Annotated in this window: 64 protein-coding genes (1 of these 64 cut by a window edge); 24 read left to right on the plus strand and 40 right to left on the minus strand. The window is 67.1% G+C overall.

All coding sequences use genetic code 11. From position 1 onward, the window contains the following. Together eccB and A5733_RS22760 are read right to left on the minus strand one after the other, a co-directional pair. Positions 1-535: type VII secretion protein EccB (eccB, locus tag A5733_RS22755; RefSeq protein WP_142254172.1), on the minus strand; the 535-nt coding region annotated here is incomplete at its 3' end. A gap of 65 nt (positions 536-600) precedes the next feature. Next, entirely contained in the window at positions 601-1,152 is a 552-nt protein-coding gene (locus A5733_RS22760) for a CGNR zinc finger domain-containing protein (protein ID WP_067775193.1), read from the minus strand. Positions 1,153-1,244: 92 nt separating this feature from the next. Between A5733_RS22760 and A5733_RS22765 the strand changes: the two genes are divergently transcribed. From A5733_RS22765 to A5733_RS22785, 5 genes are all read left to right on the plus strand, one after another. Beyond that, positions 1,245-2,213 carry a DMT family transporter gene (locus A5733_RS22765; RefSeq protein WP_076241766.1) on the plus strand — a complete coding sequence of 323 codons (969 nt, stop codon included), beginning with the start codon at positions 1,245-1,247 and terminating at the stop codon, positions 2,211-2,213. 15 nt (positions 2,214-2,228) lie between these two features. Continuing rightward, positions 2,229-2,909, plus strand: coding sequence for a cutinase family protein (locus A5733_RS22770; protein ID WP_067775198.1), 681 nt, complete (start codon positions 2,229-2,231; stop codon positions 2,907-2,909). A gap of 37 nt (positions 2,910-2,946) precedes the next feature. Further along, the gene (locus A5733_RS22775) at positions 2,947-3,612 is read left to right on the plus strand and encodes a cutinase family protein (protein ID WP_076241767.1); all 666 of its coding nucleotides are present in this window, start codon (positions 2,947-2,949) and stop codon (positions 3,610-3,612) included. 63 nt (positions 3,613-3,675) lie between these two features. Then, positions 3,676-4,329 carry a cutinase family protein gene (locus tag A5733_RS22780; RefSeq protein WP_369806768.1) on the plus strand — a complete coding sequence of 218 codons (654 nt, stop codon included), beginning with the start codon at positions 3,676-3,678 and terminating at the stop codon, positions 4,327-4,329. Positions 4,330-4,380: 51 nt separating this feature from the next. Continuing rightward, entirely contained in the window at positions 4,381-5,244 is an 864-nt protein-coding gene (locus A5733_RS22785) for a hypothetical protein (protein WP_076241768.1), read from the plus strand. Positions 5,245-5,415: 171 nt separating this feature from the next. Here the strand turns inward: A5733_RS22785 and truA are convergent, their stop codons facing one another. From truA to infA, 8 genes are all read right to left on the minus strand, one after another. Then, complete coding sequence (truA, locus tag A5733_RS22790) at positions 5,416-6,276, minus strand: tRNA pseudouridine(38-40) synthase TruA (RefSeq protein WP_076241878.1); 861 nt, start codon at positions 6,274-6,276, stop codon at positions 5,416-5,418. A gap of 13 nt (positions 6,277-6,289) precedes the next feature. Further along, positions 6,290-6,847, minus strand: a complete 558-nt coding sequence (gene rplQ / locus A5733_RS22795; RefSeq protein ID WP_076241769.1) for a 50S ribosomal protein L17 — start codon at positions 6,845-6,847, stop codon at positions 6,290-6,292. Between the two features lie 63 nt (positions 6,848-6,910). Continuing rightward, positions 6,911-7,966 (minus strand): DNA-directed RNA polymerase subunit alpha, encoded by a 1,056-nt coding sequence (locus tag A5733_RS22800; RefSeq protein ID WP_019347690.1) that lies wholly within the window; start codon positions 7,964-7,966, stop codon positions 6,911-6,913. A gap of 78 nt (positions 7,967-8,044) precedes the next feature. Next, positions 8,045-8,650 (minus strand): 30S ribosomal protein S4, encoded by a 606-nt coding sequence (gene rpsD / locus A5733_RS22805; RefSeq protein ID WP_067775208.1) that lies wholly within the window; start codon positions 8,648-8,650, stop codon positions 8,045-8,047. Between the two features lie 14 nt (positions 8,651-8,664). Then, on the minus strand, positions 8,665-9,078 hold the full coding sequence (gene rpsK, locus A5733_RS22810) for a 30S ribosomal protein S11 (protein WP_004571524.1): 414 nt from the start codon (positions 9,076-9,078) through the stop codon (positions 8,665-8,667). A gap of 5 nt (positions 9,079-9,083) precedes the next feature. Beyond that, positions 9,084-9,458 (minus strand): 30S ribosomal protein S13, encoded by a 375-nt coding sequence (gene rpsM, locus A5733_RS22815; protein ID WP_004571523.1) that lies wholly within the window; start codon positions 9,456-9,458, stop codon positions 9,084-9,086. Between the two features lie 187 nt (positions 9,459-9,645). After that, positions 9,646-9,759, minus strand: coding sequence for a 50S ribosomal protein L36 (rpmJ, locus tag A5733_RS22820; protein ID WP_003879483.1), 114 nt, complete (start codon positions 9,757-9,759; stop codon positions 9,646-9,648). Between the two features lie 85 nt (positions 9,760-9,844). Further along, complete coding sequence (infA, locus tag A5733_RS22825; RefSeq protein WP_003418601.1) at positions 9,845-10,066, minus strand: translation initiation factor IF-1; 222 nt, start codon at positions 10,064-10,066, stop codon at positions 9,845-9,847. Positions 10,067-10,347: 281 nt separating this feature from the next. On the opposite strand from infA, the gene A5733_RS22830 reads away from it, so the two are divergent. From A5733_RS22830 to rfbC, 8 genes are all read left to right on the plus strand, one after another. Continuing rightward, positions 10,348-10,890 (plus strand): NfeD family protein, encoded by a 543-nt coding sequence (locus A5733_RS22830; RefSeq protein ID WP_197508379.1) that lies wholly within the window; start codon positions 10,348-10,350, stop codon positions 10,888-10,890. A 57-nt stretch (positions 10,891-10,947) separates the two neighbouring features. Further along, entirely contained in the window at positions 10,948-12,507 is a 1,560-nt protein-coding gene (locus tag A5733_RS22835) for a flotillin family protein (RefSeq protein WP_076241770.1), read from the plus strand. 67 nt (positions 12,508-12,574) lie between these two features. Next, complete coding sequence (locus A5733_RS22840) at positions 12,575-14,266, plus strand: FAD-dependent oxidoreductase (protein ID WP_067775212.1); 1,692 nt, start codon at positions 12,575-12,577, stop codon at positions 14,264-14,266. 13 nt (positions 14,267-14,279) lie between these two features. Further along, the gene (locus A5733_RS22845; protein ID WP_076241771.1) at positions 14,280-15,782 is read left to right on the plus strand and encodes an ATP-binding protein; all 1,503 of its coding nucleotides are present in this window, start codon (positions 14,280-14,282) and stop codon (positions 15,780-15,782) included. A gap of 43 nt (positions 15,783-15,825) precedes the next feature. Further along, positions 15,826-16,689, plus strand: coding sequence for an LLM class F420-dependent oxidoreductase (locus tag A5733_RS22850; protein WP_076241879.1), 864 nt, complete (start codon positions 15,826-15,828; stop codon positions 16,687-16,689). Between the two features lie 27 nt (positions 16,690-16,716). Continuing rightward, positions 16,717-17,568: an LLM class F420-dependent oxidoreductase gene (locus A5733_RS22855; protein WP_076241772.1), complete on the plus strand. Its 852-nt coding sequence runs from the start codon at positions 16,717-16,719 to the stop codon at positions 17,566-17,568. A 25-nt stretch (positions 17,569-17,593) separates the two neighbouring features. Next, a complete protein-coding gene (gene rfbB, locus A5733_RS22860) occupies positions 17,594-18,589 on the plus strand; it encodes a dTDP-glucose 4,6-dehydratase (RefSeq protein WP_076241773.1) in 996 nt (331 codons plus the stop codon). Next, on the plus strand, positions 18,586-19,197 hold the full coding sequence (gene rfbC, locus A5733_RS22865; protein ID WP_067775223.1) for a dTDP-4-dehydrorhamnose 3,5-epimerase: 612 nt from the start codon (positions 18,586-18,588) through the stop codon (positions 19,195-19,197). Before rfbB ends, rfbC begins: the two co-directional genes overlap by 4 nt. Here rfbC and A5733_RS22870 read toward each other — a convergent pair. Beyond that, entirely contained in the window at positions 19,188-20,609 is a 1,422-nt protein-coding gene (locus tag A5733_RS22870; RefSeq protein WP_076241774.1) for an APC family permease, read from the minus strand. The genes rfbC and A5733_RS22870 overlap by 10 nt on opposite strands. After that, positions 20,606-21,730, minus strand: a complete 1,125-nt coding sequence (locus A5733_RS22875; RefSeq protein ID WP_076241775.1) for a P1 family peptidase — start codon at positions 21,728-21,730, stop codon at positions 20,606-20,608. The genes A5733_RS22870 and A5733_RS22875 overlap by 4 nt, the downstream gene beginning before the upstream one ends. Before the next feature lie 98 nt (positions 21,731-21,828). Here A5733_RS22875 and A5733_RS22880 point away from each other — a divergent pair, with 98 nt between their 5' ends. The 4 genes from A5733_RS22880 to mmsB all read left to right on the plus strand — a co-directional run bounded on the left by A5733_RS22880 (position 21,829) and on the right by mmsB (position 26,161). Then, positions 21,829-22,440 (plus strand): TetR/AcrR family transcriptional regulator, encoded by a 612-nt coding sequence (locus A5733_RS22880; RefSeq protein WP_231965819.1) that lies wholly within the window; start codon positions 21,829-21,831, stop codon positions 22,438-22,440. Between the two features lie 150 nt (positions 22,441-22,590). Then, positions 22,591-24,111 (plus strand): CoA-acylating methylmalonate-semialdehyde dehydrogenase, encoded by a 1,521-nt coding sequence (locus A5733_RS22885; protein WP_076241880.1) that lies wholly within the window; start codon positions 22,591-22,593, stop codon positions 24,109-24,111. A 13-nt stretch (positions 24,112-24,124) separates the two neighbouring features. Beyond that, entirely contained in the window at positions 24,125-25,279 is a 1,155-nt protein-coding gene (locus A5733_RS22890) for an isobutyryl-CoA dehydrogenase (RefSeq protein WP_076241776.1), read from the plus strand. Positions 25,280-25,288: 9 nt separating this feature from the next. Next, a complete protein-coding gene (mmsB, locus tag A5733_RS22895) occupies positions 25,289-26,161 on the plus strand; it encodes a 3-hydroxyisobutyrate dehydrogenase (RefSeq protein ID WP_076241777.1) in 873 nt (290 codons plus the stop codon). Positions 26,162-26,173: 12 nt separating this feature from the next. Here the strand turns inward: mmsB and A5733_RS22900 are convergent, their stop codons facing one another. Beyond that, on the minus strand, positions 26,174-26,965 hold the full coding sequence (locus tag A5733_RS22900; protein WP_076241778.1) for an HAD family hydrolase: 792 nt from the start codon (positions 26,963-26,965) through the stop codon (positions 26,174-26,176). Between the two features lie 104 nt (positions 26,966-27,069). On the opposite strand from A5733_RS22900, the gene A5733_RS22905 reads away from it, so the two are divergent. The 3 genes from A5733_RS22905 to A5733_RS22915 are packed head-to-tail and all read left to right on the plus strand — an operon-like array spanning position 27,070 to position 29,348. Further along, positions 27,070-27,732, plus strand: coding sequence for a response regulator transcription factor (locus A5733_RS22905; protein WP_076241779.1), 663 nt, complete (start codon positions 27,070-27,072; stop codon positions 27,730-27,732). A gap of 29 nt (positions 27,733-27,761) precedes the next feature. Beyond that, positions 27,762-28,940: a GAF domain-containing sensor histidine kinase gene (locus A5733_RS22910; protein ID WP_067775346.1), complete on the plus strand. Its 1,179-nt coding sequence runs from the start codon at positions 27,762-27,764 to the stop codon at positions 28,938-28,940. Positions 28,941-28,964: 24 nt separating this feature from the next. After that, complete coding sequence (locus tag A5733_RS22915; RefSeq protein ID WP_067775246.1) at positions 28,965-29,348, plus strand: nitroreductase family deazaflavin-dependent oxidoreductase; 384 nt, start codon at positions 28,965-28,967, stop codon at positions 29,346-29,348. Here the strand turns inward: A5733_RS22915 and A5733_RS22920 are convergent. From A5733_RS22920 to secY, 11 genes are all read right to left on the minus strand, one after another. Continuing rightward, positions 29,345-29,776: a hypothetical protein gene (locus A5733_RS22920; RefSeq protein WP_076241780.1), complete on the minus strand. Its 432-nt coding sequence runs from the start codon at positions 29,774-29,776 to the stop codon at positions 29,345-29,347. The genes A5733_RS22915 and A5733_RS22920 overlap by 4 nt on opposite strands. Positions 29,777-29,832: 56 nt before the next feature. Then, positions 29,833-30,336 (minus strand): MarR family winged helix-turn-helix transcriptional regulator, encoded by a 504-nt coding sequence (locus tag A5733_RS22925; RefSeq protein ID WP_067775253.1) that lies wholly within the window; start codon positions 30,334-30,336, stop codon positions 29,833-29,835. Positions 30,337-30,403: 67 nt separating this feature from the next. Next, positions 30,404-31,435: a histidinol-phosphate transaminase gene (locus A5733_RS22930; protein WP_076241781.1), complete on the minus strand. Its 1,032-nt coding sequence runs from the start codon at positions 31,433-31,435 to the stop codon at positions 30,404-30,406. Next, complete coding sequence (locus A5733_RS22935) at positions 31,435-32,481, minus strand: 3-oxoacyl-ACP synthase III family protein (RefSeq protein WP_076241782.1); 1,047 nt, start codon at positions 32,479-32,481, stop codon at positions 31,435-31,437. The genes A5733_RS22930 and A5733_RS22935 overlap by 1 nt, the downstream gene beginning before the upstream one ends. A gap of 3 nt (positions 32,482-32,484) precedes the next feature. Continuing rightward, the gene (locus A5733_RS22940; protein ID WP_076241783.1) at positions 32,485-33,165 is read right to left on the minus strand and encodes an SRPBCC family protein; all 681 of its coding nucleotides are present in this window, start codon (positions 33,163-33,165) and stop codon (positions 32,485-32,487) included. Further along, positions 33,146-34,858: a thiamine pyrophosphate-binding protein gene (locus A5733_RS22945; RefSeq protein ID WP_076241784.1), complete on the minus strand. Its 1,713-nt coding sequence runs from the start codon at positions 34,856-34,858 to the stop codon at positions 33,146-33,148. Before A5733_RS22945 ends, A5733_RS22940 begins: the two co-directional genes overlap by 20 nt. An 86-nt stretch (positions 34,859-34,944) precedes the next feature. Next, on the minus strand, positions 34,945-35,679 hold the full coding sequence (locus A5733_RS22950; RefSeq protein ID WP_076241785.1) for an anti-sigma factor: 735 nt from the start codon (positions 35,677-35,679) through the stop codon (positions 34,945-34,947). After that, positions 35,676-36,203, minus strand: coding sequence for a sigma-70 family RNA polymerase sigma factor (locus A5733_RS22955; protein ID WP_067775272.1), 528 nt, complete (start codon positions 36,201-36,203; stop codon positions 35,676-35,678). Before A5733_RS22955 ends, A5733_RS22950 begins: the two co-directional genes overlap by 4 nt. A gap of 103 nt (positions 36,204-36,306) precedes the next feature. Further along, on the minus strand, positions 36,307-37,104 hold the full coding sequence (map, locus tag A5733_RS22960; RefSeq protein ID WP_076241786.1) for a type I methionyl aminopeptidase: 798 nt from the start codon (positions 37,102-37,104) through the stop codon (positions 36,307-36,309). Beyond that, positions 37,101-37,646, minus strand: a complete 546-nt coding sequence (locus A5733_RS22965; RefSeq protein ID WP_076241787.1) for an adenylate kinase — start codon at positions 37,644-37,646, stop codon at positions 37,101-37,103. Before A5733_RS22965 ends, map begins: the two co-directional genes overlap by 4 nt. Then, positions 37,643-38,968 (minus strand): preprotein translocase subunit SecY, encoded by a 1,326-nt coding sequence (gene secY / locus A5733_RS22970; RefSeq protein ID WP_067775278.1) that lies wholly within the window; start codon positions 38,966-38,968, stop codon positions 37,643-37,645. Before secY ends, A5733_RS22965 begins: the two co-directional genes overlap by 4 nt. Positions 38,969-39,270: 302 nt before the next feature. Between secY and A5733_RS22975 the strand changes: the two genes are divergently transcribed. Genes A5733_RS22975 through A5733_RS22990 form a run of 4 tightly spaced genes read left to right on the plus strand, consistent with a single transcriptional unit; the run spans position 39,271 to position 43,004 of the window. Next, positions 39,271-40,185, plus strand: coding sequence for a class I SAM-dependent methyltransferase (locus A5733_RS22975; protein WP_076241788.1), 915 nt, complete (start codon positions 39,271-39,273; stop codon positions 40,183-40,185). A 14-nt stretch (positions 40,186-40,199) separates the two neighbouring features. Next, positions 40,200-41,102, plus strand: coding sequence for a class I SAM-dependent methyltransferase (locus A5733_RS22980; RefSeq protein ID WP_076241789.1), 903 nt, complete (start codon positions 40,200-40,202; stop codon positions 41,100-41,102). 9 nt (positions 41,103-41,111) lie between these two features. Next, on the plus strand, positions 41,112-42,011 hold the full coding sequence (locus A5733_RS22985) for a class I SAM-dependent methyltransferase (RefSeq protein WP_076241790.1): 900 nt from the start codon (positions 41,112-41,114) through the stop codon (positions 42,009-42,011). A gap of 18 nt (positions 42,012-42,029) precedes the next feature. Further along, positions 42,030-43,004, plus strand: coding sequence for a class I SAM-dependent methyltransferase (locus tag A5733_RS22990; protein ID WP_076241791.1), 975 nt, complete (start codon positions 42,030-42,032; stop codon positions 43,002-43,004). Positions 43,005-43,007: 3 nt separating this feature from the next. Here A5733_RS22990 and A5733_RS22995 read toward each other — a convergent pair whose 3' ends face one another. From A5733_RS22995 to A5733_RS23070, 16 genes are all read right to left on the minus strand, one after another. Next, the gene (locus A5733_RS22995; RefSeq protein WP_369806767.1) at positions 43,008-44,444 is read right to left on the minus strand and encodes an MFS transporter; all 1,437 of its coding nucleotides are present in this window, start codon (positions 44,442-44,444) and stop codon (positions 43,008-43,010) included. Between the two features lie 173 nt (positions 44,445-44,617). Next, positions 44,618-46,402 (minus strand): signal peptide peptidase SppA, encoded by a 1,785-nt coding sequence (gene sppA, locus A5733_RS23000; RefSeq protein WP_076241792.1) that lies wholly within the window; start codon positions 46,400-46,402, stop codon positions 44,618-44,620. Positions 46,403-46,529: 127 nt separating this feature from the next. Beyond that, positions 46,530-46,973, minus strand: coding sequence for a 50S ribosomal protein L15 (gene rplO, locus A5733_RS23005; RefSeq protein ID WP_067775296.1), 444 nt, complete (start codon positions 46,971-46,973; stop codon positions 46,530-46,532). Further along, complete coding sequence (gene rpmD / locus A5733_RS23010) at positions 46,970-47,152, minus strand: 50S ribosomal protein L30 (RefSeq protein ID WP_067775298.1); 183 nt, start codon at positions 47,150-47,152, stop codon at positions 46,970-46,972. Before rpmD ends, rplO begins: the two co-directional genes overlap by 4 nt. Positions 47,153-47,154: 2 nt before the next feature. Next, the gene (rpsE, locus tag A5733_RS23015; RefSeq protein ID WP_074133140.1) at positions 47,155-47,802 is read right to left on the minus strand and encodes a 30S ribosomal protein S5; all 648 of its coding nucleotides are present in this window, start codon (positions 47,800-47,802) and stop codon (positions 47,155-47,157) included. Between the two features lie 25 nt (positions 47,803-47,827). Beyond that, on the minus strand, positions 47,828-48,238 hold the full coding sequence (gene rplR, locus A5733_RS23020) for a 50S ribosomal protein L18 (protein WP_067775302.1): 411 nt from the start codon (positions 48,236-48,238) through the stop codon (positions 47,828-47,830). A 2-nt stretch (positions 48,239-48,240) separates the two neighbouring features. Continuing rightward, positions 48,241-48,780 carry a 50S ribosomal protein L6 gene (rplF, locus tag A5733_RS23025; RefSeq protein ID WP_067775304.1) on the minus strand — a complete coding sequence of 180 codons (540 nt, stop codon included), beginning with the start codon at positions 48,778-48,780 and terminating at the stop codon, positions 48,241-48,243. 13 nt (positions 48,781-48,793) lie between these two features. Next, positions 48,794-49,192, minus strand: a complete 399-nt coding sequence (gene rpsH, locus A5733_RS23030) for a 30S ribosomal protein S8 (RefSeq protein ID WP_036441169.1) — start codon at positions 49,190-49,192, stop codon at positions 48,794-48,796. Positions 49,193-49,277: 85 nt separating this feature from the next. Continuing rightward, a complete protein-coding gene (locus A5733_RS23035; protein ID WP_003883429.1) occupies positions 49,278-49,463 on the minus strand; it encodes a type Z 30S ribosomal protein S14 in 186 nt (61 codons plus the stop codon). 4 nt (positions 49,464-49,467) lie between these two features. Next, positions 49,468-50,031, minus strand: a complete 564-nt coding sequence (gene rplE / locus A5733_RS23040) for a 50S ribosomal protein L5 (RefSeq protein WP_067775306.1) — start codon at positions 50,029-50,031, stop codon at positions 49,468-49,470. Further along, positions 50,031-50,348, minus strand: coding sequence for a 50S ribosomal protein L24 (gene rplX / locus A5733_RS23045; protein WP_003883431.1), 318 nt, complete (start codon positions 50,346-50,348; stop codon positions 50,031-50,033). Before rplX ends, rplE begins: the two co-directional genes overlap by 1 nt. After that, a complete protein-coding gene (gene rplN / locus A5733_RS23050; protein ID WP_003892852.1) occupies positions 50,349-50,717 on the minus strand; it encodes a 50S ribosomal protein L14 in 369 nt (122 codons plus the stop codon). 248 nt (positions 50,718-50,965) lie between these two features. After that, positions 50,966-51,856, minus strand: a complete 891-nt coding sequence (locus A5733_RS23055; protein WP_076241793.1) for a formylglycine-generating enzyme family protein — start codon at positions 51,854-51,856, stop codon at positions 50,966-50,968. A gap of 24 nt (positions 51,857-51,880) precedes the next feature. Beyond that, a complete protein-coding gene (locus A5733_RS23060) occupies positions 51,881-54,250 on the minus strand; it encodes an arylsulfatase (protein ID WP_076241794.1) in 2,370 nt (789 codons plus the stop codon). Positions 54,251-54,376: 126 nt separating this feature from the next. After that, complete coding sequence (locus A5733_RS23065; protein WP_076241795.1) at positions 54,377-55,081, minus strand: TetR/AcrR family transcriptional regulator; 705 nt, start codon at positions 55,079-55,081, stop codon at positions 54,377-54,379. 113 nt (positions 55,082-55,194) lie between these two features. Next, positions 55,195-55,375: the 3' end of an FAD-binding oxidoreductase gene (locus A5733_RS23070; protein WP_076241796.1), read on the minus strand. It continues 1,241 nt past the right edge of the window; 181 of the gene's 1,422 nt are visible here — the last part of the coding sequence; the start codon falls outside the window, past its right edge; the stop codon is at positions 55,195-55,197.

The raw sequence follows: 55,375 nt of genomic DNA on the forward strand, positions 1-55,375 counted from the left end.
CGAGGTCCCCGCCCTGCGCGCACCCTCGATCGCCGGCGTGGGTACGCCCGGGCCGGCTGCGCTGGGCGGGCTGCCCGACATCGCAGATGGCCCAATCCGTTTCGTCGAGGCGCAGCGGTGGGCCGAGATGGGACGGCGCGCCCGGGATGCCGACCAGCGGGCCGCGCCGAAGCTTCGCCAGGGCCGCCTCGTTGACCGCGACCGGGTTCGCCGGCGCGCCGGCGACGAGCCGGGCCGAGGTCAGGTTGAGCGCGGGGTGTACGACGTCGTCGACCCTGACGTACAGCGCCCCGGTATCCCGGACCATCAGGATCGGTGCGTCCCGCGGTGCCGCACCGGGACGCACGACGGCGATCACCGCGCACACCGCGACTGCGACGGCGGCCAGCACGCAGCCTGCGCTGTAGGCCACGGCTTGTGCGCGCAACGGATCGTCGAGCATGCGGGCATCACCGCGGACCAGTGCATGCGCCGTGCGTCGCATCAGAAACCGATGCCCGCTGAGCTGTAGCCGAGTGGCCGATCGCCGTGCCATATCTCCCCCGTGGGCAACCCTATCCCGGGGCGAGACACCACGATCACGCCGATTTACGCCTGGGGTCAGTCGGCGCGTTGCCGCTGCCGGTAGGCGGCAACGTGCTGACGGTTACCGCAGTTTCCGGTGTCGCAGAAGATGCGGGAACGGTTGCGCGACAGATCGGTCAACACGGCCTCACAGTCGGGCGCCGCACAGATCTTGAGCCGGCGGAGTTCACCGCCGCGGATCAGATCGGCCAGCGCCATCGCCATCTCCGCGCCCATCCGCTGCGCCAGCGGGTCGTCGACCGAGGCCAGGTGCAGATGCCATTCCGGCATCTCCTTGTGCCGGGTCAGCCACGGCGCGGCCTTGGTGTCACTGAGCAAGGCGTTGACCCGACGGACCGTCTCCTCTTCGTCGGCGGCCACCGCCCAGATCTCGCCGAGTCGTCCGCGCAGGCCGCGCACGGCCGCCAATTCGGCCTCGTCGCGGTCGCGTCGCCCGGTCCATCCGAATTCGTCGAGATAGGCGCTTAGCGCGGCCTGGTCGGTGAGCGTCTCGCCCGTCACCCGATCGGTGTTGACCAGCACCATCGCGGCCCGCAGTGTGAGCTCTGTGTCATAGGTGAAAAGCATTTGACTCATGACTCCCTGTCGCCGTAGCGTCAACACTACTGTCACTACCATAGACACTTTTACTCATGACATGCCCCCGGGGAGGTGTACCGATGACCGCCGAGATCCAGCTCGACCGCACGACCGCCGACAACCACTTCCGACTCGGACTGATGTTCGCCGTGAGTTCCGCGCTGGCGTTCGGGTCGTCGGGCCCGTTCGCCAAAGCGCTGATGGAGTCCGGTTGGAGCCCGACCGCGGCCGTCACGGCCCGGCTCGCCGGCGGCGCGCTGATGATGGCCGTCTTCGCCTGCATCGTGCGCCCCGGTTGGCTTCGCGAAGTGCGCGACCATGCCCGGACCGTCGTCGTCTACGGCGTCTTCCCGATCGCCGGCGCCCAACTCTGCTACTACAACGCCGTCGCCCACCTGTCGGTCGGCGTGGCCCTGTTACTCGAATACACCGCGCCGGTCCTGGTGGTCGGCTGGGTATGGGCCACCACTCGCCGGCGCCCCGGCGCCATGACGTTCGGCGGGGTGGCACTGGCGATCGTCGGGATCATCCTGGTGCTCGACGTGTTCAGCGGCGCCCACATCAACCTCGTCGGGGTGGGCTGGGGCCTGGCCGCCGCCGTGTGCGCCGCCTGCTACTTCCTGATGTCCAACCGGGTCAGCACCGACGGCGACGGGCTCAATCCGATCAGCCTGGCCGCCGGCGGCCTGATCGTCGGCACCGCAGCGGTGTCACTGCTCGGGTTCAGCGGTGTGATGCCGTTGACCTTCACCGCCAACGCGGTGATGCTCGCGGGGCACGCCACCGCGTGGATCGTGCCGGTGCTCGCCCTCGGCCTGATCCCCACGGCGCTGGCCTACACCCTCGGCATTCTCGGTATCGCCCGTCTCAAGCCGCGCTTCGCCTCACTGGTCGGCCTTTCGGAGGTACTGTTCGCGGTCCTCATCGCGTGGGCCATGCTCGGCGAGGCCATCTCGATGAGCCAGGCGATCGGCGGCGCGGTGGTGCTGACCGGGCTGGCCCTGGCCCGCCAAGGCGACCGTAGTGAGCAAACGATTAGCCTTGGCTAACCATTTTGTGTGACTATGGCGGTCGTGACTTTTCTGTGGAAGCCGTTCCGGCTGGCCGCCATGGTCTCAGCCATCGTCTGCGCAGGCGCCCTGGCCACCGTCTCTTCTCCGAGCATCCCGACCGCCGCGGCTGAGCCCTGCTCCGACGTCGAGCTGATCTTCGGGCGCGGCACCAGCGAGCCGCCGGGCATCGGACGCGTCGGGCAGGCCCTCGCGGACGCACTGCAGGCGCAACTCGGCGGCCGCACGGTGAGCACCTACGGCGTCAACTACCCGGCCACCTACGACTTCATGGCCGCGGCCGACGGCGCCAACGACGCCACCAACCGCGTCGCCACCCTGGCCGAACAGTGTCCCTCCACCCGTGTGGTGCTCGGCGGCTACTCGCAGGGCGCCGCGATCGTCGACATGCTGATCGGTGTGCCCCCGTTGGGCAACAAGGTCGGTGAGGTCGGCTCGGCCCCGCCGCTGCCCGCGGACCTGAACAAGAACATCGCCGCGGTCGCGGTCTTCGGCAACCCGTCGGCCAAGTTCGGCATCCCGGTGACGTCCAGCCGGTTCGGCGGACGTGCGATCGACCTGTGCAGTGACGGCGACCCGATCTGCTCCGGCGGCCGAAACCCGTTTGCGCACACGCATTATGAGAGCTCGCCGTTCATTCAGCAGGCTGCCGGGTTCATCGCCGGATTGGTCTGATCCGGCGGCCCGCTCGCGGCAGACGTTACGATTCGGTGTGGCCAATGATCTTGTTCGTCGCTGCACCGTATTCCTCGCGGCAGCGCTGACCGCTGCTGTCGCCGTCGTCGCCCCCGTGCTGATGCCCACTCCCACCGGGAGCCTCGGCGTGGCCGCGGCGGACTGCCCCGACATCGAGGTGGTCTTCGCGCGCGGCACCAATGACACGCCCGGCCTCGGCCGGATCGGCAACGCGTTCGTCAGCTCGCTGCGCAACAAGGTCGGCGGTCGGTCGGTGGGCGCCTACGCGGTGAACTATCCGGCCAGCTTCGACTTCCTGGCCGCGGCCGGCGGTGCGAACGACGCCTCCGGCCATATCCAGTGGATGGTGGACAACTGCCCCGACACCCGGCTGGTGCTCGGCGGCTACTCCCAGGGCGCCGCGGTGATCGATGTCATCGCCGCCGTACCGTTCCCGGCCGTCGGCTTCACTGCGCCGTTGCCGCCGAACGTGCCCGAGCACGTCGCCGCCGTCGCCGTGTTCGGCAACCCGTCGGCCAAACTGGGTCTGCCGCTGACCGCGAGTCCGGTGTACGGATCCCGTGCCATCGACCTGTGCAACCCCGGTGATCCCATCTGCGGCGACGGCGACAGCGTTGCGGCGCACCGCGCCTACGAAGGCCCGGCCAACGAGGCCGCCGGCTTCGTCGCCGGGCTGTTGTAGCCAACGTCCGCTACGATCGCTTAGGTGGTCAAACTTTCGGGTGGCCGACGACTTCGGCGATGGATCTCGGTAGGTGCCATCCTGGCTGCGGTCGCTACCGCGCTGCCGGTGGGCTCGGCGGTCTTTTCGGGCTCGCTGGCCGTGGCCGACGCGGCGCCGTGCCCTCCGGTCGAGGTGGTTTTCGCCCGTGGCCGGACGGAGCCGGCCGGGGTCGGGACGCTGGGCAACGCCTTCGTCAATGCCCTGCGCTCGCGGGTCGACAAGACCATCGGCGTCTATGCCGTGAAGTACCCGGCTGACACCGAAGTCGACATCGGCGCCAACGACATGAGCAGCCACATCCAGTACATGATGAACAACTGCCCGGACACTCGGTTGGTGATCGGCGGATACTCGCTGGGCGCCGCGGTCGCCGACGTGGTGCTGGCCGTTCCGTTCACCGGCTTCGGGTTCAAGACCCCGCTACCGGCCGGCGCCGACGGGCACATCGCCGCGGTCGCGCTGTTCGGCAACGGCGCGGCCTGGGTGGGCCCCATCAGCAACTTCAGCCCGATCTATGCCGACCGCACCATCGAGTTGTGTCACGGTGCCGATCCGATCTGCAACCCGGCCGATCCCAACACCTGGAAGAACAACTGGCCCGATCACCTGGCCGGCGCCTACATCGAGGGTGGCATGGTCAACCAGGCCGCGGACTTCGTGGCGGGCCGGCTCTGACCTGACCTGACCTGACCTGACGTTGTCGGTGGCCTCGGCGACGCTGGGCCCATGAACCAACCGTTGCTGGGCAGCCGCGCGCTTGCCACCGGGTTCCTCACCGACCGCGACCTGCGGACGAATTATCAACCTGTGTACCGAAATGTGTACCTGGCCAATGACGTCGATCTGACGGCGGCGCTACGCGCCCGCGCGGCGTGGCTCTTCGCCGGACCGGACGCTGTCCTGTGCGGTGTGTCGGCTGCAGCGGTACACGGCGTTTCGTGGCTGGACGCCAACGTTCCGGCCGAGGTGGTGCGCACCAATCGTCGAGCCCCGGCCGGACTGCGGGTGCGTTCGTATGCGCTGTCCCCGGACGACATATGCGAGGTCGACGGTATGCGCCTCACCACCGTAGCCCGGACAGTGTTCGACCTCGGTCGCTCGCTGTCTTTTTCCGATGCGGTCCCGATCATGGATGCCCTGCTGCACCACACCGGCCTCGACCCGGGCCAGGTGTGGTCGTTGGTCGATGCCCATCCAGGGATTCGTGGCATCGACCGCCTGCGAGCGGCGCTGTCGTACGCCGACGGCAGTGCGGGGTCGCCACTTCAGAGTCGAACTCGAATGATGCTGCGGAACGTAGGAATACCCGGGCTCGAGACGAGAATTCCCATTCTCGACCAGTGGGGAATGGTCTGGACGCACGCCGCGATGGGCTGGCCTCGTCTGCGGGTCGCGGTCGAGTGCGACGAAGCTCTCGATTCAGCCGATCCAACCGCCGACCGAACCTGGGTGCACGCTCACACCGCCGACCTCGAAGACCACGGCTGGGTCGTCGTCTGGGTCACCGAGCCGATGATGTCTCGGCAGCGCGCGATAGTGGCGCGGGTCCGAGAGAAGTTGTTCACCGCGCTGCGGCGGCGGGCGAGCTGAGCGGCCCGATATCCGCTTCCGCGCACTGTGACGAATGTGCCGGATATCGTGCCCACCGTCGTCGGATTCAACGAGAACGTACACAGTCGTCACAGTGTTCGAGACGGTATACTCAGCGGGGTGAGGCGGTCGCCCGTCAGACGCGAAGCGCCCGATCCCAGACGTCAGACGTCACAGCGTGCGCAGGTCCCGGGTGACGACGTTGCGGGCGGCCATTTCCTCATCGGCCGGATAGTCGACCTGCACGAGAGTGAGCCCCCGGGCCGGCGCTGCGGCGAAGTCGCTGGAGCGGCTGGTCTCGCTCAACAGCCCGGCCGTCCAGTCAGGCGACCGCCTGCCCTCCCCCACCGCGAGCAATGCGCCGACCAAGGAACGAACCATGTTCCAGCAGAAGGCATCTGCGGTGACATAAGCGGTGACGTAGTGGCCGACACGCTCCCATTCCAGGCGCTGCAGGTCGCGGATCGTGGTGGCTCCGGGGCGATGCCGACAGAAGGCCGCAAAGTCGTTGAGCCCCAACAACTCTTGCGAGGCGGCAGTCATCGCGTCGAAGTCGAGCGGCTTGGCCCACGGCGTGACGAACCGGGCCTCGGCCGGCTCGACACCATAGGGAGCCAAGCTCAACCGGTAGGTGTAGTGGCGACGCAGCGCCGAGAACCGGGCATCGAAACCCGCAGGCGCCCGCACGATGTCACGCACCCGGACATCCGTCGGCAACAGCCGCGCCAACCGGCGCACCAGCGGGGTGAACTCCGCATCGCCTTCGCGAGTGCTGCGCGGGTAGGCGCGCGGAAGTGCGTCGGCCGAGACGTCGACGTGGGCGACCTGGCCGGTGGCATGCACGCCGGTGTCGGTACGTCCGGCCGTGCGGGTCACCACCGGGGTGCGAAACACCGTGGAGAGCGCGTCGTCGATCACGCCGGCGACAGTGCGTTGACCGGCCTGCAGCGCCCAGCCGGCGAAATCGGTGCCGTCATAGGAGATGTCGAGCCGCAAACGAACATGCCCGCCACCGGATTCGGTGGCGGGCATGTCCATGTTGTCACTACGACTTGGCAGCGTCATCCTCAGCAGCTGCCTCGTCGGCGGGTGCCTCGTCGGCGGGTGCCTCTTCGGCTGCCTCGACCTTGGCTTCCTCGGCTTCTTCAGCCTTGGGAGCCTCTTCGGCCTTGGGAGCCTCAGCCTCGGCAGCCTTGGCCTGCGCGGCGGCGGCGCGACGTGCGCGATCCGCCTCGGAGGTCACGGTCTTCTCCCGCACCAGCTCGATGACCGCCATGGGAGCATTGTCGCCCTTACGGTTCTCGACCTTGATGATACGGGTGTAGCCACCGTTGCGGTCGGCGAAGTGCGGGCCGATCTCGTCGAACAGGACGTGCACGACGTCCTTGTCGCGGATCTTCTTCATCACCTCGCGCCGGTTGTGCAGCTCACCCTTCTTGGCGTGGGTGATCAGCTTCTCGGCGTACGGACGCAACGCCCGGGCCTTCGGCTCGGTGGTCTTGATCCGGCCGTGCTCGAACAGCGACGTGGCCAGGTTGGCCAGCAGTGCCTTCTGGTGTGAGGACGACCCGCCGAGGCGAGGACCCTTGGTGGGTTTGGGCATTGCGACTATCTCCTAATTGGGGCCGGCCCCCGTATCAGGTAGGACCGGGACGACTGTTCTTCTTTAGAGCTGTTCGGTTTCGGCGTAGTCCTGGGTGTCGTCCAGGTCGTAGCCGCCGGCGTCCGCGGTCCAGGTGCCGGTTGCGGCGTCGTAGCCGGCGACCTCGGACGGATCGAACGTGGCCGGGCTGTCCTTGAGCGAGAGACCCAGCTGGTGCAGCTTGATCTTGACCTCGTCGATGGACTTCTGGCCGAAGTTGCGGATGTCCAGCAGGTCGGACTCCGTGCGGGCGACAAGCTCGCCCACCGTGTGCACACCCTCGCGCTTGAGGCAGTTGTACGAGCGGACCGTCAGGTCCAGATCGTCGATCGGCAGCGCGAAGCTGGCGATGTGGTCTGCCTCGGCCGGCGACGGGCCGATCTCGATGCCCTCGGCCTCGACGTTGAGTTCCCGTGCCAGACCGAACAATTCGACCAGGGTCTTGCCGGCCGACGCCAGGGCGTCACGCGGGCTGATCGAGTTCTTGGTCTCGACGTCCAGGATCAGCTTGTCGAAGTCGGTGCGCTGCTCGACACGGGTGGCCTCGACCTTGTAGGTCACCTTCAGCACCGGGCTGTAGATCGAATCGACCGGGATACGGCCGATCTCAGCGCCCGAGGCCTTGTTCTGCACGGCCGGGACGTAGCCGCGACCGCGCTCGACGACGAGCTCGACCTCCAGCTTGCCCTTGTCGTTCAGCGTCGCGATGTGCATGTCCGGGTTGTGCACCGTCACACCGGCCGGGGGCACGATGTCACCGGCGGTGACCGCACCCGGGCCCTGCTTGCGCAGGTACATGGTGACCGGCTCGTCCTCTTCGGAGGACACGACCAGGCCCTTGAGGTTCAGGATGATGTCGGTGACGTCTTCCTTGACCCCGGGGACGGTGGTGAACTCGTGCAGCACACCGTCGATGCGAATGCTCGTCACGGCTGCGCCCGGGATGGACGACAACAGTGTGCGCCGCAGCGAATTGCCCAGGGTGTAACCGAAACCGGGCTCCAGCGGCTCGATGACGAACTTGGAGCGGTTGTCGGCGAGGGTTTCCTCGGACAGTGTGGGTCGCTGAGAGATCAGCATGGTGTTTCTTCTCCTTCTCGGCACCCGCTATTTGATGCCGTCTGGTACCTGCCGGTCGGCTGACCGGCAGGTCATTCACTACTTCGAGTAGAACTCGACGATGAGCTGTTCGGTGAGCGGAACGTCGATCTGCGCGCGCTCGGGCAGCTGGTGAACGAGCACCCGCTGACGCTCGCCGACGACCTGCAGCCACGACGGGATCGGGCGCTCACCCGCGGTCTGCCGAGCCACCTCGAACGGCAGGGTGTTGAGCGACTTCTCCTTGATGTCGATGATGTCGTACTGCGACACCCGGTAGCTCGGGATGTTCACCTTGACACCGTTGACGGTGAAGTGGCCGTGGCTGACCAGCTGACGGGCCATCCGGCGGGTGCGCGCCAGACCGGCGCGGTACACCACGTTGTCCAGCCGGCTCTCCAGGATCTGGAGCAGGTTCTCGCCGGTCTTACCCGACTGCCGGTTGGCCTCTTCGTAGTAGCGGCGGAACTGCTTCTCCAGCACGCCGTAGGTGAAGCGAGCCTTCTGCTTCTCCTGCAGCTGGGTGCGGTATTCGCTCTCCTTGATCCGCGCGCGGCCGTGCTGGCCGGGCGGGTAGGGGCGCTTCTCGAACGACTGATCTCCACCGACCAGGTCGACGCCGAGACGACGCGACTTGCGGGTGGCGGGTCCGGTATAACGTGCCATTTTCTAGATCCTCCCTAGACCCGGCGCCGCTTGGGCGGACGGCAGCCGTTGTGCGGCTGCGGAGTGACGTCGGAAATCGCGCCCACCTCGAGGCCGGCGGCCTGCAGCGAGCGGATGGCGGTCTCGCGGCCCGAACCCGGACCCTTGACGAACACGTCGACCTTCTTCACGCCGTGCTCCTGCGCCTTGCGGGCAGCGTTCTCGGCGGCCAGCTGTGCGGCGAACGGGGTCGACTTACGCGAACCCTTGAAGCCGACGTGACCCGACGATGCCCAGGCGATGACGTTGCCCTGGGGATCGGTGATCGAGACGATCGTGTTGTTGAACGTGCTCTTGATGTGAGCGGCGCCGTGCGGGACGTTCTTCTTTTCCCGGCGGCGGGTGGTCTTACCGCGCTTGGCGCCGGCTGCCTTCTTCGGGGGTGCCATCGTGGTTACCTAGCCTTCTTCTTGCCGGCGATGGTGCGCTTCGGACCCTTGCGGGTACGCGCATTGGTCTTGGTCCGCTGGCCGCGCACCGGCAGACCACGGCGGTGCCGCAGGCCCTGGTAGCAGCCGATCTCGATCTTGCGGCGAATGTCGGCCTGCACCTCGCGGCGCAGGTCACCCTCAACCTTGAGGTTGCCTTCGATATAGTCACGCAGAACGGTCACCTGATCGTCGGTCAGGTCCTTGGTGCGCATGTTCTTGTCGATGCCCGTCGCGGCGAGAATCTCGTTCGAACGGGTACGGCCGATGCCGTAGATGTAGGTCAGGGCAATCTCCATGCGCTTGTCGCGCGGAAGATCAACGCCCACGAGCCGTGCCATGTGGCGGTTTCCTTCTTCTCTGTCGGAGGTCTGGTCCCAGCCCGTTCCCGTCAGCCCCTAAGGGCTCCAAGGGGTCCGGCCTCCGTGCCGGACGTGGATGACTGCTCATCGCGGATGAACGGCGGATCCGTTCAGTGGTGCTGGGAGTTCATCATTCAGTTGTGTTGTGATCCGTCAGTTGACGGGATCAGCCCTGCCGCTGCTTGTGGCGGGGATCGCTGCAGATCACCATGACCCGCCCATGCCGGCGGATCACCCTGCACTTATCGCAGATGGGCTTGACGCTCGGGTTCACCTTCACGGCTGTTCGATCCTTCTGGCTTGTTGGTGACATGCAGGCACGCACGCCGCCGTTTCTCGTCGTTACTGGTCGGGCTTCTATCGGGTCACTTGTACCGGTACACGATGCGGCCCCGGGACAGGTCGTAGGGAGAGAGCTCCACCACTACGCGGTCCTCGGGCAGGATGCGGATGTAGTGCTGCCGCATCTTGCCGCTGATGTGGGCCAAGACCTTGTGTCCGTTCTCCAGCTCAATGCGGAACATCGCATTGGGCAGAGGTTCGACCACGCGACCCTCGACCTCGATGGCACCGTCTTTCTTGGCCATACTTTTCGGCGATCCTTGCTTTCGTTTCGTAGCTTCATCAGTCTCAATGCAGCCCGTCGTGATGCTGCGACCGACCAACTTCAAAACGTGAGCCGGATCGAGGCGAAGTTGCAGAAATTCAGCAGTTCCAAGACGGGGCACGCAAAAAGTCGGCGCGATAGCCGCACCGTTGGTCCACAATACCCGCTCGGCGGCCGGTACCAAAATCACGGCTGATCAGCTCCGGCAACCCAGATCTGTGCCGAAGATTGGTGCACGGCGATGCCGCCGTTCAGGCGAGAATGGTACGGACTGATCCGCGCTCTGCGAACGGAGACCCCGAGCTCGTGTTGGCTGTGTACCTGGCCGCATTCGTCGTCGGCGGCATTGCCGTTCTGGCCGCCCTGTTGCTCGCCGATGTCGGGCACGGCGACGGCATGCCCTTCCTGAGCCTGACCGGCCTGTCGGTCGGCCTGCTCGGCGCGGGCGTCGGCGGCCTGATCGGCACCTGGCTCGGGCTGGGCGCCCTCTGGTCTGCGGTGCTGGCCGGAGCCTGCGCCGTCGTGCTGGTCTTCACCCTCAACGGTCTGTTGTTGCCCTACATGCGCCGGCAGCAGTCGAACTCCCACCACGGCCGGTCCTCCTACGTCGGCCTGCTCGGCACCGTCACCCTCGAAGTCCCGGCGGGCGGCTGGGGTGAGGTCTCGTTCGTCGACGCCGACGGCAATCGGGTGTTCTCCCGGGCCAAGAGCGACGAGGCCGACGCGCTCCCCAAGGCCACCCGCGTCTACATCGCCGATATCGATCCGGATTTCGTCCACGTCGTCGCCGTTCCAGAAGCCTGAGCAGTTCCAGAAGCCTGAGCAGTTCCCGAGCACTGACCCACCGAGAAAGGCACCACCGTGTCCCTGTTGCTCATCGTCGTCTTGGCCGCCATCGCCGCCATCCTGATCCTGGTGGTGCTGCCGATGGTCTATGTGAAGAACTACATCAAGGTGCCGCCCAACGAGGTGGCCGTGTTCACCGGCCGCGGCACACCCAAGGTGGTCCGCGGCGGGGCCCGGTTCCGGATGCCCGGCATCGAGCGCGTCGACATCATGAGCCTCGAGCCGTTCAACGTCAGCATCAACCTGCAGAACGCCCTGTCCAACAACGGTGTCCCCGTCAATGTCGAGGCGGTCGGTCTGGTCCGCATCGGTTCGGCCGATGAGGCCGTGCAGACCGCGGTGCAGCGCTTTTTGACCTCCGACCTCAACGAGTTGCAGCGTCAGATCAACGAGATCCTGGCCGGGTCCCTGCGCGGCATCACCGCGACCATGACCGTCGAGGATCTCAACTCCAACCGCGACAGCCTGGCCCGCAGCGTCGTCGAGGAGGCCGGCGGCGATCTGGCCCGCATCGGCATGGAGGTCGACGTCCTCAAGATCGCCGGTATCTCCGACGCCAATGACTACCTGAAGTCGCTGGGCCAGCGCCGCATCGCCGAGGTCAAGCGCGACGCCACCGTCGGCACGGCCGAGGCCGAGCGCGACGCGCAGATCCAGTCGGCCAAGGCCCGCCAGGAGGGATCCATCGCGCAGGCCGAGGCCGACACCGCGATCGCGACCGCGAACCAGAAGCGCGATGTCGAACTCGCCCGGCTGCGCGCGCAGACCGAGGCCGAGAACGCCCAGGCCGATCAGGCCGGGCCGCTGGCCAATGCCCGCGCCCAGAAGGACGTCGGCATCGCGATCGAGCAGGCCGAGGCAGCCCGGGTGCAGGCCCGCATCGAGGTGGAACAGCGCCGTGCCGAGCAGGCGCAGGCCGCCCTGCAGGCCGACGTGATCGCCCCGGCCGAGGCGAAGCGACAGGCCGACATCGCGATCGCCGAAGGTCAGCGGCAGTCCTCGATCCTGGCCGCCGAGGCCGCGGCCGAAACCGAGCGGCGCAAGGGTCAGGCCGAGGCCGACGCCCGCAAGGCCGCCGCCGACGCACTGCGGGTCGAGAAGCAGGCGGAGGCAGACAGCTTGCAGGCCAAGTTGGTCGCCGAGGCCGCCGGTAAGAAGGAACTGGCCGACGCGCTGCGCGTCGAGCAGCAGGCCGAGGCCGCCGGTATCGAGGCCAAGCTGCTGGCCGAGGCCAACGGTAAGAAGGAGATCGCGGCCGCCCTCAACGGCTACACCGCCGACGCCGCGCGGCTGCTGATGCTGCCCGACGTGCTGGCCTCGGTGGTCAAGGCGACCGAGGCGGCCGCCTCGCCGCTAGCCGAGATCGAGCGGCTGTCGATCATCGGCGGGTCCCGCGACACCCAGGACGCCGTCGGCGGACTGCTCGGCATCAGCCCGCTGGCCGTGGCGAACATCCTCGAATCGCTCAAGTCCTCGGGCATCGACGTCGCGGCGATGCTCAAGGGTTCGGCAGATCCCGGCCCTGCCACCAATGGCAAGCCGGTGCCGACCGGGCCGGCCTCCACAGACGAGTGAACCAGGCGTTCTTGAACGCCGACCGAGGTGAGAAAACCGCTGGCGGCGGGGCGCATAATTACTAGCGATGACTGGCCCCGCCTCCCAGCCCCGTAAACCCGTGATCCTCACCGTCGACGATGACCCCGCGGTGTCCCGGGCTGTTGCCCGCGACCTGCGTCGTCATTACGGCGAGCGGTATCGGATCGTGCGGGCCGAATCCGGCCCCGACGCCCTGGAAACTCTCAACGAACTGAAGCTACGCGGCGACACCGTCGCGGTGTTCGTCGCCGATTACCGGATGCCGCAGATGAGCGGCATCGAGTTCCTGGAATCGGCCATGGACCTCTACCCGATGGCCCGGCGGGTGTTGCTGACCGCCTATGCCGACACCACCGCGGCCATCGACGCCATCAACGTCGTCGACCTCGATCACTACCTGCTCAAGCCGTGGGACCCGCCGCAGGAGAAGCTCTACCCGGTGATCGACGGCCTGTTGGAGGCCTGGCACGCCGTCGGCGACCGGGCCATCCCGCACACCAAGGTGATCGGGCACCAGTGGAGTTCGCGGTCCTGGGAGGTGCGCCAGTTCCTGGCCCGCAATCAGCACACCTTCCGCGCCTTCACCACCGACGAGCCCACGGGCCGCCAACTCCTCGACGCCGCCGGTCTGGACGGCCTGCAGTTGCCGGTGGTGATCACCGAGGGCGGGGAAACCCTCGTCGAACCCACCGACGGCGAACTCGCCGACATGCTCGGACTTTCCACCGCCCCGTCGCTGACGATGTACGACCTCGCAGTGATCGGCGGCGGCCCGGCCGGTCTGGCCGCCGCGGTGTACGGCGCGTCCGAGGGGCTCAAGACCGTGCTGATCGAAGGCACCACCACGGGCGGGCAAGCCGGTCGCAGCTCCCGCATCGAGAACTACCTGGGCTTTCCGACCGGGGTGTCCGGTGCCGAGCTGGCCACCTCGGCGCGGCGGCAGGCCGAGCGGTTCGGCGCCGAGGTGATCACCACCCGCGAGGCCGTCGCCCTCGACGTCGCCGGCGCCGCCCGAACCATCACGTTCGCCGATGGCGAGACCATCGGTGCCCGCGCGGTCATCCTGGCCACCGGCGTGGAGTACCGCGAACTGCCGGTGGCCGGCTGCTGGGCCGATCCCGACAATCCGAGCCACCTCGTGGGTCGCGGGGTGTACTACGGCGCCTCGGTGTCGGACGCGTCCGAATGCCGCGGCGAGGACGTCTACATCGTCGGCGGGGCCAACTCGGCCGGGCAGGCCGCGATGTTCATGTCGCGCGAGGCGAAGTCGGTGACGCTGCTCGTCCGTGGGCCGTCGCTGGAGGCGTCGATGTCGTACTACCTCATCCAGCAGATCGAACAGACACCGAACATCCATGTGCGGACCTGCACCGAGGTCGTCGGCGCCACGGGTGAGGACGATCATCTCGTCCGCCTGGAGTTGGTGAACCGGCAGACCGGAGAGCACGAGGAGGTTCCGGCGACGCGGCTGTGCTGCTTCATCGGGGCAACTCCGCGCACCGACTGGCTCGACGGGGTGGTCGCCCGCGACGACCACGGGTTCATCCTGGCCGGGCCCGATCTGCGCGACGTGTGCGGCTGGACCCTGGACCGTCCGCCGCATCATCTGGAAACAAGTGTGCCCGGGGTGTTCGTTGCAGGGGACGTGCGGGCGGAGTCCGCCAAGCGGGTGGCGGCCGCCGTCGGCGAAGGGTCGATGGCAGTGATGCTCGTGCACCGGTACCTGGCCGAAGCGTGAGGAGCAGCTGAAGATGGGCGAGATCTGCGTTCGCGACGAACTGCGGACCCTGTTCCTGTTCGAGCACCTGTCCGACGAGCAACTCGACACGCTGTGCCAGGCCGGCAGCATCGAGACGTTCCCGGCCGGCCCGATCGTCACCGAAGGTGATCCGGCCACGTGCTTCTACGTGATGCTCGACGGTGAGCTGGTGATGTCGAAACGCTCCGGCGGCGTCGACATCCAGACCAACCGCACCTCGCAACGCGGCGTCTATTTCGGCGCCTGGTCGGCATACATCCCGGGCGAGGAGCACATTTACGAGGCGTCGGTGCGGCTGACCAAGCCGTCGCGGGTGTTCGTCCTGGACGCCAACGCCTTCGCGGGTTTCATGCAGTCCCAGTTCCCGATGGCGGTCCATCTTCTGGAGGGACACAAGGTCGGTGGACGCCGCACCAGCCAGATCATCGACCAGCGCGAGAAGCTGCTGGCGCTGGGCAACATCACCGCGGGGCTGACCCACCAGCTCAACAACCCGGCCGCGGCCACCGCCCGCGCCGTGGCAGACCTGCGCGAGGGGGTCGGCAAGATGCGGCACAAGCTGGCGATGCTGGCCGACGGCAAGTTCACCCCGCAGGCGCTGCGAATGCTGGTGACGATCCAGGACGAGGTGGCCGAGCAGGTCGCCAAGAGCAGGGGCCTGGAGTTCACCGCGCTGGAGATCTCCGACCGCGAAGACGAGATGGGCGACTGGCTCGAAGACCACGACATCGTCGGCGCCTGGGACTACGCGCCGACGTTCGTCGAAGCCGGCCTCGACATCGACTGGCTGGAACGCATTTCGGCGTCGGTCGACGACGCGCTCCGCGACGGCGACACGTCGGCGACCCTGCAAGCCGCCCTCGGCTGGCTGAAGTACACGATCGACACCGAGTTGCGGATGAACGAGATCGCCGAGGCCAGCAAGCGGATCTCGGCGCTGCTGGCCGGCGCCAAGCAGTACTCGCAGATGGATCGCGGCTCCTACCAGAGCGCCGACGTCCACGAACTGCTGCGCAGCACGCTGATGATGTTCGGCGACAAGATCGGCAAGGACAAACCGGTCGCCCTGATCAAGGATCTCGACAAGACGTTGCCGGAATTGCAGTGCTATCCAGGCGATCTCAATCAGGTGTGGACCAACATCATCGACAACGCCATCCAGGCGATGGCAGGCCACGGCACCTTGACCCTGCGGACGTCGCGAGAGAACGACGACATGATCCGGGTGGAGATCTGCGACGACGGGCCCGGGATATCCGAGGAGGACCTCGGCCATATCTTCACCCCGTTCTTCACCACCAAGCCGTTCGGTGAGGGCACCGGGTTGGGTCTCGACCTGGCGTGGCGCGTCGTGGTGAAAAAGCACCACGGGGATCTGCGGGTGGAGTCCCGACCGGGCAACACCTGCTTCATCGTGCTCTTGCCGTTGCAGGCCCCCGAGCCGGATGCGTTGTACTCGGCCGACTTTTCGGAGCCGACTCCAGGATCTCGGTGATTTCATCGGAATAGCCCCCGCCGAGAGCCGAGTTGAGGTGTTCATGACCCAGACCACCGCGGGCCCCAAGCCTGACCTCGGCACGTTCGGCGCATTCGGCCACTACTCCCAGTTCCAGCAGTTGTCCCCGCAGCAGTTGCGCGACATCGAAAGCCTGGGTTACGGCGCGATCTGGGCCGGCGGCTCCCCGCCGGCCGAGCTGGACTGGATCGACCCGATCCTGGCCGCCACCACCACCCTGCAGCTGGCGACGGGCATCGTGAACATCTGGTCAGCCGACGCCGAGGCAGTGGCAGGATCTTTCCACCGCATCGAGGCGGCCTACCCGGGCCGGTTCCTGCTGGGCATCGGGGTGGGACACCGAGAGGCGATCGGCGAGTACCGCAAACCTCTCGACGCACTCAACGACTACCTCGACAAGCTCGACGAGTACGGCGTGCCGCGGCACCGCCGGGTGGTCGCCGCGCTCGGCCCGAAGGTGCTGCACCTGTCCGCGGCGCGTTCGGCCGGCGCCCACCCCTACCTGACCACCCCCGAACACACCGCCGGGGCCCGTGAGCTGATCGGCCCCGACGCGTTCCTGGCCCCCGAACACAAGGCGGTCCTGACCACCGATGCCGACAAGGCCCGGAGCGTGGGCCGCAAGGCGCTCGACGTCTACCTCGGTCTGTCCAACTACCTCAACAACTTCAGGCGCCTCGGCTTCACCGAGGAGGATCTGGCCAAGCCGGGCAGTGACCGGTTCATCGACGCCGTCGTCGCGCATGGCACGGTGGACACCGTGGCGGCCCGCCTGCGGCAGCATCTGGAAGCCGGAGCCGACCACGTGCCTGTACAAGTGTTGACCTCACCGGCGAAACTGGTACCGGCACTGGCTGAACTCGCCGGGCCGCTCGGCTTGACGTAGACAACCCAAAGACAAGGATTCTCATCGATGACCGAATCGCTCTCGCTCAAGCCGGAATTGGGCCGCTTTGGCGTGTGGACCTTCGGGGCGGTCCAGCCCGACCAGGCCGTAGAGATCGAGAAACTCGGTTACGGCGCGCTGTGGGTGGGTGGCTCCCCCGCCGCCGACCTCGCGTTCGTCGAGCCGATCCTGGAGCGCACCGAAACGCTTCAGGTGGCCACGGGCATCGTCAACATCTGGACGGCCGACGCCAATGAGGTGGCCGAATCGTTTCACCGCATCGAGGCGGCGCACCCGGGCCGGTTCGTGCTCGGGGTCGGGGTAGGGCATCCCGAGCACACCGACGAATACCGCAAACCCTATGACGCGTTGGTGGAGTATCTCGACGTCCTCGATGCGGCCACGGTGCCGACCAGCCGGCGGGTGCTTGCTGCGCTGGGCGACAAGGTGCTCAAGCTCTCGGCACAGCGCAGCGCCGGGGCCCACCCCTACCTGACGACACCCGAGCACACCGCGCACGCTCGCGATGTCCTCGGCGAGGCGGTGTTCCTGGCCCCGGAGCACAAGGTGGTGCTGACCACCGACGGCGCGGCGGCCCGTGCGATCGGCCGCGACACGGTCGACTTCTATCTGAATCTGAGCAACTACGTGAACAACTGGCGCCGGCTCGGTTTCACCGAAGAGGACGTCGCCAAGCCTGGCAGCGACAAGCTGATCGACGCCGTCGTGGCGCATGGCAGCGCAGACGCCATCGCGGCACGTCTGCAGCAACATGTCGCCAACGGTGCCGACCACGTTGCGATCCAGGTCCTCGGCGGCCCGGACAAGCTGATTCCGACGCTGGCCGAATTGGCGGGGCCGCTGGGTCTCCGGGACTGACGCCTTCGGCCGTTAGGGTTGACCCATGCGGCTACTGGTCACCGGCGGCGCCGGATTCATCGGTGCGAACTTTGTGCATCTGGCCCTTCGTGAGGCTCGCACCACCTCGGTGACCGTGCTCGACGCGATGACCTATGCCGGCAGTCAGGAATCGCTGGCACCGGTGGCCGACCGAATCCGGTTGGTGCAGGGCGATGTCGCCGACGCCGATCTGGTGACCCAGTTGGTCGGCGAGTCCGACGCCGTCGTGCACTTCGCCGCCGAAACACACGTCGACAACTCCGTGGCGAACCCGCAGCCGTTCCTGCACAGCAACATCATCGGCACCTATGCGGTGCTGGAGGCGGTGCGGGCGCACGGCGTTCGGCTGCACCACATTTCGACCGACGAGGTGTACGGCGACCTGGAGCTCGACGATCCGGCCCGGTTCACCCCGGGCACCCCGTACAACCCGTCGAGCCCGTACTCGTCGACCAAGGCCGCCGCGGATCTGCTGGTACGGGCCTGGGTGCGGTCGTACGGCGTGCAGGCGACGATCTCGAACTGCTCGAACAACTACGGCCCGTATCAGCATGTCGAGAAGTTCATCCCGCGCCAGATCACCAATGTCCTCACCGGCCGGCGGCCCAAGCTCTACGGCGCCGGCGCCAATGTCCGTGACTGGATCCACGTCGACGACCACAACACGGCGGTGTGGCGGATTCTGACCGGCGGCTCCATCGGACGGACGTACCTGATCGGCGCCGAGTGCGAGCGCAACAACCTCACGGTGATGCGCACCGTGCTGCGCCTGATGGGCCGCGACCCCGACGACTTCGACCACGTGACCGATCGGGCCGGTCACGATCTGCGCTACGCGATCGACCCGTCGGCCCTGCACGACGAACTGGGCTGGGCGCCCAAGCACACCGATTTCGACGAGGGCCTGCAGGCCACGATCGACTGGTACCGCGAGAACGAATCCTGGTGGCGCCCACTCAAAGACGCCGTGGAGGCGAATTACGCGGAGCGTGGCCAGTGACGGCGCGCGAGTTGAGCATCCCCGGCGCCTGGGAGATCACGCCCAAATTGCACGGTGATGCGCGCGGCATGTTCTTCGAGTGGTTCACCGAGGCCGGCTTCGCCGAGATGACCGGGCACCGCCTCGATGTCCGGCAGGCCAACTGCTCGGTGTCGGCAGCCGGAGTGCTGCGCGGCGTGCATTTCGCCCAAGTGCCGCCCAGCCAGGCCAAGTACGTGACCTGCGTGCGCGGCGCCGTGCTCGACGTCGTGGTCGACATCCGGGTGGGCTCCCCCACCTTCGGGCAGTGGGATTCGGTACTGCTGGATGAACGCGACCGGCGCTCGATCTATGTGTCCGAGGGTTTGGGGCACGCGTTCTTGTCGCTGGAGGACAACTCCACGGTGATGTACCTGTGTTCGGCGCCCTACAGCCCGGACCGCGAGCACACCATCCTGGCCACCGACCTCGGGATCGACTGGCCGATCGAGGGCGAACCGGTGCTCTCGGAGCGAGATGCCGCCGCCCCCACCCTGGAGCAGGTGCGTGCGAGAGGGCTGTTGCCGACGTGGGAGGAGGCCCGGGCGTTCGTCGAGGAGCTACGCGCCCGGGCCCAGGCTCACGCTTGAGGTGAGCCCGGCCTGCTCGCCAGCGCGCCCACCAGCAGGCCGGCGAACGGAATCGCGGCCAGGACGGCGCTGAGCGTCACGCTGCCTCCGGTCACCAGGGTGAAGTTGGTGAGCACCAGCCACAGGCTGCCGAGCAGTCCGGCACAGGCCAGCATCGGAGCGATGCGGGTCTGCCAGAGGCGTCCCCGCGCGTGCTCGGGGTGGCGCACGAAGTACACCAGCACCGCCACCGACGTGGTGAGCATCAGCAGCACCATCCCGACGGTGGCCACCCCGGCCATCGAGCCGAACACGCCGACCAACGGGTCGACTCCGAGGACCGCCAGGATGCTCACGATCACCGCGGCGGTGACGGTTTGCACCACCGAGGACACCGACGGTGAACCGTGCCGATCATGCACGGTGGCAAGCGGTTTGGGCAGCAAGCCTTTTCGGGCCAGCGCGAACTGATAGCGGGCGATGACGTTGTGGAACGACAAGACGCAGGCGAACAGGCTGGTCAACAACAGCACGTTGACGATGTCACGCCCGAGCCGGCCCAGGTTGTCGTTGGTGGTGTCCAGCAGCATGTTGGCCTCTCCGTCGAGGGTGCGCTGGGCCACCTCGGCGACCTGATCCGGGCCGATCGCCACCACGAAGGCCCAGCAGGTCAGCGCGTAGAAGCCACCGATCAGCAGCACCGCGGCGTAGGTGGCCCGCGGAATGGTGCGTTCGGGGTCGCGGGCCTCGTCGCGGAACACGGCGGTGGCCTCGAAGCCGATGAACCCGGTGAGCGCGAAAAGCACCGCGATGCCGAGCACACCGTTGGTGAACACCCCCGGTGTGAACGATGTCAGGCTGAGCCCGGCCGGGCCGGGATCGGCCACGATCACCAGATCGAGCAGCACCACGATGCCGATCTCGCACACCAGGGCCACTCCGAGCACTTTGGCACTCAGGTCGATGTGCCGGTAACCCAGCAGCGCCACGATGGCCAGCGTGGCCAACGAGTAGACCGGCCAAGGGATTTGCGGGCCGCCGTAGAACCGCACGGTGTCGTCGATGGCCCAGCCGATATAACCGTAGATGCCCACTTGGATTGCGGTGTAGGCGATCAGGGCGACTGCGGCGATGCCATTGCCCAGTCGCTGACCGAGCCCGAGCGTCACATAGGAGAAGAAGGCACCCGCCTCGGGCACATAGGGTGTCATCGCCACGAATCCGACGCTGAACACCAGCAGCACCAGGGCGGCGATCAGGAATCCGACCGGGGCCCCGGCGCCGTTGCCCAGGCCCATGCCCAGTGGCATGTTGCCGCCGATCACGGTCAGCGGCGCGGCGGCGGCAACCACCATGAACACCACCCCGACCGGGCCGAGTTTTCCGTGCAGGCGCTGTTGTTCGCCGGTGGTCACGGTCTGTTGGCTGCTCAATGTCCCTCCAGCAGTAGTGCGGTGCGCAACAGCTTGTGGTCGAGGGCGTGCGCGGTCAGTCCGCCTCGGCCGGAAAGGGTTTCGGCTGCCACCATCGCGTTGACGATGGCCTCCTCGGTGGCCTCGATCACCAGGTCGAACAGCCGGGTCATCAGCTGGGGAGCCATCATGCGTACCGGGATCTCGGGGCGCTCGACGTCGACGTTCTCGTCCCAGGCGTAGGGCGGGATGCCGCGGTTGCCGGTGGAGAAGGCCAGCATCAGATCGCCGCTGTACTGTTCACCGGTTCCGCCCAGGCGCCCCACGGCCAGGGCCGAGCGCTGCGCCAGCCGGGTGCACTGGTGCGGCAGCAACGGCGCGTCGGTGGCGATCACGACGATGATCGAGCCGGAGCCGGGCGCATATGCCGTCGGCAGCTCCGGCGTGGGGACCAGGTCCGGACCGATCATCTCCCCGACGTGCGCACCGTTGATCCGGAGGCGTTCGCGGCGACCATGGTTGGCCTGGACCAGAGCGCCGACGGTGTAGCGGCCGCCTGCGGTGTCGGTGACCCGGGAGGCGGTGCCGATCCCGCCCTTGAAGCCGTGGCAGATCATGCCGGTGCCGCCGCCGACGTTGCCCTCGGCGACCGGTCCGCCCGAAGCCCCGGCCAGGGCGGCATGGACGTGTTCGGCGCGCACGTGGTGGCCGTTGATGTCGTTGAGCAGCCCGTCGTAGGTCTCCCCGACCACCGGCAGCGACCAGTACAAGCCTTCGCCACGGGCCTGCACCTGGGCATCCACCAACGCATCGCGAACGACGCCGACGCTGTGGGTGTTGGTCAGACCGATGGCCGTGGTGAGCTCGCCGGATTCCCGGATCCACTCGACCCCGGTGAGCTCACCGCTGCCGTTGAGGCGGTGGGTACCGGCGAACACCGGCTCGGTGAAGATGCCGGGATGTGGGACGACGACGGTCACCCCGGTGTTCACCGGATTCGGGCCGGGCTGCTGGATCGTGGTGTGCCCCACGCGCACCCCGGCCACGTCGGTGATGGCGTTGTGCTCACCGGTGGGGTGCTCACCTATGACGACGCCGATGTCGCGGGCCCGGGCCCGCGATGGTTGGGAGCCATTGGTCATGCGGCCTCCGTTGCTCGAGTTTTTTTCACGATCGGAAAATAATGACCTCGGGTGCCCTCCGGCGCAACCGAAACGGGGAAATCGGTAAGGATGGAGCTGTGGCACGGCCAAACCGACAGGCACAACGACGCGAGGAGATCCTCGACGCGGCGATCGCGTTGATCGAGCATCACGACCTGGCCACGCTGCGCATCGCCGATGTCGCCGCCGAGCTCGGGCTCACCCCCAACGCCGTGCGGTACTACTTCCGGGAGATGGACCAGCTGCTCTCAGAGTTGGCGCAACGCTCCGACAGCCGGTTCTATGACGACCGACTCGCCGCGGTGGACCGGCTGGACAACGCCGGCGATCAGCTCGCGCTGACCATCGCCGCCGGCCTGCCCAGCGGGGCAGACGATGCCGAGTGGCGGGCGATCTGGCGGGCGGTGCTGGCCGCCGGGTTCGAACTCGACCAACGCCGCGATGTCCAGCACATCTATCACCGGCAGGTGAGCCTCTACGTGAGGATTCTCGAAAACGGCTCTGCTGCAGGCACGTTCAACCTGGCCGCACCGGCCCGCGACATCGCGATGACGTTGATGGCCATGGAGGATTATCTCGGCTACCGCATCGTGGCGCGGGATCCCGACCTCGACCGCGTCATCGCGCTGCGGTTGATGCGCGGGTACGCCGAACTGGCGACCGGGGCCACGCTTCCGGTGACGGAGTGACGGGTCGCGCCCCGTTCGGAGCCGCGGCCGAACCTCTCGGCTGAACCCTTGCCAAACACTTCAGACGATTACTAGGATATCCAAGTATCTCGGGTCTTTCCGGGCTGTACCACTCTGCTACCGCTGCGCATATTTCTTTGGATGGATGTCATGACCACACAAATTCAGCACTACATCGACGGCCAGCGCACCAACGCCGGGTCGACCCGCACCGCCGACGTGCTCAACCCCAGTACCGGACAGGTCCAGGCCCAGGTCCTGCTGGCCTCGGCCGCCGATGTGGACAACGCGGTCGCCTCGGCCGTGAAGGCCCAGAAGGAGTGGGCGGCCTACAACCCGCAGCGCCGTGCCCGCGTGCTGATGAAGTTCATCGAGCTGGTCAACGCGAACGCCGACGAGCTGGCCGAACTGCTCTCCAAGGAACACGGCAAGACCGTCGCCGACTCACACGGTGACATCCAGCGCGGCATCGAGGTCATCGAGTTCGCCGTCGGCATCCCGCACCTGATGAAGGGCGAGTTCACCGAGGGCGCCGGCACCGGCATCGACGTCTACTCGATTCGCCAACCGCTGGGCGTGGTCGCCGGCATCACCCCGTTCAACTTCCCGGCGATGATTCCGCTGTGGAAGGCCGGACCGGCCCTGGCCTGCGGCAACGCTTTGATCCTCAAGCCTTCCGAGCGCGATCCCTCGGTGCCGCTGCGGCTGGCCGAGCTGTTCACCGAGGCGGGCCTGCCCCCGGGTGTGCTGCAGGTCGTGCAGGGCGACAAGGAAGCCGTCGACGCGATCCTGGAACATCCCGACATCAAGGCCGTCGGCTTCGTCGGCTCGTCGGACATCGCGCAGTACATCTACTCCGGTGCGGCCGCGCACGGTAAGCGCGCCCAGTGCTTCGGCGGCGCCAAGAACCACATGATCGTGCTGCCCGACGCCGATCTGGATCAGGCCGTCGACGCCCTGATCGGCGCCGGTTACGGCAGCGCCGGCGAGCGTTGCATGGCGATCAGTGTGGCGGTGCCGGTCGGTGAGGAAACCGCGAATCGCCTGCGCGCCAGGCTGGTCGAGCGGATCAACCAGCTGCGGGTCGGCCACAGCCTGGACCCCAAGGCCGACTACGGGCCACTGGTCACCGGCGCCGCCCTGGAACGCGTCAAGGACTACATCAACCAGGGCGTCGAGGCCGGCGCGGAGTTGGTGGTCGACGGCCGCGAACGGGCCAGCGACGATCTGACCTTCGGTGACGAGGATCTATCCAAGGGCTACTTCATCGGCCCCACCCTCTTCGACAACGTCACCGCCGACATGTCGATCTACACCGACGAGATCTTCGGCCCGGTGCTGTGCATCGTGCGCGCCCACGACTATGAAGAAGCCCTGCGGTTGCCGTCGGAGCACGAGTACGGCAACGGCGTGGCGGTGTTCACCCGCGACGGCGACGCCGCCCGGGACTTCGTCTCGCGCGTGCAGGTCGGCATGGTCGGCGTGAACGTGCCGATCCCGGTTCCGGTGTCCTACCACAGCTTCGGCGGTTGGAAGCGGTCGGGCTTCGGCGACCTGAACCAGTACGGCACCGCGTCGATCCAGTTCTACACCAAGGTCAAGACCGTGACCGAGCGCTGGCCGTCGGGCATCAAGGATGGCGCCGAGTTCGTCATCCCGACCTTCAAGTAGTTCGGGCACGCACATGTTCGAGATGGATGACGACGAACGCGTGATCGCCGATACGGCGGCCGCGTTCGCCGAGAAGCGCATCGCGCCATACGCGTTGGAGTGGGACGAGACTCACCACTTCCCCACCGACGTATTGCGTGAGGCGGCCGAGCTCGGCATGGGCGCCATCTACTGCAGTGAGGACACCGGCGGCAGCGGGCTGCGCCGACTGGATGCGGTGCGCATCTTCACCGCGCTCGCCGCTGCCGACCCCACCCTGGCGGCGTTCCTGTCCATCCACAACATGTGCGCGTGGATGGTGGACAGCTTCGGCACCGAAGAACAGCGCAAGACGTGGGTGCCGAAGCTGGCCTCGATGGAGGCGATCGCGAGTTACTGCCTGACCGAGCCGGGCGCCGGGTCCGACGCGGCCGCACTGCGGACCCGGGCGGTGCGCGACGGCGACGACTACGTGCTCGACGGCGTCAAGCAGTTCATCTCCGGTGCCGGCGCGTCGGATGTCTACATCGTCATGGCCCGTACCGGAGCGGACGGCCCCAAGGGGATCTCCACCTTCGTGGTCGAAAAAGACACGCCGGGGCTGAGTTTCGGGCCCAACGAGGCGAAGATGGGCTGGAACGCCCAGCCCACCGCGCAGGTGATCTTCGAGGGCGCCCGGGTTCCGGCTGAGGCGCTGCTGGGCGGCACCGAGGGCACGGGTTTCGGGATCGCGATGAACGGGCTCAACGGCGGGCGGATCAACATCGCCGCCTGCTCGCTCGGTGGTGCGCAGGCGGCCTACGACAAGACCCTGAGCTACCTGGCCGACCGCCAGGCGTTCGGCGGCGCCCTGCTCGACGAGCCGACCATCCGGTTCACGTTGGCCGACATGGCCACCGGTCTGGAGACGTCGCGAAACATGTTGTGGCGGGCGGCGTCCGCGCTCGATTCCGATCACCCCGACAAGGTGACGCTGTGCGCGATGGCCAAGCTGTACGTCACCGACACCTGCTTCGAGGTCGCCGACAAGGCGTTGCAGCTCCACGGCGGCTATGGGTATCTGCGCGAGTACGGTCTGGAGAAAATCGTCCGGGATCTGCGGGTACATCGCATCCTTGAGGGAACCAACGAAATCATGCGTGTGGTGATCGGGCGCTCCGAATCGTCGCGCGTGCGCAACTCTGCATAGGAGATCTACGTGAGCACGATCGCGTTCCTCGGTTTGGGACACATGGGTGGTCCGATGGCGGCCAACCTGGTCGCCGCAGGCCATACCGTGCACGGGTTCGATCCCGTGCCGGCGTCGAAGGCAGCCGCTGAAGCCAACGGCGTCAAGGTTTTCGACACCGGCGCCGAGGCCGTCGGCGACGCCGAAGTGGTGATCACCTCACTGCCCAACGGCAACATCGTCAAGGCGTGTTACGCCGAGGTGCTGCCCGTCGCGCCGAAGGGCACGTTGTTCATCGACACCTCCACCATCTCCGTCGACGATGCCCGCGAGATTCACGCGAAAGCAGGCGAACACGGCCACGCCCAGATCGACGCCCCGGTGTCCGGCGGCGTGAAGGGCGCCACCGCCGGCACGCTGGCGTTCATGGTCGGCGGCTCCGACGACGCGGTCGAGCGCGCCCGTCCGGTGCTGGATCCCATGGCAGGCAAGATCATCCACTGCGGCGGATCGGGTACCGGCCAGGCCGCCAAGCTCTGCAACAACATGGTGCTCGCGGTGCAGCAGATCGCGGTCGGTGAGGCTTTCGTCCTGGCCGAGAAGCTGGGCCTGTCGGCTCAGTCATTGTTCGATGTGGTCACCGGCGCGACCGGCAACTGCTGGGCGGTGCATACGAATTGTCCGGTGCCAGGCCCGGTTCCGACGTCACCGGCCAACAACGATTTCACGCCGGGGTTCGCCACCGCGCTGATGAACAAGGACCTGGGGTTGGCGATGGCAGCGGTGATGTCGACCAAGTCCTCGGCGCCGTTGGGAACCCACGCGGCTCAGATCTACGCCGACTTTGCTCAAGAGCACGCCGACAAGGACTTCAGCGCGATCATCGAGACGCTTCGCGGCTGACAATCGCGGAAGTTACGCCGCCGTCGGACTGCGCTGAGCCCACCATTGGGTATGCAACCGCTGGCACGCCGGCAGGCGCAGCGGATCACCCCCGGCGAAATCGGGCCGGACGGCGATCGCCGCGGGGCAGAGCGCGCCGGCGTACGGATCGATGAGCACGCCGGCCATCCCGGCGTCGGCGCCGGCGCGCAGACCCATCGCCGATCCCGTGATCGCAAGCGCGTCGGGTCCGGGCACACCCAGTTCCGCCAGCACGTGCGGGTACAGCCCGGGGGCGCTGACGTCGTCGGTGGTCACCACGGTTTCCACCAGGCCGTCACCGACCAGTTGCCGGATCAGCGGCTCTGCCCAGCGCCGGCGACCGGCGGCCACCACCCCGACCGGCAGACCGGCCAGGAACGCGTCGTTCATCAGATCCACCAGACCCGGCCGGGGCGTCAGACCGGCGCCGAGGATCATCTCGTCGAACATCATGTCCTTGGTCATGCAGATCTCGTCGGCGAGCACTTCGGTGAGCACATCGCATTCCGGCCCCACGCAGCGCTTACGCAGCTCAGCGGTGACCCGCTGACGCTCGTCACGTAGTGCCAGCAGCTGCCGATACCGGGCGACACCCCATTGGATGGGTAGGTCGTGCGCGGCGAATGCGGCGTTGAACACGACGCGATGGCCGTCGACATCGAGGTCGGTCAGCGCGTCGAGATCGAGGATCAGCGCCCGCAGCGGATGGGGCCGGCTCTCGGCCTGCGGACAGTCCCACCAGAACCGCCCGGCACGCCATGACTTCTCCTGTGGTGTGGTCACGCATCGAGAGTGTCGTAGGTCACAACGGCGGCGCGTCCCCCCTACGGGGGATTGGGCAGTGGAAGTTCGGCCACCGACGCGGCCACCCCCTTTAGGGTGATGCCATGGCGCCCTCCAGTCCGGTGCGCCTTGTGCTGGTCGACGACCACGAGATGGTCATCGAGGGTCTCAAGGCCATGCTTGCCACGTTCAGCGACCGGGTCGAGGTCGTCGGCCAGGCGGTCGGTGCCGAGCGGGCTCTGAGTGTGATCGAGACGCTGGACCCCGACATCGTGCTGTGCGACGTCCGGATGGAGGGCTGCAGCGGGCTGGACCTGTGCCGGACGCTGCGCGAACGCGATCCGGACCGCCGGGTGGTAATGCTGTCGGTCTACGACGACGAGCAGTACCTGTTCCAGGCGCTGCGGGTGGGGGCCGCCGGGTATCTGCTGAAGAGCATCAGCAGTGACGAGCTCGTGCGTCAGCTGGAGTTCGCCCACAGCGGCCAGACGGCGATCGATCCCGGCATGGCGGCCCGCGCCGCAGGCACCGCGGCCCGGTTGCAGCGCGACGAGTTCTGGCCCGGCGTGCGCCAGGGCCTGACCCAGCGGGAGAGCGAGATCCTGTCGTTCGTCGTCACGGGCCTGTCCAACCGCGGGATCGCCAACAAGTTGGTGATCGGTGAGGAGACCGTGAAGACCCACCTGCGTTCGATCTACCGCAAGCTCGGGGTGAGTGACCGGGCCGGCGCCGTGGCCACGGCGTTGCGGGAGGGCATCTACCAGTGACCGACAAGCCGGCCCGCGAACTCGGCCCGATCGACCTGACCGCCGATCGTGAGCTGGCCCTGCTGCGTGAGCTCATCCAGGCCGCCTCGAGTGGTCCGGGAGTGGAGCCGCTGGCCGCCGCGGCCGCCCGGATGATCACCGCGGCCACCGCCACCGACGTGTGCTTCGTGCACGTGCTCGACGACTCCGACCGCTCCCTGACGCTGGCCGGGGCCACCCCGCCGTTCGACGCCGAGATCGGCAAGATCCGGTTACCGCTCGGGCAGGGTATCTCCGGTTGGGTGGCCAGCCACCGCCAACCCGTGGTGATCAGCCACGACAAGGAGTCCGATCCGCGGTACAAACCGTTCGAGTCGCTGCGCGGACGCGACTTCACCTCGATGGTCTCGGTGCCGATGGAGACCGGGCCGGGCGGGCTGGTCGGCGTGCTCAACGTGCACACGGTCGACCGCCGCGAGTTCACCCCACGGGACGTCGAGCTGCTGCTGGTGATCGGCCGGCTGATCGCCGGCGCATTGCATCAGGCCCGTCTGCACCGCCGGCTGGTGGCCCGTGAGCGCGCGCACGAGAATTTCGTCGAGCAGGTGATCGAGGCCCAGGAGCTCGAGCGACGCCGGCTGGCCGGCGACATTCACGACGGGATCTCCCAGCGGCTGGTGACGTTGTCCTACCGGCTCGACGCCGCAGCCCGGGCCGCCGAACCGCAGGTGGTGGCCGAACAGTTGGCGGCCGCGCGGGAACTCGTCGCGCTGACGTTGCAGGAGGCCCGGGCCGCGATCAGCGGGCTGCGCCCACCGGTCCTCGACGACCTCGGCCTGTCCGGCGGGCTGGCCAGCCTGGCCCGCTCGATCCCCCGGCCGATGATCGAGGTCGATCTGGCCGAGACCCGAGTGCCCGACCACATCGAGCTGGCGCTGTACCGGATTGCCCAGGAGTGCCTGCAGAACGTCGTCAAACACGCCGAAGCGGAGCGGGCGCGGTTGACGTTCGGCGTCGAGGACGGGGTCGCCCGCCTCGAAATCGTCGACGACGGAAAAGGTTTCGACACGTTCGAGCATCCGTTGGGCAGCGACGAGATGGGTGGCTACGGCCTGTTGTCGATGGCCGAGCGTGCCGAGATCGTCGGCGGGCGGTTGCACATCCGGTCCCGGCCGGGCGCGGGCACCACCGTCACCGCGGCCATCCCGTTGCCCGCGCCGATCCAGTAGTGAACAACCCCGAGGAGTCACCCGATGCCTGCACCACGATGGGTTGCCAAGGCCAACAAGGCCGGCCTCAATCGCCTCACCCGGTTCATCGCGCCCTGGGCACCCGGCTGGGCGGTGGTGATCCACCGCGGGCGCAAGTCCGGCCGGATCTTCCGGACCCCGCTGTGGGCGTTTCGTCGGCAGCACGGCTACGTCATCGCGCTGACGTACGGCTCCGAGTCCGACTGGGTCCGCAATGTGCTGGCCGCCGGGGGATGCGAACTCGAGACGCGGCGTCACCGGTACCGGCTGATCGAACCGAAGGTCTACCGCGACGAGAACGCCACGGACATGCCCGCGTTCATCCGCTTCATGCTGCGCCGGGTGATCAAGGCCCCGGAGTTCCTCAGCCTGCAGATCGCCGATTAACCGCCGAGTTTCCCGGCGAGGTCGGGGCACTCGTACTTGATCGCCACGTTCACGATCGTCATCAACGCATCGGGCGGGAGCTTGCTGCCCATCTGGGTCAGTACGTCGACGACGTCCTGCTTGGTCTTGTTGAAGCTGCCGTTGCCCATGATGCACGCCATGATCAGCTGGTTGCGGATGGCGCTGTCGGACCCTTCGATTCCGGCGGCACGAACCTCGGCATACGCCGCGGGCGGTAACGACGCCGAACCACCGCCCGGCGCTGCGCGTGTGGTCGGGGTCTTCGTTCGGCTGGGCGCCTTCGATGTCGTGGTGAAGGGCGTGACGTCGTCGGGTGCGGTGGCCACGCCGGTGGTGGTGGTGCTGCAGGCCGCGAGCAGCATGACCGCGACGGCACCCAGCGCCGCACTGAGTCGCTTGGCGTTCATCTCACTCCCCTCGCCTGACTTCGAGAGTAGGCGGGTTCGCTCGGGCGGCCTAGGCTTCAGAAATCCCCGGAGTGTCGGCGCAACGTCTCGATCGAGGACACCAGGGCCTGGGATTGTTCCTCCGACATCCCGACATCGGCGAACACCTGCTCGTTGAGGGTGACGGTGGCGTCCTCCACCGTCGAGCGGCCGAGGTCGGTGATGCGTACCAGTGTGGTGCGCCCGTCGGTGGGATGCGGGATCCGTTCCACCAGGCCGTTGGCCTCCAGCCGGCGGATCGCGTGCGTGACGCTGGTGACATGCACCTGCAGCCGATCGGATGCCTTCGTGATCGGCAGCGCGCCGGACCGGCTGAAGGCCAGCAACCGCAGCAGCTCGAACCGGGAGAAGCTCAGATCGTAGGGCCGCAACGCGGTCTCGACCCGGGCCAGCAGGATCTGGTGGGCCCGCATCACCGAGGTCACCGCGACCATGCCGCCGGCCACCTCGCCCCAGCCGGCGGCCTCCCAGTTCGCGCGGGCCTGCGCGATGGGGTCCCGCTTGTCCGGTGGTGAGGTCACGCCTCTTCTTACCGCATCACCGCGCGGGCACCGCGCATTCCACCCGTTACGCCGCGATCGGTTCCACTCAGCGTGCGGCCGTCACCGCATCGAGCACCGCGCGGGTGGACTGCCGTGATCCGACGGTGATCCGTACCCCCCCGTCGGGGTAATGGCGTAGTTGAAGTCCGCTGCCGTCGAACACCGACGACCACGGTGCGGCCCGGCCGGGCAGGAACACGAAGTTGGCCCGCGCGTCGGTGTTGTACACGCCCGCCGCACGCAGCCGCACCTGGAGATGCCGCCGCTCCGCGGTGATCATCCGGATCCGTTGGCGCAGCTGGCGTTCCGCAGCGTACGAGGCAGCGACGGCGACCTGGGCGTTGAGGCCGACGCCGAACGGCAGCTGCATCCGCCACAACGATCGGCCGAGATCTGGGGCGCAGAAGCCGTAGCCGATCCGCAGGCCGGCCAGCCCGTAGGCCTTCGAAAACGTCCGCACCACCACGACATTGCCGAACCGGCGGACCAGGTTCGGGCCGTCGATGCGGTCCGCGGCGGACAGGAACTCCACATACGCCTCGTCCAACACGACGACGGTGTCGGCGGGCAGCCGGCTCAGGAACCGCTCGATCTCGCCGGCCGGCTCGATGGTGCCCGTCGGGTTGTGCGGGCGGCAGACCACCACCACCCGGGCTTGCCGTGCGACCTCGGCCATCGCCTGCAGATCGTGACGGCCGTGCGCATCGAGCGGAACCGTCACCGTCTGCAATCGCGCCATCTGGGCGAAGATCGGATATCCGTCGAACGTCGGCGCCGACATCACCATCGTGTCACCAGGACTCGTCACCGCATGCAGCACCTGCATGATGACGCCCGTCGCGCCGGCACCCACGATCACCTGTTCTTCGGATATCCCGTCATGATCGGCGATCAACGAGCGCAACCGCTGCGGCAGGAACTCCGGATACCGGTTGGCCGCGCCATCGCAGGCGCGCAGCGCCGAGCGCACCGCAGGAAGCGGCGGGAAGGGACATTCGTTGAGCGACAACGCCAACGGATTGACCGCCTGCGGCAATGCCCCCACTGCGTCGAGCAGCGCGGTGCGGGGCGCCGCCATCAGGCGGTCCTCACATCGGCCCCGACGGCCGTGCGCCCGCCCCACCGCACCGCCGCGGCGCCCGCGAAATCACCGGCGTGGGCAAACGCCGCCATCAGGACGGTGTCGCCGGCCTTGACCCGCCCCTCCGTCACCGCCCGATCCAGATTGACGGGAATTCCTGCGGCGAAAAGATTTCCGCACTCGTCAAAGGTGTCGACATGGCGGTCGGCCGGCAGTTCCAGCGCCTCCCGCCAGTTCCGCAGGAACACCCGGTTGGGTTGGTTCGTGACGAGCAGGTCGACGTCTTTGGGCGCGATCCCGATCCGGTCACAGACCGCGTAGGACACCTCGGGAACCTGCCGGTTACCCCGCGCCAGCACCTTGGTGATCTTGCTTTCGGTGAAGCCGATGCAGCCCTCCCCCGGGCCCGGTTGCCACCACTTGCGCGGCGGGTCGACGGCGATGGTCATCTCCCCCGCGTATTCGCCGTAGGTACGGCATTCCACGTCGAGGATCGGCGACACATCAGAGCGGGTCACCAGGCCCACCGCCGCACCGTCGCCGGGGACCGCGGCCTGAGCTTTACGCCGGATCGTGGGCTGGTCGAAGATCTGCCCGGCCGCGTTCTGCGCGATTGCGATCACCGCGGTGTGTCCCTCACCCGAATTGAGCAGTGTACGGGCGACTTTCAGCGCGAGGACGAATGCCGCGCACCCGCCGTTGTGCAGGTCGATCACCCAGCTCGGCTTCATCCCGAGGCGGTGCGCGATACCTCCACCGCTGCCGTAGAACGGCGTATCGGGCAACTGGGTGTGGGTGATCAGCACGTCGGCGCCGGTGACGACGTCGGCGCCGTGACGCTCGATCACCCCGGCGGCCGCCTGTTCCACCATGTCGATCGCGGTTTCGTCGGGTCCGATGTGATGGCGGAATCGCGGCGCACGGAACATCATGTGCTCGGCCAGCTCATCGGTTTCGGCGAATCCGGCGTAGTAGTCGGCAGCGATCGGCTCACCGGGCAGATAGGTGGAGACGTCGACGAGGCTGACGGGGTTGGTCGTCATGTCTCACCTCATCCAGGCCGGGGTGACCGGAAGGCCGTTGCGGTAGCGGTATTCGGCGATCGCCTTGAGGTTGTGTAACTCCAGCAGGTGACCGGGACCGAACATGTCCCAGAAGTCGCCGACCCAGACACCACGTCCCGGTGGCGCGGTCTCGGGGTAGGGGTTCTCGTCGTAGAACGGATGGTGGCAATTGGTCCACAGCACAACCGATCCCGGCTTGTCGAAGACGAGCTGCGCGTCGACGATGCGCATCAGGTAGATCATCCACAGGTGCTTGCCCTGATCCCAGGCACAGTGGTAGTCGACGGTCAGCGCATCGCGGTGGGCCACGGTGCGGGTGTAGAGCTCGCTGCCCGGCCCGGCCGGCCCGGCCCCGAGCCGGTCGTGGGCCAGCCACATATCGGGCTGTTCAGTCTGGGTGAATCCTCGCAAGCTGTAGGTCCACTCCTCCAAACAGCGGGTGTCGGACAGATAGTCGAACAACTCATCGGGTGGGCAATCGATGTAGTCGTTGACCGTGCAGTATTGACCGAACACCTGATCATGCGGATAGACCGACCGCATCATGTCCATGATGATCGGCGTGGCCTTCTCCTTGGGTGAGGTCTCGATCCGGATCAACCCGTCGAGCGGGTCGCGGGTGGCCCGATGGGCCGTGATGTCCTCAAGCGCGGGCAGTGACATGACGCCTGTTCTCCTCTGCGGGTTGGTCGGATTCGGTGAGAAACGCGGCGAACGGCGGGATCTCGTCGGCCGAGCATTCGATGCTGAGCACCGAGGGACCGTCGGTGGCCAATGCCACCTGCAACGCTTCGGGCAACTGATCGATCTCGGTGACGTCGACGGCGGGCAGTCCGGGGAACATCGCGGCCAGCCCCGCACCCAGCCGGCTCGGCCCGAACCGGTTGTAGGAGTAGCGGTTGCCGTAGAACACCTGTTCGCGGGTGACGCACATGGCGTGCGCGTGGTTGTCGAACAGCAGGAAGGTGATCGGCAGCCGGTACTGGATTGCGGTGTGGATCTCCATGCCGTGCATGAAGAATGCGCCGTCGCCGGCGATCACCACGGTGCGGCTGCGGCCATCGTGGGCCCGGTGAAACGTCATCCCGATGCCGGCCCCGAAGCTGTAGCCCATGCCGCCCATGCCGAGCGCCACCATGAAGCGGCCGTCACGCCGAACCGGTAGGTAATGGATCGCCGCGGCGCCGATGTTGCCCGCATCGACCACGAGGTCGGTGCCGTGCGGCAGGGCCGTATCCAGGACGGTCATCGCGGCGCGGTACCGGATGCCCGGGCCGTGATGGTCCGGTGGTCGCAACTCGCTGGGCGCGAAGGCATTCGGTTCCCGCCGCGCAACGCTGCCGGACCGGCTCACGGCGCGGGCCAGATGCATCAGCGACTCACGTAGATCGTCGGAGTGGATGTGGCGACACGACAGGTAGGGCTCCCGCGCGCCGATCGAGTAGGTCGGCACGGCGGCCCACACGTCGTCGAGGCCGGCCCGGGCCGTCACCGGCATCCTGGTGCCGACCAGCAGGCACAACGCGCTGCGCGCCGCGGTGGCGGACACCCCGGGATGGCCCATCACCCCGGCCACCCCCAATCCGATGGACGAGCCGGGTTCTGGGATCCCCGCCACGTCCTTGGCATCGGGCACGGTGGCCACGGCGGCCCGCAGTGCGGTCCGCAGTGATTCCAGGGCGGTACGCGCATCGTCACGGGCCACCTGTTCACCGGCGATGATCGTGATCGGACCGTCGGCGTCGCGCAGCGCCCGCTCGAGCCGGATCAGATCGGAACCAGCCACCGAAGAAGGGATTTCGTTGCCCTCCAGGCCTGTCCACTCGTCGAGCAGTGTTTGCTGAATATCTTTGGGCAGCAACAACACCGCCGGTCCGCCGGTACGTGCGGCCGCGATCGCATCTGGCAACGCGGTACGGATGTCGTCGGGATCCAGCACCCGGCGGCAATACACCGACACCGCGGAGAACACGGCCTGCGCGTCGAGGCTTCCGTTGTCCCCGCTGGTGTCCTGGAACGCACCTCGACCGTCGAGCACCGTCGGCGCCTGTCCGATCAGCGCCAGTACCGGGACCCGGCTGGCCAACGATTCGGCCAACCCAGGCACGGTGTTGAGACAGCCGCCGCCCGAAGTCGCGGCCACCACGCCCAGTCCGGCTCCGCTGCGGCTGTAGCCGTCAGCCATTGCCGCCGCGGAGAATTCGTGTTTGGCCAGTACCGCGGTGATGCCGTCACAGAAGTATGCCGCGTCGTAGAGGTCTTCGATGTTGGCGCCGTCGACACCGAAGATGTGCGTAATCCCGGTCGCCGCCAGATGGTCGACGATGTGGTCCACGACCCTGTGCCGATTGGCCATTGGTCACCTACTTCCGCGTTCTGCCGTGTGACACGACCCGCGGACGTTCTGGGTTCAACCAACGCCGAAAACCGACGAAAACGGATTCAGAGCTTCTTTTCCAGCAGCACGGTGCCGTCGGGAGACGTAACCAGTTGCACCGCAGCGATATCGGCCATCGGCATCTGGGTGTTGCCGCTGGGCAGTGCGGTGGCCCCGGACAATCCCAGCCAGGTCGCCACCTCGTGGCGGCTGCCGTCGCGGCCGATCACCACCATGCCCAGGTTCTGTGGCGGTGTGTCCTGCTTGCCCCAGCTGCCGTAACTGCACGCCATGTCGATGCGGGTGCCCCAGGAGTAGCCGGTCATGGCGATGCTGGCGTTGATCGGCGTATCCGACATCTTGGACATCGTCATCATCTGCGCGTTCTGCTGCTCGCCACCGCTGTGCAGGCCGAACGCCTCGGGGCGGATACCGATCACGACGCCGACGGCCAGCAGAGCGGCTGCCACGCCGACCGCCGCCGTGGTCACCCAGCGCAACCGGCGTCGCCGCCAACGGACCTTGGCCAGGACGGAATCCAGCACCTCGGGACGAAGCGGCGGATCCGGTTCGTCGGCCTCGAGCGCACGCACGTCGTCGAGGTCGAGCATGGCCAGCAAGGCGGGCATACCGCTCAATTCCGCCACTGCGGAACGGCATTGCGCGCACCCCTGCAGATGCGCCTCGTACTCACGGCGTTCAGCGCCGTCCAGCGATCCCAGCACGTAGGCCGCATCCCAGGTCCGGTACCGGTCGGATTCCACCGGATCAGGAATGTGGGGCACACCGAACTGCGTCATCGTGTCACCCCCATCTCTTGCAGGTTGAGTCGTAGCGCGCGCACCGCGTAGTGCAGCCGTGATTTCACGGTGCCCTCCGGTATGTGCAGGTCCTCGGCGATCTGGCCGGTTGTCCAGCCCTGGTAGTAGGCACGGCGGATGACCGCCCGGTGATCGTCGGACAGTTGGCTCAGGGCTGTGGTCAGCAAGATTCGATCCAACGCGGTATCCACTTGGTCGGGGGCGCCGGCGACGCCGGAATGCTCTGCCACCTGTTCGGGGTCGGATACCCCGGTTTCGTTGCGAAACCGGGCACTCCGGCGTTCGTCGATGATCATGTTACGGGCGACGGTGAACAGCCAGGCGCGCGCCGATCGGGCCTCGTCCGCGGTGACCTCCGGGTGACGCCAGGCCCGCAGCAGCGTCTCCTGCACCACGTCCTCGGCCCGGGCCCGATCACCCGTGAGCCGCAGGGCGTAGCGCCACAGCGCTCCGGCGTGTTCGTCGTAGAGCACCCGCATCATCGCGGCCTCCGGATCGTCCATTCCCAACCTCCGTCTGTGATACGACGTTGGCGGTGATCCGGTTCAATTAGAACCTTTGCCAGGAGGTCGGCGCCAGAGCCGCCGCGCGAAATTGCCGGCAAACCTACTTGGTGAGGATGCGCGGGCCGTCTTCGGTGACGGCGACGGTGTGCTCCCAGTGCGCGGCGCGGGTGCCGTCGGCGGTGACGACGGTCCACTCGTCGTCGAGGATCACGGTCTCGCGGGTGCCCAGGGTGAGCATCGGTTCGATCGCCAGCACCGAGCCCGGCGCCAGGTACGGGCCGCGCCCGGGTGCCCCTTCATTGGGCAGGAACGGGTCCATGTGCATCTGCCGGCCGATGCCGTGGCCACCGTAGCCGTCGACGATGCCGTACTTGCGATCGTGGCGCGCCTCGGCCGCGTGGGTCTCGACCTCGATGGCGTGCGAGACGTCGGTGAGCCGGTTTCCGGGGAGCATCGCGGCGATGCCGGCCTCCATGGCCGCTTTGGTAGCTGCCGACAGCGCTTCGTCGGCCGGGATCAGCGCACCGACGCCGAACGTCACGGCCGAATCCCCGTGCCAGCCCTCGACGATCGCGCCGCAGTCGATGGACACCAGGTCACCGGCGGCCAGGAGCTCACCGGCCGACGGAATGCCGTGCACCACACGGTCATTGACGGAGGAGCAGATGCTGGCCGGGAAACCGTGATAGCCGAGGAACGACGGGGTGCCGCCCCCGTCGCGGATGACGGCTTCGGCGACCTGGTCCAGCTCCAGCGTGGACACCCCGGGTTTGGCGGCCGCCTGCACGGCACGCAGGGCCGAGGCGACCAGCGCCCCGGCTACCGCCATCGCATCCAGTTCTCCGGCGCTGCGCTGCGCGACAACCTTGCGCTTGCGCAACCCCGGCAACCCGATCACTTACCCAGTGCCTGCAATGCGCGGGCGAACACCTCGTCGAGGCCACCCACCGCATCCACGGTCTTCAGGTCGTCGCGGTAGTACTCCAGCAGCGGCTCGGTCTCTTCGCGGTAGACCTTCATTCGGTTCCGGATCACCTCGTCGGTGTCGTCGGCGCGGCCACGCCCTTTCAGGCGGGTCAGCAACTCATCCTCGGACACCTGGAACTCCACCACCGCGTCCAGCTTGGTGTTGCGGGCGGCGAGCATCTCCTTGAGTGCACCGGCCTGCTCGACGGAGCGCGGGTAGCCGTCGAGAATGAAGCCGGCCGCCGCGTCCTCCTGGTCGATACGGTCCTCGACGAGCCGGTTGGTCAGCTCCGCGGGCACGAGATTGCCGGCATCGAGGTAGCGCTTGGCCTCCAGCCCCAGCGGGGTGCCGTCGCCGATGTTCTTCCGGAACAGGTCGCCGGTGGAGATCTGCGGGATGCCGAGCTTCTCGGACAGCTTCTCTGCCTGCGTGCCTTTGCCCGCACCGGGCGGTCCGAGTAGAACGACTCTCACTTGAGGAACCCTTCGTAGTTACGTTGCATGAGCTGGCTCTCGATTTGTTTGACGGTGTCCAAGCCGACACCGATCATGATGAGAACCGCAACACCGCCAAATGGCAGATTCTGTAGCGTCGCCCCGCTGCCCATTTGCAGGAAGACGTTCGGCAGGACAGCGATCACGCCGAGGTAGATCGAACCCGGCAGGGTGATCCGGCTCAGCACGAACCGCAGGTAGTCGGCGGTCGGTTTTCCGGGGCGGATGCCCGGGATGAACCCGCCGAACTTCTTCATCTCGTCGGCACGCTCGTCGGGGTTGAACGTGATCGACACATAGAAGTACGTGAAGAAGATGATCAGACCGAAGTAGACGGCGATGTAGACCCCGTCGGCCGGGTTGGTCAGGTGGTCGGCCACAAACGTGTCCCACCAGCCGGTGCCCGGGTTGGAGCTGCCGCTGCGGATCAATTGGGTGACCAGCATCGGGATGTAGATCAGTGACGACGCGAAGATCACCGGGATGACGCCGGCCTGGTTGACCTTCAGCGGCAGATAGGTCGACGTGCCGCCGTACATCTTGCGGCCCACCATGCGCTTGGCGTACTGCACCGGGATACGGCGCTGGCCCTGCTCGACGAACGTGACACCGGCGAGGATCAGCAGTGCGGCACCGCAGACCAGGGCGAACACCAGCCCGCCGCGAGACTCCAGGATCATCTGGCCCTCAGCCGGGATGCGGGCGGCGATACCGGCGAAGATCAGCAGCGACATGCCGTTGCCGATGCCGCGCTCGGTGACCAGCTCACCCATCCACATCACCAGCGCCGCGCCTGCGGTCATCACCAGCACGATGACGATCAGACCGAAGATCGAGCTGTCCTGGATGACGTCGAGGCTGCAGCCCTGCATGAGTCCGCCGTTGGCGGCCAGCGCCACGATGCTGGTGCCCTGCAGGATCGCCAGTGCGATGGCGAGGTAACGGGTGTACTGGGTCATCTTGGCCTGGCCGGCCTGACCCTCTTTACGCAGCTGCTCGAAGCGCGGGATGACCACCGTCAGCAGCTGCACGATGATGCTGGCGGTGATGTAGGGCATGACGCCGACCGCGAACACGCTCAACTGCAGCAGGGCGCCACCGGAGAACAGGTTGATCAGGGAGTAGACCTGTGCCGAATCGCCACCACTGACCTGCTCGATGCATTTCTGGACGTTCGGGTAGTTGACCCCCGGAGACGGGAGGGTGGCCCCGACCCGGTACAGGATCACCATTGCGAGCGTGAACAGAATCTTGCGTCTGAGGTCGGCCGTTCGCAGCGACGAGATGAAAGCCGAAAGCACTCTTCCTCCTGCGCAGCCGACCTCTCAGCGCGGCGTGCCAAATGGGGCTGGTGGGTGCCAGCGTCTTGGTCAAAGTCATGTACGGCCGCCCTGCAGGCGCGCAGCCTGCGGACTCAGCCGCCAAATCAGTCTACGAGAGTAACAGTCGCGACGGGGTGGACCGTGCATGCACCCGCATCGATCAGCCCGATCCGAGACTAAGGCTCTCTTCAGTTTTGCGGCGTACAGTCGGCGCCAGCTGGTTATGCCACCTAACTAACACATCATCTGCACTGAGCTTTCGACTGAATTAAGGGGAATTCATGGCCCGTACGGCTGACGACACCTGGGATCTGGCCTCCAGCGTGGGCGCCACGGCAACGATGGTCGCGGCTGCCCGCGCGATGGCCACCAACGCCGACGATCCGGTGATCGACGACCCGTTCGCCGCTCCCCTGGTCCGCGCCGTCGGCATGGAGTTCTTCACCAAGCTGGTCGACGAGAACTTCACCACCGAGGGCCTCGACGAGGAGGCGGCGACCGGCCTGATCCGGTTCGCCAACGGCATGGCGGCGCGCACCCGTTTCTTCGACGACTTCTTTCTGGCCGCGGGCCGCTCCGGGATCCGGCAGGCGGTCATCCTGGCGGCCGGACTGGACTCGCGGGCATACCGGCTGCCGTGGCCGGACGGCACCGTCGTCTACGAGATCGACCAGCCCGAAGTGACGAAGTTCAAGACCGAGACCATGGCCGAGCTCGGCGCCGTCCCGACGACCGACCGGCGCACCGTCGCCGTCGACCTGCGGTTCGACTGGCCCACGGCGCTGGCCGAGGCCGGCTTCGACCCGTCGGCGCCGACGGCCTGGATCGCCGAGGGGTTGCTGGGTTATCTGCCGGCCGACGCCCAGGATCGGCTGCTCGACCAGATCACCGCGCTCAGTGCACCCGGCAGCCGCCTCGGCGTCGAGGGCGTGCCCGCCACCGAGACCAACGACGAGGAGACCATCCGGGCCCGGATGCAGGAATTCACCGACCGCTGGCGCGCCCACGGCCTCGACATCGACCTCAACGAGTTGATCTTCCTGGGCGACCGCGCTGACGTGCTGACCTATCTGCAAGGGCATGCCTGGAACGCGACCGGCATCTCCTCGAACGATCTGCTGATCCGCACCGGCCTGCCCCCGGTCGAGGACGAGGCCCACGCGGCGTCGGTGCTCTACATCAGCGCCGAGAAGTAAGGAGCACCCGGGCAATGGCACGTTCGGACGCCGACTCCTGGGATCTGGCCTCCAGCGTGGGCGCCACGGCGACGATGGTGGCCGCGGCCCGCGCGATCGCGAGTGCCGAACCCGATCCGCTGATCCGCGATCCCTTTGCTGCGGCGTTGGTGCGTGCGGTGGGGGTCGAGTTCTTCACCAAGCTCGTCGACGGTGAGATCGAACTCGACGGCGAACTGGCCGAGGGCGCGCAGCTGATGATCGGGGTGATGGCGGTCCGGACGAGGTTCTTCGACGACTTCTTCGCCTCGACCGGTCAGGCCGGTATCCGCCAGGCGGTGATCCTGGCCTCGGGCCTGGACGCCCGCGCCTACCGGTTGCCGTGGCCGGACGGCACCGTGGTGTACGAGATCGACCAGCCGCAGGTGCTCGGCGCCAAATCCGCGGCCATGGCCCGGATCGGTGCCGCCCCCGCGGCGGAACGCCGCACCGTCGCCGTCGATCTTCGGGAAGACTGGCCCGCGGCGCTGCGTGACGCGGGGTTCGACCCGGGCGCGCCCAGCGCCTGGAGCGCGGAGGGCCTGCTGGCCTACCTGCCGCCAGAGGCGCAGGACCGGTTGTTCGACAACATCACGGCGCTCAGCGCCCCGGGCAGCCGGCTGGCTACGGAGTTTCATCCCGACATCTCGGCTGCGCTGCGCGACCGCGGCCGGGCGATGAGCGACCAGTGGCGTGAGCACGGTCTGGATCTCGACTTGGCCAACCTCTGGTACGACGGCGAACGCAACTCGGTGGTCGAGTACCTCACCGCCGGCGGGTGGTCGGTGACCGCGCGGCCGCGCCCGGAGGTGTTCGCCGAATACGGACGCCCCTTCCCCACCGGGGAAGCCGCTGCGTCGCAAAGTCATTCATTAGCGGTCACCGCTATTCGAGATTAGGAGCAAGACATGGCACGCACCGAAGGTGACACCTGGGATCTGGCCACCAGCGTCGGGGCAACCGCGACCGGTGTCGCGGCCTCACGGGCGTTGGCCACCAAGCAACCCGATCCGCTCATCAACGACCCGTATGCCGACGCGTTGGTCCGGGCCGTCGGCCTCGAACACAGCATCCGGCTCGCCGACGGCGAGGTGTGCGTCGAGGGTGATCTGATGCTGGACCGGCAGCGGATGTGTGAGCAGATCGCGGTGCGCACCAAGTTTTTCGACGACATCTTCCGGTCCGCCGCCGGAATTCGCCAGGCGGTGATCCTGGCCTCGGGCCTGGATACCCGCGCCTACCGGTTGGATTGGCCCGCCGACACTGTGGTGTTCGAGGTGGACCAGCCGGCCGTGCTGGAATTCAAGACACGCACGCTGGCCGAGCTCGGGGCCGAGCCGGCCGCGACGCATCACACCGTGCCGGTCGACCTACGGGACGACTGGCCGACGGCCTTGCGGGCCAACGGTTTCGACCCGTCGACTCCGACCGTCTGGATTGCCGAAGGGCTGCTGATCTATCTGCCGCCAGAGGCGCAGGATCGGTTGTTCGACAACATCACCGCGCTCAGTGCCCCGGGAAGCCGGCTGGGCACCGAACACATGGACGTCAAGACGCTCACCGAGAACTGGTCGCAGCGGGTCAGCGAGTGGTCCAAGAAGGTCGGCTCCGACGTGGACCTGATGGACCTGTTCTATTCGGGCGAGCGGACCACCGCACGCGACTATCTCGCCGCGCGGGGCTGGGACGTGACGGTGCAACCCACCCGCTCGGCCTACGCGGCTCATGGTTTCGACTTCCCCGACGAGCTGGCCGATATGGCCGGCGATTCGGGTTATCTTTCAGCAGTCCTGAAACCGGCGAACTAGACGACCAGGAGGCCCGCGATGGCACGCAGTGACGGAGACAGCTGGGATCTGGCCTCCAGCGTCGGGGCGACCGCGACGCTCGTGGCGACCGGCCGGGCGATCGCCAGCCGCGACGACCACGGCCTGATCGACGATCCGTTTGCCGCGCCGCTGGTGCGCGCGGTGGGCATCGAGGCGTTCACCAAGATGGTCGACGGTGAACTCGATTTCGAAGCCCTGGCCCAGCTGTCACCGGACGCCGCCGAGAAGGCCCGCGCCAACATCGACGAAATGGCCGTGCGTACCCGGTTTTTCGACGACTTCTTCGCCGCCGCCGTAGGCGGCAATTCCACCGGAGCCGCCGTAGGCGGCAATTCCACCGCCGCCGCGGGCAAGGCGGGCATCCGGCAAGCGGTGATCCTGGCGTCGGGGTTGGACTCCCGCGCATACCGGCTGCCGTGGCCGGACGGAACCGTGGTCTACGAAATCGACCAGCCCGAGGTGATCGAGTTCAAGACCCGCACCTTGGCCGATCTGGGCGCGGCGCCGACGGCAGAGCGCCGCACCGTGCCGATCGATCTGCGCGACGACTGGCCGTCCGCGTTGCGCGCGGCAGGCTTCGATCCGGACGTACCGACCGCGTGGTGCGCCGAGGGACTGCTGATCTATCTACCGCCGGAGGCCCAGGACCGGCTCTTCGACAACATCGCCGCGCTCAGCGCCCCCGGCAGTGCGGTGGCAACCGAATTCGTGCCCGGGATCAAGGATTTCGATCCGGACAAGGCGCGGGCCGCCACGGCCACGTTCAGCCAGATCGGCCTCGACATGGACATGCCATCGCTGGTCTACCACGGCGAGCGGCATTCGGCCGCCGATTATCTCAACGCCAAGGGCTGGCAGATGAACGGCGTGCCGCGCTCCGAACTGTTCGCCCGCCACGGCCTGGCCGCGCCGGACCATGACGACGACGATCCGATGGGCGAAATCGTCTACGTCAGTGGCACCCTGCCCTGAGCCTCAGGCCGCCCGGCCCGTGGGATCGGCTTCCGCGTCGTACTCGAGGGCCGGGGGTGCCTCCGGTGTCCCGGGGATCTCGGTGCCGCTGATCGGACACCGCGCGGTCTCAGGGATTTTGACCAGCGCCACAGCGCCGATCACGCACGCCAGCATCATGTAGTAGGCGGGCACCAGGTTGTCGCCGGTGAGGTTGACCAGCCAGTCGTTCACGGCCGGTGCGGTGCCGCCGAATATCGACGTGGACACGTTGTAGGCGATCGCGAAGCCGGCGTATCGGACCTGGGTCGGGAACATGGCCGGGAAGGTGGCCGAGATGGTGGCCAACTGCGGGACGTACAGCAGCCCGAGCACCGCGTAGCCGATCACCGCACCGAGCGGGCTGGCGCCCATCAGAAGGAACATCGGCACACCCGCGATGAACAGACCGATCAGCGAGAACCACCACATCGGTTTGCGCCCAACCCGATCCGAGATGTGTCCGGCGAACGGTACGAACAGCATCATCGCCAGCATCCCGATGATCGGCACCACCAACGACATGTCGGTGGACAGGCCGATGGTGCTCTTCAGATACGTGGGCATGTAGGTCAGCAGCGTGTAGTTCACCACGTTGAGTGCCACCACTAGGCCGCCCAACCGCAGCACCGGGCCCCAGTATTGGGACAACAGTTCCTTGAGCCCGCCGGAGGAGGATTGCTCGGGAGCGGCCTCCTCGGCCTCGGAATGTTCCTGGAACACCGGGGTCTCCGACAGCCGGGTGCGCAGGTAAACCCCGATGAGCCCCAGCGGAGCAGCCACCAGGAACGGCAAACGCCAACCCCACGAACCCATCTGGTCCTCGCTGAGGATCAGCGAGAAGCTCAACATCATCAGCGCGCCCAGAGAGAACCCGGCCAGCGTGCCGAATTCCAGGAAGCTGCCGAGGAATCCGCGCCGACGCGAGGGTGCGTACTCGGCCATGAAGGTTGCGGCACCGCCGTACTCGCCACCGGTGGAGAAGCCCTGCACCATTCGCAGCAGCACCATCAGCACCGGTGCCCAGATCCCGATCGACGCATACGTCGGCACCAGCCCCACGCACAGGGTGGAGCCGGCCATCAACAGAATCGTGATGGCCAGCACCTGTTTGCGGCCGATCCGGTCCCCCAGCGGACCCCAGACGAACCCGCCGAGAGGCCGGACCAGGAAGGACACCGCGAACGTCATCAGCGCCAGCAGTGTCGCGTGCTCGGCACTGCCGGGGAAGATGGCCGCGGATATATAGCTCACGCCGTAGGCGTAGATGCCGTAGTCAAACCATTCGGTGGCGTTGCCGATCGCGGATGCGGCGACGGCACGCCGCTGCACTTCGGGGGGAGTGTCCTCCACCGCGGACTGGTCGGGCGATTCCGATGGATCCGATGTGTCGTTCGTGCCGTCCGAGTGCGCGGTGCCCACGGGACCTCCTCGTGCCTGACGACACTGCTCCCGCCACATACCTCGACGTCGGCTGATGAAGATCAACACCGCAGGGCCAGACCGTAGTTTGATTGGCTACCTTCTGCTCCGCAGCCGACGTTACCGCGCCGCACCGCCTGATGCGAATCTCCCCCGTCCTCGGCGGGTCCGGGTCAGAACCGGTGTTCGCCCAGCCAGAGGGCATTGGCCCCGGTCATGCTGCGTTCGGCCTGATCGAGGATGCCCACGACCGACCGTCCCACCATCACCCCCACGGCCTGCGGCAACGATGCCGCCGCCGGCTGTGACGAAGGCTTGGGCCGCAGCATGTCCAGCCAGGACGAGCCGGGATAGCTGAGAACCCGCACCTTGGTGTCCGGGTCCAGCCCGGCCAGCACCTTGGCCCGGGTGATCGCGGTGCGCAGGCCACCGAGTTCGTCGACGAGGCCGCGGTCCTTGGCGTCCGACCCGGTCCACACCCGGCCGCGGGCCACCTCCTCGACTTGCTCGACGGTGAGGTTGCGTCCATGAGCCACCCGCTCGACGAAATCGGTGTACATCAGGCCGGTCTCGGCTTCGATGTTGGCCTGCTGTTCGTCGGTGAACGGCGCATTCGGGGACCAGGCGTCGGCATTGGCGTTGGTACGCAACGAATCTGTGCCGACCCCGAGTTTGTCCTTGAGCTCACGCGACACCAGTTTTCCGGTGATGACACCGATGGATCCGGTGAGGGTACCGGGATTGGCCACGATCTCGTCGGCCGCCATCGACACGTAATAGCCGCCCGAGGCCGCCACCGCGCCCATCGACGCCACCACGGGCTTGCCCCGCTCCCGGGCCCGAACCACTTCTCGCCAAATGGTTTCGGATCCGGTCACCGATCCGCCGGGGCTGTCGACCCGCAACACGATCGCCGATACGTCATCGTCGGCCGCGGCCTCCCGCAGCGCCGCGGCGATCGTGTCGCCGCCCGCGCTCGAGTTCCCCAGCGGCAGCACCTGTGGCCCACCGCGGCCGCTGACGATGGGGCCGTGCAATGTCACCACCGCGACGGTGGGCTTGGCCTTGCGGCCGGGTATCTGCGGCGTCGGAACCTTGGGCGCCGTGCGTGCGTAACGCGAAAGATAAAGCCGCGGTAGGGCTTCGGGGTGGCTGTCGGCGTCGGCACCCACCTCGGTCGGGCCGCCGGACAGCTCCCCGATCCGCGAGTAGGCCTCGTCGCGGAAGCCGATGCGGTCGATCAACCCGGCGCTGACCGCCGCGTCACGCAACACCGGCGCGCTGTCGGCCAGCCCGTCGAGCGCCTCGATGGTCAGGTTCCGCGATTCGGCGATGGCGTGCCAGACCTGCGATTGCAGGCTTTCGATCATCCGACCGTCGGCCTCGCGTTGCGCTTCGGTGTACCGGCCTTCGGTGAAAACGTTTGCCGCCGATTTGTATTCGCCTCGAGTGACGAACTGCGCCTCGATGCCCACCTTGTCCAACGCGTCGCGCAGAAACATCGCGCTGGTGGCGAAGCCGATCAGACCGACGGTTCCCGACGGCTGCATCCACACTTCGCGGAAGGCCGAGGCCAGGTAGTAGGACAGCGTGCCCGGGTAGGTCTCGGCCCAGGCCACCGTCGGCTTGACCGCGCCGAACGCCGTGATGGCCTCGCGTAGTTCCTGGACCGGGCCGGGCGCGGCGGCCGGAAGCTGCACCCGAGCGATCAGACCGGCGACCCGATCGTCCTCGGCGGCGCGGTGGATCGCGGCGACGGCGTGGCGCAACGTCATCGGACGGCCTCCGCCGGCGATCATCGCGAGCGGGTCGAAGCCCGCGGTTTCCGGCGGGATGGAGAGCAGATCGAGCTCCAGCACACAGCCGCTGGGCACGCCGTTGTGACGGGCGGTGTCGACGCGCCGCACCAACGCCTTGAGATCGTCCTGGCCGGGAAGTCCTGGGAGGAAGGCGAACATGATTCCGAGCCTACCGATCGCCTGAGACTGGCGAGCAGACGCAAATGTCCCCGACACGCCGGGCGTGCGGGGACATCTGTGTCTGCTCGCGCAGAAAAGTGACTACAGCTCGGCGGCGAGCCGCCAATTACAGCTCGGTGGCCGAACCGCCGGCAGCGGTGATCGCCTCACGGGCGCTACCGCTGAACTTGTTGGCGGTCACGTCGACCTTGACGGCCAGCTTGCCGTCACCGAGAACCTTCACCAGGCTGTTCTTGCGAACCAGGCCCTTGGCGACGAGTTCCTCGACACCGACGGTGCCACCCTCCGGGAATGCCTTGTTGATGTCGCCGACGTTGACGACCTCATACTCGGTCCGGAAGCGGTTCTTGAAGCCCTTGAGCTTCGGCAGCCGCATGTGGATCGGCATCTGGCCACCCTCGAACATCACGGGGACGTTCTTACGGGCCTTGGTGCCCTTGGTACCACGACCGGCAGTCTTACCCTTGGAGCCCTCACCACGACCGACGCGGGTCTTGGCGGTCTTCTCCCCGGGGGCGGGCTTCAGGTCGTGAAGCTTGATAACACTCATTTGACTTCCTCAACCTCGACGAGGTGATGAACAGTCCGGATGAGGCCACGCGTCTGAGCGTTGTCCTCACGCACCACGGACTGACGAATCTTCTTCAGCCCCAGCGTCCGCAGGCTTTCGCGCTGCTTCCAGCGTGCACCGATGGTGCCACGCACCTGGGTGATCTTGAGCTCTGCCATGGTTATGCCGATCCCTCACGCGCTGCTGCGGCAGCCAGCGCTTCGCTCTCGCGCCGGGCCTTGAGCATGCCGGCCGGCGCCACGTCCTCCAGCGGCAGACCGCGACGGGCCGCCACTTCCTCCGGCCGCTGCAGCATCTTCAGCGCGGCAACGGTGGCGTGCACCACGTTGATCGCGTTGTCGCTGCCCAGCGACTTGGCCAGGATGTCGTGCACGCCGGCGCATTCCAGCACCGCGCGGGCCGCACCGCCGGCGATCACACCGGTACCGGGGCTGGCCGGACGCAGCATCACCACACCGGCAGCGGCTTCGCCCTGCACCGGGTGGACGATGGTGCCGCCGATCAGCGGAACCCGGAAGAAGCCCTTACGGGCCTCCTCGACGCCCTTGGCGATGGCGGCCGGAACTTCCTTGGCCTTGCCGTAGCCGACGCCGACCATGCCGTGCCCGTCACCGACGATGACCAGCGCGGTGAAGCTGAAACGCCGACCACCCTTGACCACCTTGGAGACGCGGTTGATCGACACCACGCGCTCGATGTAGTTGCTCTTCTCGCCGCTGTCGCGGCCGCCACGGCCACCGCGGTCGTCGCGACGACCACGGCCGCCACGGTTCTCCTGCGCCGGAGCGGCTCCTGCCTGCTCGGCCATCATGCAGTCCTCTCGTTGACCATCATCAGAATTTCAGCCCGCCCTCGCGCGCGGCATCGGCCAGCGCGGCGATCCGGCCGCCATAGGTGTAGCCACCACGGTCGAACACCACCGTCTCGACGCCGGCGGCCTTGGCGCGCTCGGCGATCAGCTGACCGACCCGAACGCTGTGCGCCTTCTTGTCACCCTCGACGGCGCGCACGTCGGCCTCGATCGAGCTGGCCGCCGCCAGCGTGACGCCCTGCAGGTCGTCGACGAGCTGGACGTGGATGTGCCGGGCCGACCGGTTGACCACCAGACGCGGGGTCGCCGCGGTGCCGGAGACCTTCTTGCGCAGCCGGGCGTGGCGACGCAGCCGGGCGTTGCGGCGGGTCTCGGAGATGTTCTGCCCCACCGGCTTACGGGCGGCTGCCGTACCTTCTGCTTTGGTAGCCATGGTTACTTACCTGTCTTTCCGACCTTGCGGCGGATCTGCTCACCCTCGTAACGCACGCCCTTGCCCTTGTAGGGATCGGGACGGCGCAGGCGGCGGATGACCGCGGAGATCTGACCGACCTTCTGCTTGTCGATACCGGAGATGGAGAACTTGGTGGGCGTCTCGACGGCGAAGGTGATGCCTTCGGGCGCCTCGATCACCACGGGGTGGCTGTAGCCGAGTGCGAACTCCAGGTTGGTGCCCTTGAGTGCGACGCGGTAGCCGACGCCGAAGATCTCCATCTTGCGGGTGTAGCCCTCGGTGACACCGGTGACCAGGTTGGCCACCAAGGTGCGGGAGAGCCCGTGCAGGGAGCGGCTGCGCCGCTCGTCGTCGGGACGGCTGACCACGATGGCGCCGTCGTCGTTGCGCTCGACGGTGATCGGCTCGGCAACGTCGAGGGTCAGGGTGCCCTTGGGGCCCTTGACCGAGACGTTGCGGCCGTCGATCGTCACATCGACCCCGGCGGGAACCGGGACCGGCTGCTTACCAATACGCGACATGTTCTGCTGCCCCCTACCAGACGTAAGCGAGGACTTCGCCGCCCACGCCCTGTCGTGCTGCCTGGCGGTCGGTGAGCAGGCCCGAGGACGTGGAGATGATCGCCACGCCCAGGCCGCCGAGCACCCGAGGCAGGTTGGTGGATTTTGCGTAGACCCGCAGGCCGGGCTTGGACACCCGGCGCAGGCCGGCGATGCTGCGCTCACGGCTGGGGCCGTACTTGAGCGAGACCACCAGGGACTTGCCGACGCGAGCATCCTCGGTGCGGTAGTCGTTGATGTAGCCCTCTTTCTTGAGGATCTCGGCGATGTTCGCCTTGATCTTCGAGTGGGGCAGAGTCACCTCATCGTGATACGCCGAATTGGCGTTGCGCAGACGTGTCAAGAAGTCTGCGATCGGGTCAGTCATCGTCATGACAACCGGCTCACCTTCCTCGCGGCGGTTCCCCGTCCCCCAGTTTTTGAGGGGAGGCCTTCCGCAACCTGTTGTTGGGGGTCTGTTACCAGCTGGACTTCTGCACGCCGGGCAGTTCACCGGCGTGCGCCATCTCGCGCAGGCAGATACGGCACAGCCCGAACTTGCGGTAAACCGAGTGCGGGCGACCGCACTTGTTGCACCGCGTGTACGCGCGGACCGCGAACTTGGGCTTCTTGTTGGCCTTGTGGATCAACGCCTTCTTTGCCATGTGCTCAGTTCTCCTTGAAGGGGAAGCCCAGCGCCTTCAGCAGCGCACGGCCTTCGTCGTCGTTGGTCGCCGAGGTGACGACGGTGATGTCCATGCCGCGGGGGCGGTCGATGGAGTCCACGTCGATCTCATGGAACATCGACTGCTCGTTGAGGCCGAAGGTGTAGTTGCCGGTGCCGTCGAACTGCTTGCCGTTCAGGCCGCGGAAGTCGCGGATACGGGGCAGCGCGATGGAGATCAGCCGGTCCAGGAACTCCCACATCCGGTCGCCACGCAGGGTGACGCGCGCACCGATGGGCATGCCCTCACGCAGCTTGAACTGGGCGATGGACTTGCGGGCCTTGCGGATCTCCGGCTTCTGGCCGGTGATCAGCTGCAGGTCGTTGACCGCACCGTTGATCAGCTTGGCGTCGCGGGCGGCGTCACCGACACCCATGTTGACGACGACCTTGACCACGCCGGGGATCTGCATGACGTTGTCGAACTCGAACTGCTTGTTCAGCGCATCCCGGATCTCTTCGCGGTAGCGCTGCTTCAGCCGGGGCTGAACCTTCTCTGGTGCAGTCATCAGATGTCCTTGCCATTGGTCTTGGCGATGCGGACCTTCTTGCCGGTCTCCTCATCGACGCGGTAACCCACGCGGGTCGGCTTGCCGTCGGAGTCGACGACCATCACGTTGGACACGTGGATCGCGGCCTCCTGGGTGACGATGCCGCCCGAGGATGCGCCGCGCTCGTTCTGCGACTGCGCGGTGTGCTTCTTGATCCGGTTGACGCCCTCGACGAGGACCTTGTCGCGGGTCGGGTAGGCCTCGATGACCTTGCCCTTGGCGCCCTTGTCCTTACCCGAGACCACCAGCACGGTGTCGCCCTTGTGGACCTTCATTTACAAAACCTCCGGAGCCAGCGAGACGATCTTCATGAACTTCTTCTCGCGCAGTTCGCGGCCGACGGGCCCGAAGATGCGGGTGCCGCGCGGGTCGTTGTCGTTCTTGATGATGACGGCGGCGTTCTCGTCGAACTTGATGTAGCTGCCGTCGGCGCGACGGCGCTCCTTGACGGTGCGCACCACGACGGCCTTGACGACGTCGCCGCGCTTGACGTTGCCGCCGGGGATGGCGTCCTTGACGGTCGCGACGATGACATCACCGATGCCGGCGTAGCGTCGCGATGAGCCACCGAGCACACGGATGCACAAGATCTCCTTGGCGCCCGTGTTGTCGGCGACCTTCAACCGCGATTCCTGCTGAATCACTCGATCTCCTGACCTGGTTTTGTATGCACGCCAGATACCGACCTGGACGTGCGCGGTCTTTGTTTCCGAAGGGCACGCGGGGCTGACTCTTAAACAGCAGTCAGCCGAGGTCTGCCCAAGGCAACCCCTACATAGTAGGTGAGCACGGCGAATGCACCAAATCGTGGCGCTTTTCCCACGAACGTGCGGTGAGCGTGCGGTGAGATCGTACTTTTCCCGCCGACGGCGATCTGTGTGCACCCTCGGGGCTACTGCCCCGCCGACTTCACCTCCGCCACGCAGCGAAACCCGATATGGGTCGTCGAGCTGTCCTGCGACTGCGGGGAGCGCGCCGCCGGACGGTACCGGTGGCAGTACTCCGGTGCACACAGGTGCGAACCACCCTTGAGCACCTGGTTCACCATCGGATCAGGGTCGGCTGCCGGACAGCAGGCCGGCGCGTCGGCATCCGGTTGATGGTGCGCGGTGAACCGCGTGGTGGTCCACTCCCACACATTGCCGATCATGTCGGCGAGACCGAAGGCGTTGGGCGGGAAACTGCCGACCGGCGAGGTGCCGCGCCAGCCCAGCGCGCCGTCGTTGCGGTACGGGAAGCGGCCCTGCCAGGTGTTGGCCATCACGCGCCCACCCGGGTTCGGGTCGTCGCCCCAGGCGTAGGTGCCGTCCACTCCCCCGCGCGCGGCGTACTCCCATTCGGCTTCGGTGGGCAGCCGCCGTCCCGTCCAGGCCGCGTACGCCGCCGCGTCTGGGTAGGCCACCTGGACGACGGGATGGTCGGGGGCCGCCGGCTCGCGGTCCGGGCCGAAGGGACGGCGCCAGTTGGCGCCGGGCGCCCAGTCCCACCACTGCCGCCAGTCCCGCAGGTCGACCGGGCCTGCGGAGGGCGTGAACACCAAGGCCCCGGGGGCCAGATCGGCCTCGTCCACGCCGGGGTACAGCGCGGGGTCCATCGGCCGCTCGGCGACCGTGACGTACCCGGTGGCCTCGACGAACTCACCGAACTGCGCGGTGGTGACGGGGTGGCGCTCTATCGCGAAGGCGCCGACGGTAGCGGTGTGCACCGGAACTTCCTCGGGGTAGAACGCCGTCGAGCCCATGCGAAAGGACCCGCCCGGTAGTTCGACGAGTTCGGTGAACACGGATCCGAGGCTAGTCGCGGCCGCTCAGTCCTTGGCGAAGGCGGCGGCGAGATCCCGCTCGAGGTCCTGGTAGGGCTCACCGGACAGGTCGACGGTGACCTTCGCGATGGTGCCGCCGGTGAATGCGAACGGGGCCCGATAGTGCTGGGACACCGCAGATCCCGGGTTGCGGCCGATGCAGATGCCACCGCCGGCGAGCGCGAACATCCCCGGATGGGTCTGCATTTCCGCCAGCTCGGCCACCGCTGTGTCGTCGACGAACATCGTGGTGTCACCGAGCGGGGTGTGACTGCCCTCGACTGTGCCGGTCCGCCGGTACTGCACACCGAAGATGTGCCGCCCCAACGGAACCGGGTCCGGTGAGACCAGCAGCTGCTCGTGTTCGCCGAGGAAGTTGTAGACGTAATGCAGCCGTCCGTCGGCGATGAACAACACGTGACCACCGTGGGCGCCGCCCTGCTTGAACAACACTCCCTCGGCGTCGGCGTCGGCGTCGTCCACGCTGACCTCGGCGAGCACGGTGAACGATTGCCCGCGCAGTTCGGCCGCGGCACCGAGTCCCACCTCGGCGGTGTGCGGATAGTAGGTGTAGCTGGTTCGCTCGCGGGCCAGATACGGCCGCCACCGCGCCATGGTCTCCAGGATGTTGAGGTCGGCCAGCGGCAGACCGTTGTACTTCTCGGCCTCGCTGAACCACAACGCCGTGAGTTCGGCGAGTTTGTCCGGGTGTTCGGCGGCCAGATCATGGCACTGGCTGCGGTCGGCCGCGATGTGGAACAGCTCCCAGCGGTCGGCGTCGAAATGTGACCAGCCCGAGGGCGTGGCGGCGTGCACGGTGTTGGCGAACCAGCCTTTGTGCCAGATTCCGCGGGTTCCGAGCATGGTGTAGAACTGGGTCTCTTTGCCCGTCGGCGCATCCGGATCATCCAGTGCCACTTTGAAACTCACGCCGTCCAACGGCTTCTGCGGCACACCCCGCACACTTGCCGGCGGGGTGATCCCGAGCAGGTCGTACACCGTGGGGGTGATGTCACAGACGTTGACGTAGTTGTCGCGAACCTCGCCATGCGCACCGATCCCGTTGGGCCAGGAGATGATCGCGGTGTCGGCGATCCCACCCTCGTGGGAGGCGTAGCGCTTGAACAGTTTGTAGGGCGTGTTGAACGCCAGGGCCCAGCCGATCGGGTAGTGGTTGTAGGTCTCCGGTGAGCCCAGCCGGTCGATGAACTTCAGCCCCTCCTCGGCACTGTCGATGTAGCCGTTGAAGAACTTGGTTTCGTTGACCGAACCGTTCGGACCGCCCTCACCGCTGGCACCGTTGTCGGAGATCACCACGATGATCGTGTTGTCGAGCTGTCCGGTCTCTTCCAGGAAGTCCAGGATCCGGCCGATCTGGGCGTCGGTGTAGGACAGGAACCCGGCGAACACCTCCGCCATCCGGGCGAAGAGCCGTTTCTCGTCGTCGCTCAAGGTGTCCCACGGCCGCACGGTGTCCTGCGCGGGCCACGGTTGGCCGTTGGGACCCATGACATCCGCGTACGGGTTGACCGGCGACAACTCGGTGTCGGGCGGCACGACGCCCAGCCGCTTCTGGTTTTCCAGCACGACGTCGCGGTAGGCCTCGTAGCCCATGTCGAACCGCCCGGCATACCGGTCGGCCCACTCTTTGAACACATGGTGGGGGGCATGACCGGCACCCGGGCACAGGTAGGTGAACCAGGGTTTGTCGGGCGCGATCACCTTGGCGTCACGGATGAACTCGATGGTCTTGTCGGCCAAGTCGCGAGACAGGTGGTAGCCATCCTCGGGGGTGGCCGGCGGGTCCACCGGATGGTTGTCGTACACCAGATCCGGATACCACTGGTCGGTCTCCCCGCCCATGAATCCGTAGAACCGTTCAAAACCCCGTGAGCACGGCCAATGTCGTTTGGTGGCAGCGAGGTTGGATTCCTCCAACGGCGTCAGGTGCCACTTGCCCACACAGTAGGTGTTGTAGCCGTTTTCGGCGAGCACCTCCGAAAGGAGGGCGGTCTCATACGGAATCCGGCCGTTGCAGTTGGGGAATCCGTCGGTGAATTCCTCGATGGTGGCCATTCCGACCGTGGTGGCGTTGCGACCGGTGAGCAGTGACGCCCGGGTGGGCGAACACAGCGCGGTGGTGTGGAACTGGGACAGCCGAACTCCCCGTTCGGCGATCCGACTCATCGCGGGCATGTCCACCAGACCACCGAAGCAGTCCCAGGTGGCGATGCCGGTGTCGTCCCACACCAGGTACAGCACGTTGGGGGCGTTCTCGACGGCAGTGGGCGCGGCGTACGGGCCCCAATCCGGTTCGGAATCCCTGATATCCAGCTCGATCTTGCCGTTGAACGCTGAGTTTGACCCGGCAGCCATGGCGACCTCGTTCCGGTAGGCGATTCGACCCCGGTAAGACTGATCGCGGAGGAGACTACACCTGCTCGCCGGCGTGTGCTGACGAAACTGACGTTGCGTTCAACGCCGATTCTGACGTGGCCGGGCTCAGCGTGAGCTGTCCAGTCGCAGCGCAATTCCGTCGAGCAGCAGATCAAGGGCGGACTCACATGCGCTGCGCCGCATCGACTCGTCGAGCAGGCCACTGGTGGCCGCGATGTTCGGATGGGTGGCGGCGGGCAACTGCGCGTAGGTGTCGCGCCACGTGTCGTCGTCGCGCTTCTTGTGTTCGGCCGGCAGCGCCTCGAAGGCGGCGTCGAGCGCGGCGAATCCCAGCATCTGGTCGATGAAGGCGTGGTACACCTCCACTGCGTCTCGCTCCGGGAACCCCGCCGCGCGCAGCGAACCCAGCACCGTCTCGATGATCTGGATCTCGTGGGCGCCACCGGTCACCCGGCTCGCGGCCAGCACACCCGCTTGCGGATGCGCGAGGTACACGCGGTGCAGGCGCAACCCGAGTTCGCGCATGTCGTCGCGCCAGCGGCCGGTCGGCTCCCAGCCGTCGACCACTCGTCGCAACAGTTCCTCGGTGACGGCCAGCACCACGTCCTCGATGCCGCGGAAGTAGCGGTACAGGGCGGTCGGGTCAGCCCCGAGCGCCACCCCGAGGCGTCGGACGGTCAAACCGCCGGCGCCGTGGTACTGCAACACGCGCAGCGCGGCCTCGACGATGAGCTCCTCGGACAGCACGACGCCCCGCTTCGTCTGCCGCCGCCGTCGCGTCGGTGACTCGGACTTCAAAGTTCTGCTCATCCGCGTTCTGCTATCCGCACTGCCTTCTCCGCGCTTACGTCAACGCTCTCGTGACATTGTGCGGCGTGCGCACGCCTCTGCGCACGACAATGCTTATCCGGCGAACGGCGCACTCATGAGTCGAACCCCAATCCCATCGCGTCGAGCGCTCTCAGCAGCACGTTGCGCCGGCCCTCGTGATGGTCGGCTCGGTCGAGCGACCAACGCGTGGCCTGAATACCGGCCGAGGCCAACGGCTCCGGCGGGAACGGCAACGGCATCGACTCGACCATCTCGAGTTGGGTGCGCGCTGTC

Source organism: Mycobacterium sp. NS-7484, from assembly GCF_001953975.1.
In the GTDB taxonomy this organism is placed as follows: domain Bacteria; phylum Actinomycetota; class Actinomycetes; order Mycobacteriales; family Mycobacteriaceae; genus Mycobacterium.

Excerpts from the sequence above, each read along its gene's own strand:
- A5733_RS22855 (WP_076241772.1), top strand. The coding sequence starts at position 16,717 with ATGACCGAATCGCTCTCGCTCAAGCCGGAATTGGGCCGCTTTGGCGTG.
- A5733_RS22905 (WP_076241779.1), top strand. The coding sequence starts at position 27,070 with ATGGCGCCCTCCAGTCCGGTGCGCCTTGTGCTGGTCGACGACCACGAG.
- infA (WP_003418601.1), bottom strand. The coding sequence starts at position 10,066 with ATGGCCAAGAAAGACGGTGCCATCGAGGTCGAGGGTCGCGTGGTCGAA.
- A5733_RS22770 (WP_067775198.1), top strand. The coding sequence starts at position 2,229 with ATGGCGGTCGTGACTTTTCTGTGGAAGCCGTTCCGGCTGGCCGCCATG.
- A5733_RS22945 (WP_076241784.1), bottom strand. The coding sequence starts at position 34,858 with ATGGCCAATCGGCACAGGGTCGTGGACCACATCGTCGACCATCTGGCG.
- rpmD (WP_067775298.1), bottom strand. The coding sequence starts at position 47,152 with ATGGCAGAGCTCAAGATCACCCAGGTGCGTGGCACCATCGGTGCACGC.
- rpsD (WP_067775208.1), bottom strand. The coding sequence starts at position 8,650 with ATGGCACGTTATACCGGACCCGCCACCCGCAAGTCGCGTCGTCTCGGC.
- truA (WP_076241878.1), bottom strand. The coding sequence starts at position 6,276 with ATGCCCGCCACCGAATCCGGTGGCGGGCATGTTCGTTTGCGGCTCGAC.
- rplE (WP_067775306.1), bottom strand. The coding sequence starts at position 50,031 with ATGACTGCACCAGAGAAGGTTCAGCCCCGGCTGAAGCAGCGCTACCGC.
- rpsH (WP_036441169.1), bottom strand. The coding sequence starts at position 49,192 with ATGACGATGACTGACCCGATCGCAGACTTCTTGACACGTCTGCGCAAC.
- A5733_RS23065 (WP_076241795.1), bottom strand. The coding sequence starts at position 55,081 with ATGAGCAGAACTTTGAAGTCCGAGTCACCGACGCGACGGCGGCGGCAG.
- A5733_RS22875 (WP_076241775.1), bottom strand. The coding sequence starts at position 21,730 with ATGACCAATGGCTCCCAACCATCGCGGGCCCGGGCCCGCGACATCGGC.
- A5733_RS22840 (WP_067775212.1), top strand. The coding sequence starts at position 12,575 with ATGACTGGCCCCGCCTCCCAGCCCCGTAAACCCGTGATCCTCACCGTC.
- A5733_RS23035 (WP_003883429.1), bottom strand. The coding sequence starts at position 49,463 with ATGGCAAAGAAGGCGTTGATCCACAAGGCCAACAAGAAGCCCAAGTTC.
- sppA (WP_076241792.1), bottom strand. The coding sequence starts at position 46,402 with ATGTTCGCCTTCCTCCCAGGACTTCCCGGCCAGGACGATCTCAAGGCG.
- A5733_RS22955 (WP_067775272.1), bottom strand. The coding sequence starts at position 36,203 with ATGGACGATCCGGAGGCCGCGATGATGCGGGTGCTCTACGACGAACAC.
- rplX (WP_003883431.1), bottom strand. The coding sequence starts at position 50,348 with ATGAAGGTCCACAAGGGCGACACCGTGCTGGTGGTCTCGGGTAAGGAC.
- rpsK (WP_004571524.1), bottom strand. The coding sequence starts at position 9,078 with ATGGCACCCCCGAAGAAGGCAGCCGGCGCCAAGCGCGGTAAGACCACC.
- rplR (WP_067775302.1), bottom strand. The coding sequence starts at position 48,238 with ATGGCTACCAAAGCAGAAGGTACGGCAGCCGCCCGTAAGCCGGTGGGG.
- A5733_RS22990 (WP_076241791.1), top strand. The coding sequence starts at position 42,030 with ATGGCACGCAGTGACGGAGACAGCTGGGATCTGGCCTCCAGCGTCGGG.
- A5733_RS22915 (WP_067775246.1), top strand. The coding sequence starts at position 28,965 with ATGCCTGCACCACGATGGGTTGCCAAGGCCAACAAGGCCGGCCTCAAT.
- A5733_RS23060 (WP_076241794.1), bottom strand. The coding sequence starts at position 54,250 with ATGGCTGCCGGGTCAAACTCAGCGTTCAACGGCAAGATCGAGCTGGAT.
- A5733_RS22800 (WP_019347690.1), bottom strand. The coding sequence starts at position 7,966 with ATGCTGATCTCTCAGCGACCCACACTGTCCGAGGAAACCCTCGCCGAC.
- A5733_RS22760 (WP_067775193.1), bottom strand. The coding sequence starts at position 1,152 with ATGCTTTTCACCTATGACACAGAGCTCACACTGCGGGCCGCGATGGTG.
- A5733_RS22765 (WP_076241766.1), top strand. The coding sequence starts at position 1,245 with ATGACCGCCGAGATCCAGCTCGACCGCACGACCGCCGACAACCACTTC.
- A5733_RS22785 (WP_076241768.1), top strand. The coding sequence starts at position 4,381 with ATGAACCAACCGTTGCTGGGCAGCCGCGCGCTTGCCACCGGGTTCCTC.
- A5733_RS22890 (WP_076241776.1), top strand. The coding sequence starts at position 24,125 with ATGTTCGAGATGGATGACGACGAACGCGTGATCGCCGATACGGCGGCC.
- rplQ (WP_076241769.1), bottom strand. The coding sequence starts at position 6,847 with ATGCCCAAACCCACCAAGGGTCCTCGCCTCGGCGGGTCGTCCTCACAC.
- A5733_RS22930 (WP_076241781.1), bottom strand. The coding sequence starts at position 31,435 with ATGGCGGCGCCCCGCACCGCGCTGCTCGACGCAGTGGGGGCATTGCCG.
- A5733_RS22885 (WP_076241880.1), top strand. The coding sequence starts at position 22,591 with ATGACCACACAAATTCAGCACTACATCGACGGCCAGCGCACCAACGCC.
- rpsM (WP_004571523.1), bottom strand. The coding sequence starts at position 9,458 with ATGGCACGGCTCGTGGGCGTTGATCTTCCGCGCGACAAGCGCATGGAG.
- A5733_RS22935 (WP_076241782.1), bottom strand. The coding sequence starts at position 32,481 with ATGACGACCAACCCCGTCAGCCTCGTCGACGTCTCCACCTATCTGCCC.
- rplF (WP_067775304.1), bottom strand. The coding sequence starts at position 48,780 with ATGTCGCGTATTGGTAAGCAGCCGGTCCCGGTTCCCGCCGGGGTCGAT.
- rfbB (WP_076241773.1), top strand. The coding sequence starts at position 17,594 with ATGCGGCTACTGGTCACCGGCGGCGCCGGATTCATCGGTGCGAACTTT.
- rpsE (WP_074133140.1), bottom strand. The coding sequence starts at position 47,802 with ATGGCCGAGCAGGCAGGAGCCGCTCCGGCGCAGGAGAACCGTGGCGGC.
- rplO (WP_067775296.1), bottom strand. The coding sequence starts at position 46,973 with ATGAGTGTTATCAAGCTTCACGACCTGAAGCCCGCCCCCGGGGAGAAG.
- A5733_RS22985 (WP_076241790.1), top strand. The coding sequence starts at position 41,112 with ATGGCACGCACCGAAGGTGACACCTGGGATCTGGCCACCAGCGTCGGG.
- A5733_RS22920 (WP_076241780.1), bottom strand. The coding sequence starts at position 29,776 with ATGAACGCCAAGCGACTCAGTGCGGCGCTGGGTGCCGTCGCGGTCATG.
- A5733_RS22830 (WP_197508379.1), top strand. The coding sequence starts at position 10,348 with ATGGTACGGACTGATCCGCGCTCTGCGAACGGAGACCCCGAGCTCGTG.
- A5733_RS22940 (WP_076241783.1), bottom strand. The coding sequence starts at position 33,165 with ATGTCACTGCCCGCGCTTGAGGACATCACGGCCCATCGGGCCACCCGC.
- A5733_RS22975 (WP_076241788.1), top strand. The coding sequence starts at position 39,271 with ATGGCCCGTACGGCTGACGACACCTGGGATCTGGCCTCCAGCGTGGGC.
- A5733_RS22980 (WP_076241789.1), top strand. The coding sequence starts at position 40,200 with ATGGCACGTTCGGACGCCGACTCCTGGGATCTGGCCTCCAGCGTGGGC.
- A5733_RS22950 (WP_076241785.1), bottom strand. The coding sequence starts at position 35,679 with ATGACGCAGTTCGGTGTGCCCCACATTCCTGATCCGGTGGAATCCGAC.
- A5733_RS22850 (WP_076241879.1), top strand. The coding sequence starts at position 15,826 with ATGACCCAGACCACCGCGGGCCCCAAGCCTGACCTCGGCACGTTCGGC.
- A5733_RS22845 (WP_076241771.1), top strand. The coding sequence starts at position 14,280 with ATGGGCGAGATCTGCGTTCGCGACGAACTGCGGACCCTGTTCCTGTTC.